Here is a 57222-nt window from a genome sequence, read left to right on the forward strand (position 1 = left end):
ACGACTATTTCCTGTTCGTCGCCAATGACAATGACTTCCTCACGCAGGACGGCTTCCAGGTAGGCGCGGCCTACAAGGCCGAGGATGGCGCCGATGTCGACACCATGTTCCTGGTCTATCAGGTCACGCTTCCAGGCCTCGCCAAGAAGTAGCGGCACCCATACAGGCGGACGCGCGGAACGCGTCCGCCTGAGCTGGCGCGATTGAGCGGTCGTGCCCTTCAGTTGCGGCTCGCCCGCGCAAGGACGGTGTCCTAGTGCGTTGCAAACCTGCGACTGACGATCCAGTCGACGGCACTTACCTCAACATCTCCGCGTCCTTTGGCACGCCGGCATCGATCGGCTCGGCCGTCCTGTTCGACACGGCGGCGATCTTCCCGGCGGCCGACAGGTTCGGGCGCACGAAGACCGGCGCGACGCCGTCGACGCGGCTGTAGAGGTCGATAATGTCCTGATTCATGAAGCGCACACAGCCGGAGGAAGCGTTCTTCCCAATGGAATCCCACTCCGGTGTGCCGTGCAGCCGATACATCGTGTCCTTGCCGTCGCGGAAGAGATACAGCGCGCGGGCGCCAAGCGGGCTCTGCGGGCCGGGCGGCATGCCGTCCTTGTATTTCGCCAGTTCCGGCCGGCGTTGGATCATTTCCGGCGGCGGCGTCCAGACCGGCCACTTCTTCCTCGCCTGAACCACGGCGCTGCCGGTCCATCCGAAACCGGCCTTGCCGAGGCTGACGCCGTAGCGAATTGCCTTGCCGCCGTCGCGCACCAGATAGAGGAAGTGCTCGGAAGTATCGACGACGATCGTGCCGGGTTTTTCTCCGGTCGGGTCGGACACGATTTGGCGCACGAATTTCGGATCGACCTTGGCTACCGGGATTGCCGGCAGTTGATAGCCCTCATCGACGCGCGCGGCATACATGCTTGCGGCATCGCCGAAAGCCGGATCGCTTGGCGCCGGCGTCACTGGCGGCGCTGCCACGTCCGTCGTGGTGCACGCCGAAAGAGCCACGGAGGCCGCGCCCAGAGCGGATGCACCAAGAAAGGCGCGCCGGTTCAGGCGCTCAAAAAACAACGGAATATCGGACATGAGCCCCCCGGCTTACCCATGAGATCCAGGAAAATGCGGCCCCACGCGTGCGGGATCAATATACGATTCCGGAAGGTTTGAGAAATGCTTAGACCAAGGCACGCCAGGCGGAATTTGCGCATCGACCTCTCCCGTTAAATCGGCAATCATTGCGGACTCAAGACAAGCCTTCGCCGAGTTGCCTGCCATGGATGACAACATGCCCGCGCGCCGGCAGACCGGCGACCTCACCAGTGGGCCTATCCCGCGCACCCTTTTGCTGTTTGCCCTGCCGGTGCTCGGCTCCAATGTGCTGCAGTCGCTCAACGGCTCGATCAATGCCGTGTGGGTCGGCCGTTTCCTCGGTGAAGCGGCGCTGACCGCCACGTCCAATGCAAACCTCGTACTGTTTCTCATCCTCGGCACCGTGTTCGGCATCGGCATGGCGGCGACCATCCTGGTCGCGCAATCCGTCGGCGCTCGTGACCTGCCCGAAGCCCGGCGCATCGTCGGCACCAGCGCCATCTTCTTCTTCCTCGTCTCGGTGGCGTTCGCGGTCTGCGGCTGGATCTGGGTCGATGCGATCCTCGATGCACTCGGCACGCCAGCCGATGCGTTGCCGCTGGCGCGCTCCTATCTGCGCATCATCTTCCTCGCCGTGCCGATGATGAACCTGCTCTCCTTCGTCATGACGGTGCTGCGCGGCGCCGGCGACTCGCGCACGCCCTTCCTTTTTATGGCGCTGGCCGTCGTGCTCGACGTCATTTTGAACCCGTTGCTCATCCTCGGCATCGGCCCGTTCCCCGAACTCGGCATCGCCGGCTCGGCCGCCTCGACGCTGATCGGCCAGACGGTAAGCGTGGTTGCCATCCTGATCGTGCTTTATGCGCGCAAGCACCCGCTGCGGCTGGCCGGCGCCAATCTCGCTCTGCTGCGGCCGGACCCGGCGCTGCTGCGCATTGTCGTCTTCAAGGGCGTGCCGATGGGCCTGCAGATGATCGTCGTTTCGGCCGCGGCGCTGACGGTGATGGGCATGGTCAACTTGTACGGCTCCCAGGTCGCGGCTGCCTACGGCATAGCCGCACAGCTCTGGACCTATATCCAGATGCCGGCGCTCGCCATCGGCGCCGCGGTCTCGTCGATGGCGGCGCAAAATGTCGGCGCCGGGCGCTGGGACCGGATCGGCCGCATCGCCGCCTCCGGCGTCGGCTTCAACCTTCTGCTCACCGGCGTTCTTGTCGTGCTGCTGTTCGTGTTCGATCGCGCGGTGCTCAGCCTCTTCCTCGGCAGCGACAGTGCAGCGATCGACATCGCCACTCACATCAACAAGATCGCGTCGTGGTCCTTCATCCTGTTCGGCATCACCATCGTGCTCTTCGCCACCGTGCGTGCCACCGGCGCGGTGATGCCGCCGCTGATCATCCTGGTGATCTCGGTGCTGCTGGTGCGCACCAGCTTCGCCTATTTCTTCCGAAGCGTGATCGGCGAGGAAGCTCTGTGGTGGAGCTTTCCGGCTGGCTCTATAACCTCGCTCGTGCTGGCCGCGGCCTATTATCGCTTCGGCCGCTGGCGCAGCCTGCACATGATCGAGAGCCGGCCGGCTGCCGGCGAACCGCCGGATACCGGCCTCGGCGTACCGCGCCAGCGCGCGCACCTTTCGCCCGAGACACCGAACGGCTGAAAGGTCGGCTCAGCGCGCGTATTTCGCGCCAAACCCGAGAGCGACCAGGGAAAAGACGACAATCATGCCGGCAAAGGCCAGGCTTGCCACGGTCGCACCTGCCACCGTCGACAGAACGCCGATGCCGATGACCGGCAGCGCGTTGCCGCAAAAACAGCAGATGAAGAAGGCCGAGACGACTTCGGCGCGCCGGTCCGCCGGCGCGATCTCGTTCACCACTTGCAAGCCGCCGCGATAGCCGAGCGCTGCCGCCACGCCGCACAAGGCGGTCCCGGCAATCATTATGGCCATCGAGGCGAAGACCTGCGCCGCAACAATCAGCGCGACGGTTGGGATCATCAGCGCAAGCGCCGCGAACATCGCAGCTCGGCTCGAAAGACGTGCCGTCACCACAATGGTGGCGGCCGTCACGATCGCCAATTCAAAGAACAGAGCGCCGGCTTCGGCATGGTTGGTTACCTGCAGTTGCTGCGCCAAAATGCTCGGTGCGAGTGCTGCATAAAAGCCGACCAGCGCCATTGCGCCAAAGCCGGTCACCGCCGGCGCAACGAAATTTGCGCGGATGGCATCGGGCACGGAAAGCCGCGGCCGCATCGAAACGTCAGCCAGTTTCCCCGGCCGCGAAACGGTTTCCCGCGTGCGCCAGACCAGCAGGGTTACAGTCGCGAGCATCGCCAGGTAGACGACGAATGTCAGCCTGAGCGGCCAAGGCGCGTATTCGGCGAGCAACCCGGCTCCCAGCGCACCGAGGCCGAGGCCGAGAAAATTGGTGCTGGTGGCAATCGTCGCCGCCTGTGACTTGTCGTCGGTCGGGAGCAATTCGGCGAGCCAGGCGGTGCCGGTGCCCGCGCCGACGCCGATTCCCAGTCCGCTCAGAATTCGGGCGATGTCGAGCCATGCGACATTTTCGGCGAACAGGAAAACCACCGCGCTGACCACGGCCACCGCCATCCCGGCCAATGCCATTGGACGGCGCCCGATGACATCGGACACACGCCCCAACATCAGCAGCGCCGCCAGATTGCCGATGACATAGACGGCGTAGACCAGCGTCAAAGTGATCTGCGAGAAGCCGAAGACCTGCTTGTAGATGATGTAAAGCGGCGTCAGCGCCGTGCTGCCGGCGAAAAGAGCCGCGATCATAGCGGCCACGGTGGCCGCTGCAACGCGGCCGCCGAGTTCGTAATCGCGCGTCATGACTTGAGCGTGAGCGGTCATTTTTTCGACCTTTTGCTGTTCGGGATCTGACATCCTAACGCCTTTTTCGCGTCAGCCGTTCCCCCTCCTCGGCTTGCTCCTGACAAGTTTGGCAGCTTTGCCGATGGCGCTGAGCGAGATCCTCTTTTAACTTCAGCGGATTGTCAGGGGAGATTCATGGGCAAGGGACGAGTCGAGGCGTTCACCGATGGCGTGGTCGCCATCATCATCACCATCATGGTGCTGGAATTGAAGGTGCCGCATGGCGAGGATTTTTCCGCGCTGGCACCACTCTGGCCGATCTTCCTCAGCTATGTGCTGTCCTTCATCAATGTCGGCATCTACTGGAACAATTTGCACAACATGTTCCATACCGTGCAGCGGGTCGACGGCCGCGTGCTGTGGGCGAACCTCAACCTGCTGTTCTGGCTATCGCTGATGCCGGCGACGACAGCCTTCATGGGTGAGAACCATTTCGCGCCGGTGCCGGTTGCCGTCTATGGCGTCGACCTGGCGCTCTGCGCCATCGGCTTCAACATCCTCACCATGGCCCTGCATCGACTGCACGGCAACGAGACCCTTTTCGCCAGGGCGTTGGGCAATGACCTCAAGGGAAAGATCTCGCTGGTCCTTTATCTTTCCGCCATCGCGCTGACCTTCGTCAATCATTGGATCGGTGTCGCGATCTATGTCGTGGTGGCGATGGTCTGGTTAGTGCCGGACAGGCGCTTCGAGCGGCTGATCGAGAAATAGGCCCATCTAGCCCCGCATTTCTTTCAGCTTTTCCGCTACCGAAGCGGCAAGGTCGGCGTAGCGCTCCTCCAGCCGCTCGGCCGCCTTTATCACCGAAAAATCATGGCCGAATTTTTCCAGCGCCATGCGCAGCTTTTCGACGAATTCGGCCTGTTTTTCGAGCGCCGAAAACAGCGTCCTCACCTGCGCTTCGCTGATGTCGGGATTGGCGAGCATCTGCGGCACCTCGCGGCTCATCTGGTCGCCGGTGGCGGTCTGTTCTTTCAGGATCTCGATCCAGTCGGTCAATCGTCAGGTCTCCTTTTTCGATATCAGCATGCGCAGCGCCCGCCGGTGCGGTCAACCCGAAGATGCCGGCACCGGCTTGCGCGAGCCTCTTTCCGCGCTAAGTTCGCCGCGGCCAGAACAGGAGAAAATCATGACCACCGACGCCGAGATCCAGACCGCCCTGCCCGCACTTGCCTCCGGCAACGTCGCCGTCATTACCGGCGCGGCCAGCGGCATCGGCCTTGCCGCCGCCAAACGGCTGGCGGCGATGGGCATGAAGATCGTGCTGGCCGATATCGGCGGCGCACGCCTTGATGAGGCCCGGCGCGCCGTCGCCGCCATCGCCGGCGACAGCGCCGTGATTGCCATTGCCATCGATGTTTCGAAAGCCGACGAGCTCGACCGCCTCGCCGAAAGGACATCCGGCACTTTCGGCGACGTGTCGCTGCTGATGAACAATGCCCGCGTCGGCAACAACCCCGGCAAGCCCTGGGAGAACCGTGACGCCTGGAAGCGACTGCTGGACATCAATTTCTGGGGTGTCGTCCATGGCGTCGAGGCCTTCGCGCCGCGCATGCTGGCGGCGGGAAAGCCCGGCCTGATCGTCAACACCGGCTCCAAGCAAGGCATTACCACGCCGCCTGGCAACCTCGCCTACAACGTCTCCAAGGCTGGCGTGAAGACCTATACCGAGGGCCTTGCACACGCGCTGCGCAACGAGCCGGGCGCCAGTGTCGCGGCGCATCTGCTTATCCCCGGGTTCACTTTTACCGGCCTGACCGAAGGTGCGAGCGAGAAGCCGGCCGGCGCCTGGACCGGCGAGCAGGTCATCGACTTCATGCTGGCCTCGCTGCTGCGTGGCGATTTCTACATGCTGTGTCCCGATAACGAGGCGACCCGGCCCATGGACGAAAAGCGCATGGCCTGGGCAATCGGGGACATCATTGAGAACCGTCCTGCTCTGTCGCGCTGGCATCCGGACTACAAGGATGCTTTCGCGGCATTCATGACACGCAGCGCATGATCCCGAACCGAAGATCACCGTAGCAAAGAATCGGATCCGATCTTCGCAGGTATGCGCCGGACCTTTATATCACGCCGCCGCATGCTTCTTCGTGTTCCGCTTCTTCGCCATGGCTTTCTCGGCTGCCAACTCGGCAAGCTTCTGATCATGCCGCTTCGCTGCCTGTTCGCATTTCTTGCGGATCTCTTCGACTTCGGTCTCAGTCAGGTGTTCGATACCGATGAAGGTGTTCTGGGCTGTGCTGACCCGGATCAATTCGTCGAGCTTCGCCTGGATCGCGGCGCCATCGCGGTTCTGGGTGTTCTGAATGAGAAACACCATCAGGAAGGTGACGACCGTCGTGCCGGTGTTGATGACGAGCTGCCAGGTGTCCGAAAAGCCGAACATCGGCCCGCTTGCCGCCCAGACGACGATGATCAGGAAACAGACGGCAAACGTCGGCGGCAGGCCGGCAAAATGCGCGACGTTGTTGGCGATCCTGGTGAAAAGCTTCTCAATCATTCAAACTCCCTCAGCAGCCGGGCGACGAACCCGGACGGAAGCCGAGTTCATTGTGTCTGCAGAAACAGTTGGCAGCCGCTCCTGGTTCCCTCGTGGCGGAAGGTCGCGGGTACATTGTTGGAGGAGCAGATCGCGCAGGCCGTCGGACCGCTTGCAGATAGCCCGAACTCAGGCGGCGCCGTTTTCCCAGCGGTCGAGGAAAGCCTCGATGGGCAAGGCCTGCATGTCGGGGACTGCCCTGGCCAGTTTCTCGACCGGCCAGTCCCACCAGGCAAGACGTTCGATCCGGGCCGCAGTTCCCGCGCTGAAGCGCTGCCGCAATGGCCTGGCCGGAACGCCGGCGACGATTGCATAGGCCGGCAGGTCTCGCGTCACCACCGCATTGGCACCGACGATCGCGCCGTTGCCGATCACTATGCCAGGCATGATCACGGCGCCATGGCCGATCCAGACATCATGGCCGATGCTGACGGCTCTCGCCCGCCGCCGGTCGCGGAATGCCTGATCGACACCCAGCCAGCGGAAGTACTCGTTGGGCCGGTAGCTGATTTTGTGCTGCGTCAGCCGCTCGACCGGATGCTCCAGCGCATTGATGCGGCTGTTGGCGGCGATCGAGCAGAATTTGCCGATCGTCGTATAGATCGCCTCGGCGTGGCGCTCGAAGTAGGAGAAGTCGCCAACCATGACTTCACGTAAGATGACGCGCTCGCCGATCGACGCATAGCGTCCAAGCTTGCACGCCTTCAGCTCCGCCGTCGGATGGATGCGCGGCTCGGGATCTTTCAGGACAAGGTGTTCGGGACGGTCCATGCGCGCGCTTTACGCCCGCGCGCATAGTCTCGCAAGCCGAGTGCAGCGCCGCGCATCAGTTTGGACGCGCCAAGGACACTGTAGCACCTTAAGTCTCTATTTCGGCTTGCCGCTGGTCCACACCACGTTCTGGCCGTAGAGCGGCACGGTGGTGACCGACATTTTTGCCGAGCCATCCTGCACCTGGCGTGAATGCGACAGGTAGATCAGCGTCTCGTTGGCCTTGTCGTAGATGCGGTTCACCACCTGCTTTTTCCAGATCAGGCTGATGCCTTGCTTGAACACCTCCTCGCCGGCCTCGCTCATGTCGATGTCGCCAATGGTGATCGGCCCGGTCTGGCGGCAGGAGATCGAGGAATCGGACGGGTCCTCGAACCAGTTGCCTTTCTGCAGGCGGTCGATCACGCCACGGTCGAAATAGGAGACGTGGCAGGTCACGCCCTCGACCTTCGGATCCTTGATCGCCTCGACGATGATATCGTTGCCGAGCCAATCGACGCCGACCTTGCCGACTTCCTCGGCGGCGGCCGCGCCGGCGCCAATGACAAGGCATGCGGCTAACGCGCCGCCAATCAGTTTTCGCAAAGAGGCCTCCTGCGGTTCAAATTTTGCCGACCTCAGGTGGGACGAACGGCAGCGCTTTGCAAGCAGATCGCCTCCCACAGGATTGCCGGTTGCGGCAACGCGACATCTTTGCGTCGGCGCGACCGAACCGCTAAGAGTGTTCGCCAAGCCAAGGCCTTCACGTCGCCAACCCGGCGCCCGATGGAATAACGACGGACTTTCACTGATGATGCGTTCAATTCTGGTCGGTATTCTCGTCCTGATGGCCGCCGGAATCGGCTGGCTCACCTTCGACTGGTACCGCGGACATTATGGCGGCGAGCCGTTCGGAGCACCGTTCACGCTGGTCGACCAGAAGGGCGCGCCGGTCACCGAAGCCGCGTTTCGCGGCCACCCCAGCGTCGTCTTCTTCGGCTTCACGCACTGTCCGGAAGTCTGCCCGACCACGCTTTTCGAGTTGGCCGGCTGGCTGAAGACGATGGGCGACGACGGCAAGAACCTGCGTGCCTATTTCGTTACGGTCGACCCGGAGCGCGATACGCCCGAAATCATGAACACCTATGTCAGCAATTTCTCCGATCGCATCCTCGGCATATCAGGCGATCCGGACAAGGTCCACGCCATGGCCAAGTCCTTCGGCATCTACTGGAAGAAAGTCGACACGAACGACGGCGACTACACGATGGACCACACTGCTTCGGTGCTGCTGCTCAACGCCAAGGGCGATTTCGCCGGCACCATTGCCTATGGCGAAAACCCGGATGCCGCCATCGCCAAGCTCAAACGGCTGGCGGCGGAAGGTTGACACATCCGGTAATGACGCAGACGCGTTTGTATTTCACCGCGGGCAAGATCGAGGCTGATCGCATCTTCGCGGCGCTCGGTGCGGCATTCGACGATGAGGGCCTGCCGATTGCGGTGCTCGAGGTCGACGAGGACCGCGACATCCACGAAGTATCGCTCTATGCCGACGACGACGTCGATGCGGTCGAGGCGCGGCTTAGGGACATCCTTGCCGGACTGTCGCTGTCGAAACCGATAGCGCGCGAAGCGCTGCCCGACATCGACTGGGTGGCGCGCTCGCTGGAGGGATTGAAGCCGGTGCGGGCCGGGCGCTTCTTCGTCCATGGCGCGCATGACCGCAGGAAGCGACACAGCGGCGAACTCGCGATCGAGATCGAGGCCGGCCTTGCCTTCGGTACCGGCCATCACGGCACCACCGCCGGCTGCCTCGAAATGCTGGAGCAGGTCATACGGCGCGAGCATCCGCGCAACGCGCTCGACCTTGGCACCGGCAGCGCGGTGCTCGCCATCGCAGTGGCCAAGCTTGCGCATATACCGGTGCTGGCGACCGACATCGACCCGGTCGCCGTCAAGGTGGCCGGCGCCAATGCGCGGCTGAACCAGGTCAAGGGGCTCATTGAAACGGTGGCGGCGCCCGGTTTTCATCATCCGATCTTTGCCGCGCGTTCGCCCTTCGACCTGATCGTCGCCAACATATTGGCGCGGCCGCTGATGCGTCTGGCGCCGCAAATGGCCGGACATATCGCGCTCGGTGGCTCGATCGTTTTGTCGGGCATCCTCGAGCGCCAGCGCGATGCGGTAATCGCGGCCTATGTCGGCCAGAAATTCCGGCACGTCCGCACCTTGCACCGCGAGGGCTGGGTGACGATTCACCTCAAGCGCTGAGGCGCAGCGCCTTCAACGCAAGCCGGAATCAGCTCGGACCTAGCTAGCGCGAGTTCGCCGCTTTCTTCAGCTGTTCGCGATCGTAGCCGTGAGCTTTCAGCGTTTCGTCGTCAAAGCCAAGCAGAACGCCGCTCACATACCGGCTCGCTTCGCGCTGGCGAGCTTCGATCAGCGCTTTCACAGCGTTTCTGAAAAATCCGCGTCTAGGTGAAATCGTGGACATGACGGTCTCCTTTGCAGGGCAATAGGACTCTTTCCTCCACGTGAAGAAGGTAAGCCTTGCTGACGCTTTTTGAAATCGCCGATTCTGCATGGCCTCCATGCGCAAAGAGACACGCAGCAACCGGGAATGATCGTTCCGAAAATCGATTCCGATTTTCGAGGTCATGCGCTACGGTCGCGCCAGCATTCGAGGAGAGCCTACATGTTCCAGACCTTCGATTCCGCCGGCGATCCGGCCGTTGGCAAGCCGCGCGTGGCAATGCTGCGCCAATGGTTGGCGGCGAACGGGCTGGATGGCTTCATTGTGCCCCGTGCCGACGAGCACCAGGGCGAATATGTCGCCGATCGCTCGGCACGGCTGAAATGGCTGACCGGCTTCAGCGGCTCGGCCGGAGTCGCCATTGTGCTTGGCGAGCGCGCCGTCATGTTTGTCGACGGGCGCTACACGCTGCAGGTGCGCCAGGAGGTCGATCTCGACATCTTTTCGATCGAGAGCCTTGTCGACAACCCGCCGGCCAACTGGATCAAGGACAATCTCGGCAAGGGCGTGCGGTTGGGCTTCGATCCGTGGCTCCATACGATCAGTGACGTAAAGGCGCTGAAAGCCTCGGCCGAGAAGTCCGGCGCGACCTTGGTGCCGCTCGAACAAAATCCTATCGACGCCGTCTGGCAAGATCAGCCCGGGCCGCCATTGGCGCCGGTCGAGATCCACCCGATCGGCTTTGCCGGCGAACTGGCCAAGGACAAGCTGGTGCGGCTCGCGGCAGCCATCGAGAAGGACGGCGCCACCCATGCCGTGCTGACCGACCCCTCCTCCATTGCCTGGGCGTTCGACATCCGTGGCGGCGACGTACCGCACACACCGCTGGCGCTCGGCTTTGCCGTGCTGGCCGCCGACGGCTCGCATCTGCTTTTCATGGACCAGCGCAAGTTTTCGCGCACTGTCGCGGCCTACCTGACGCAGCTCGCCGAATTGCACGACCCAGGTGAATTCGAAACGGCAATCGTCACCCAGGCCAAGAGCGGTGCAAAAATCGCGCTGGACCCGGTTCTAGCGGCGGACAAGCTCAGGATGCTGGTCGAGGATAATGGCGGCACCGTCATTGCCGTGCCCGATCCGGCCCGCATTCCACGCGCAACAAAGAACAAAGCTGAGATCGCCGGCGCACGCGCCGCACATCGCCGCGACGGCGCCGCGGTCGCCAAGCTGCTGTGCTGGCTCGACCGCCAGAAGCCCGGCACGCTCGACGAAATCGCCGTTGTCACCAGGCTTGAGGAGACGCGCCGCCAGACCGGCGAAGAAACGCAGATGCCGCTGCGCGACGTATCGTTCGATACCATCTCCGGCGCTGGTCCTAACGGCGCCATCATGCACTACCGCGTCTCCCGCGCCACCAATCGCAAGCTGGGGGATGGCGAGCTGTTCCTGCTCGATTCCGGCGGGCAGTACCAGGACGGCACCACCGACATTACCCGCACCGTGCCGATCGGCACGCCAACGGAAGAGATGCGCGAACGCTTCACGCTGGTGCTGAAAGGCATGATCGGCATCTCCATGCTGCGCTTCCCCCAGGGCACGCGCGGCTCCGAAATCGATGCAGTGGCGCGCCTGGCGCTATGGAGACACGGCTGCGATTTCGCCCATGGCACCGGGCACGGTGTCGGCTCCTATCTTGCCGTGCATGAGGGCCCGCAGCGTATCGCCAAGACCGGTACCGAAAAGCTGCTGGCCGGCATGATCGTCTCCGACGAGCCCGGCTATTACAAGGAAGGTTCCTACGGCATCCGCATCGAGAACTTGATTCTGGTGACACCGGCCGAGGCAATCGAGGGCGGCGACATCGCCATGCACGGCTTCGAGACACTGACGCTGGCGCCGATCGACAAGCGGCTGGTCCGATCGGACCTTTTAACCCGCGACGAGTTGCATTGGCTTGACGAATACCATGCGCGCGTACTGGCCGAGATCGGACCGATGCTCGCCGGCGAAACGCTGGCCTGGCTGGAAAAGGCAACCGCGCCGCTGCCGCACGACTTCAAGCAATAGCCGCGGCGGCAACGCCGGTTGACAGGCTTTGCTCCGCAAGCAGTCCCTGCAAAGCGGTGACGTTGGGAGAACCGGCTCCCTTGCGCCAGAACAACACCGTGACGGCGTTGTCTTCGTCAGAGGGCAGTTCGTGCAGCTTTAGCCAGCGGCTTTCCGGGAAACCCGAAAGCACGCTTTTCGGCATCAGCGCTATGCCCATGCCAGCCACCACGCAACCAAGGATGGCATGGTATGAACCAAGCTCGATGGTTTTCTCGGCCATGAACCCTCTGCGCGCATACCATTGTTCCAGCCGCTTGCGGTGCGGACAGCCGTGCTCGAAGGCTATCATGGTTTTGGGCATGTCCAGGTGGTCTTCGACCGAAACGCGCGATGCCGCCGAGACAATGACCAGCTGCTCGTGGAATGCGGGCAGCTTTTCGAACGGAACGTCAGCGATCGGCTCGGCGGCGAACGCTGCATCGAGCTCACCGGCAAGCATGGCGGTCGCGAGAACCTGCGGATTGCCGGTGCGCAACTGGATTTCCACTTCGGGATGCCGTGCATGGTATTCGGCGAGCAGACTTGGAAGCCGTGCCGCGGCGGTGCTCTCCATAGCACCTAGGCGAAGAGTGCCGCGCGGGTGTGGATCGAGCATCGCCGTTCGCGCCTCCTCCGCAAGCGCCAGCAGCCGATCCGCATAGCCGACCAATCTGTGACCGGCCGGTGATACGTGCAGGCGCTTGCCCTCCCGGATAAACAGCTGCACGCCGAGATCCTCCTCGAGCTGCCGGATGCGTGTGGTCACGTTCGACTGCACGCGAAACAGTTTTTCCGCCGCCCTGGTGATTCCGCCCTCGCGCACCACCGTGCGGAAGATGCGCAGATCGGCCAAATCCATACATCTCTCCTGGAGAACATAACGATCTTAATTATTCATTTTAACTGATTATGCCTTTCCCGTAAATCGCCGGTGTAGCTGCCGATCAACACGGCAAACCAGGGGAGATGGAAATGTCGCGTGAGCCCTTCGGCATCCAGCCGATCGATCTAAGCGCATTGACGCCGAAGCAGCGCGAAGCGCTCTATAGCGACGCCGTGCGTGGCGCCCACCAGGAGAGAGCGGAGGCGATCCGGCTGAGCCTGTCGCGGGTCGGCGCGGTAATAGTCGCTGCGGTAAGGCGCATGTGTGCTCTCGCCGTCAAGGCAAAAGTCGATCAGCCGACGAGCTGCCGCGAGAGGATCAGCACGGCAGCACCCGCCAGGAACATCGCCATCAGGCCGCCGCGCAGTGAGACAAGGCCGGCAACGATCAGGGCTGCCCATTCCGCCGGCCCGGCGCTGAGCGCCGCCGGCGCCACCAGCGTGGTCAGCACCGCCGCCGGCACGGCGCTGAGCCCGGCTTCGACGCGCGGATGGATATGATCGAAGCGGGAGATCACCAGATGACCGCCGATGCGGGTCAGATAGGTCGCGATCGAAGCGGCGATGATGATCCACAAGGTCGTGCTCATGGCCGTGCCTCCACGCCGCTGTGGCGGGGCGGCAGGATGACGGCGAGCAGCACGCCCGCCAGCGCACCTATGGAGACATGCCAGGGCGAGCCGACCGTTTTGTATGCAATGATGGAGGCGGCAGCGCTGGCGACGACCACCGGCAGCCACAGAGGCCGCTTGCGGAAGCTCATGACCAGGCCGAGAAAATAGATCGGCAGCAGGAAATCGATGCCCAACGCATCGGTGTCGGGAATAAGCTTGCCGAACATCGCGCCGAGCGCGCTTTCGATGATCCAGAACAAATAGACCGGCAGCCCAAGCCCCATATACCAGGTGAACCCGACGGTCTCGCCGGCCTCAGCCTTGCGCTCGGCCACCGCGAACTGCGGATCGGTCAGCACAAAATAGCCTATCGCCTGCTGCACCAGTGGCCAATGCGCAATGCGCCGGCCGATGCCAGCCGAATAGAGCACATGGCGAAAATTCACCGCGAAGATCGACAGCACGATCAGCCACGGCGCGACATGCTGGCCGAACAGCTCGATGCCGACCATCTGGCTGGCGCCGCCGAACACCGTTGCGCTCATCAGGAACGCTTCGAGCACGGAAAACCCGTTGTCGACCGCGAGCGCCCCGAACAGCAACGCAAACGGCGCCGACGCCACCACGACGGGCATGCTGAGCCGCACGCCGTCCCAGAAATCGCTTTTCGCACTGTTTTCGGAGATTGCTTCCGCCGACATCGACCGCTCCTCGGGAAGCGCCTATGTAGGGAGGGCGGCGCGGCTTGTCACACCAATTCGCTTGAGGCAAACGATCAGCGGAAATGACAGCTGAAGGTCGCGCAAACGCGCTTCCGTGCCTAGCGCGGCGAAGCCTTGCCTTCGATCGCCCTGCCCCAGTCAAGCAGCGGTTTTGCCCGCATGACGAAGTCGACGAGTTCGTCGACCAATCCAGCTCCGTAGATATCCGCCGGCTCGATTGCGTGCCGGACGGCAAAATGCCGGTTGCGGATCGCGGCAGCGAGATCGGGCTCGGCGATATGCTCGAAGCCGCGCGGCGTGCGCTTCATGCAGCCGTCCGGGTCGAATTCGAGGCCGTTCTTCTTCAGCGCCGCAACGAGGGTACGGAATTCAGCGGGCCGCTTCGCGATCGCGTTGCGCAGCGCCAGCAATAGCTCCGGTCCAGGCTGCCACCAGGCAACGGCGGCAAAGCAGCGCTCCAGCCCGATATGGACGTAAAACACGCCCTGTTCCATCTTGGTGCCGTCAGGCGAAAGGATCGCCGACAAATGCCGGTTATAAGGCCGTTTGTCCTTGGCGAAACGCACGTCGCGATTAATCCGGAACAGCGACTTCTTGCGGTCGCCGCGCAGGCCGAGCCCCGCGGCCGTGAAGCGCTCGGAGAGCGTCTCGACCAGATCGCCGAAGGGATCGCGCAGGTCGCGTTCGAAAAGGTCGCGGTTCTCTAAAAACCACTCCCGGCTCTGATGAAAATCCAGCGCCTTGAGGAAGGGAATGGCCTTTTGCCCAAAACCGTTGAACGCAGCCGCCATCACCCGCCCTTGCCAATCCGCTGCAGCCAGGTGTCCTCGTCGATCACCTCGATGCCGAATTTGGTCGCATCCTTCAGCTTGGAACCGGCGCCTGGCCCTGCCACCAGAAGATCGGTCTTCGCGGAAACCGAGCCGGCGACCTTCGCGCCGAGACGTTCGGCCATCGCCTTGGCCTCCGGGCGCGTCATCTTTTCCAGCGTGCCTGTAAACACGATTGTCTTGCCGGCGACCGCACTATCGGCTGAGACGTTCACAATGTACGGCTTCGGGTGGACCTGTGTGAGCAGCGCTTCAAGTACGGCGTCGTTGCGTTCATTGCCGAAGAAATCGCGAAGGGCGCCTATCACCGTATCGCCGATGCCGTTGATCGAAGGAAAAACGGTGTGTGGATCGGCTGCCGCTGCTGTCTCCTTGCCAATGCGGATCAACTCCTCGATCGTCGAGAAGGTTCGGGCGAGCACAACGGCCGTCGTTTCGCCGATATGGCGGATGCCCAGCGCAAAGATGAAGCGATCAAGTTCGGGTTCGCGGCGGGCGTCGATGGCAGCGAAGAGCTTGTCGAGGCCGTCATAGTTGCGTTCCTCGACGCTGCGTACATTCTTGCGCGTTTTGCCCGATGCGGCGTCGCGCTGCCTGGCCTGCTCCTCCCGTCGCTCCGCCAGCGCCTTGGTGACGGCGGGACGGCGGTCCCGGAGGGTGAAGATATCGGCGGCAGTCTTGACCAACCCGGCATTGAAGAACAGGTCTATGTTTTCAGCCCCCAGGCCTTCGATATCCATGGCGCCGCGCGACACAAAGTGGCGTAATCCTTCCACGGCCTGCGCGGGGCAGATCAGCTCGCCGGTGCACCGTCGGCGGGAATCCTCCTTGCCGGTCTTCTCGTTGATCTCGCGCGTTGCGGGCGAGCCGCAGATCGGACATCTGTGCGGGAATTCGTAGAGCACGGCATCAGTCGGCCGCTTGTCGGCGACGACACTCACGATTTGCGGAATGACGTCCCCTGCCCGCTGGATGACCACCGTGTCGCCGATACGCACGTCATAGCCGTCGCGGATCGGCTGGCCGTTGCTGTCCAGACCCTTGATGTAATCTTCGTTGTGAAGCGTGACATTTTCGACCACGACGCCGCCGACCGTGACGGGTGCAAGCCGGGCAACGGGCGCCAGCGTACCGGTACGGCCCACCTGAATGTCGATCCTGAGCACGGTTGTCATCGCCTGTTCGGCTGGAAATTTGTGGGCAATGGCCCAGCGTGGTTCGCCAGTGACGAAACCCCATCTGCGCTGCAATTCCAGCTGGTCGACCTTGTAGACGACGCCGTCGATGTCGTAGCCCAGCGATGAGCGCTGGGTCTCGATTAGGTGATAGTGCGCGACCAGTTCCTCGACCGATCTTGCCCGGACCATCAGCGGGCTGACCTTGAATCCCCACTCCGCGAATTTTTGCACGGAATCGTATTGGGTCGGAGCTGGATCCTTTGAAGTATAGCCCCAGGCGTAAGCAAAGAATTTAAGGTTGCGGCTGGCGGTAACTAACGGGTCCTTTTGGCGGAGCGACCCGGCCGCCGTGTTACGCGGATTGACGTAATCCTGGCCGCCTATCGCCGCCGAACGTTGCTTCAGCGCCTCGAATTCCGCGTAGGTCATATAGACCTCACCGCGTATTTCGATGACCTCGGGCCAGTCCGATCCCTTCAAGGTCTTGGGAATATCGGCGATGGTCTTGATATTGGCGGTGATGTCCTCGCCGACGACGCCGTCGCCGCGCGTTGCTCCCTGCACGAACACACCGCCTTCATACCGCAGGGAAGCCGATAGCCCGTCGATCTTCGGCTCCGCCGTGAAGGCGATGTTCAGATCCTTGTCGCGGTCAAAGAATCGCCGGCCCCGTTCTATGAAGTCCGCGACGTCCTGGTCGGTATAGGCCTTGGCAAGGCTGAGCATCGGCACCGCGTGGCGCACCTTGGCAAAACCTTCGGCCGGCGGGGCGCCGACCCTGCGTGAGGGCGAATCCTCACGCACAAGATGCGGGAACTGCTGCTCGATGGCGAGGTTGCGCCGGGTCAGCGCGTCATATTCCGCATCCGTGATTATCGGCGCGTCCTCGCCATGGTAGCGCCGGTCGTGCTCGGCGATCTCCTGCGCCAACCGCTTCAACTCGCTTGCCGCCTCGCTTTCGCTGAGCGACTCGACTGGTTTTTCGTCCATGCACTGCTCCCTCCACGGTGGCGCGACACAATAGAACAGGATTCTCTCACGAGGGAGAGACCAGGCACGGAAAATCATTCCTGAACAGCAGGATGGCGCCAGACCCTGACTCAGGTCGCGAGCGCCGGAAACGAACTCGCCTGGAGCAATTCCAGGAAAAAGTGTGAAACGGTTTCCGTCCGGAATTGCGCAAACAAAGAGGTAGAGCGGTTCGGCGTTTCCGTGAAACGATGAAACGCTCTAGGCTGCCGCGGTGTTCTCCCGTAGCAGCCGCTCGGCCGCCGCGCGCGCCTCGTCGGTGATGGTGGCACCGGCGAGCATGCGTGCGATCTCTTCCTGCCGCGCCGCCCGGTCCATCTCGGCGATGCCGGTCGAGACCCGGTCGGCCCCGCCTGATTTGGAGATCAGGAAATGCGTCGCCGCGCGCGCCGCCACTTGTGGTGCATGCGTGACCGAAAGCACCTGCACGCGTTTTGCCAGCCGCGCCAGCCGCTGGCCGATGGCGTCGGCAACCGCACCGCCGACGCCGGTGTCGATTTCGTCGAAGACCAAGGTCGGCGCCGAGCCCCGGTCAGCGAGTGCTACCTTCAACGCCAGCAGGAAGCGCGAAAGCTCGCCGCCGGAAGCGACTTTCATCATTGGGCCGGGCCTGGTGCCGGGATTGGTGCGCACCCAGAACTCGACCTGGTCGATGCCTTCTTCCATGCGGCTCTCGGCGTCGCTTGCGATCTCGACGATGAATTCGGCCCGTTCGAGCTTCAGCGCCGGCAGTTCGGCCATTACCGCCTTGGTCAGCCCGACGGCCGCCGCATGGCGAAGCGACGACAGCTGGGCCGCCGTAGTGTCATAGGCCTGGCGCGCCGCCGCAGCCTGTTTCTCCAGCGCCTGCAGGCGCTCCTCGCCGGCGTCGAGATCGGCAAGATCGGCCGCCATGGTGTCACGCAATTGCGCCAGGTCGTCGACGGCGACGCTGTGCTTGCGCGAGGCGGCACGCAGCGAAAACAGCCGCTCCTCGGCTTTCTCCAGCCGCTGCGGATCATGTTCGGTGGCGCGCAGTGCGGCTTCGACGCCCGACTGCGCCGCGTCGAGCGACAGCATCGCTTCGTCGAGCGATTTGACGACGTCCTCGAGCAAGCCGGGCGCTTCCGTCACCTTGCGCTGCAGTCGCCTGAGCAGGCTGGCCAACTGCGGCAAGGGCGAGGACGGGCCCGAGAGCACATCCTGGGCGTCGTGGATTTCCGAGGCGATCTTTTCCGCTCGCATCATCGCGGCGCGCAGTTCGGCCAGCTCGGTCTCTTCGCCCGGTTGCGGATCGAGCCTGGTCAATTCGGCGACCGCTGCACGCAGATAATCGGCCTCACGGGCAGCTGCCTCGACTTTGGCCCGGTGCCGTGAAAATTCCTGCTCGCAGGTACGCCAATGCCGCCACGCCTCGCCGGTTGCCCGAGCAGCGCCGAGATGGCCGCCGAAACTGTCGAGCAACTCGCGATGGGCGCCGGGATCGACCAAAGCGCGCTCGTCGTGCTGGCCGTGGATCTCGACCAGCGCACGGCCGATGTCGCGCATCAGCGTCACGCTGGACGGCTGGTCGTTGACGAACACGCGCGTGCGGCCGTCAGCCGTCTGGACGCGGCGCAGGATGATGTCGCCGTCGTCCTCGATGGCATTCTCGGCAAGCAGCATGCGAGCCGCGTGGTTGCGCGGCACGTCGAACACGGCGATGATCTGGCCTTGTGCCGCGCCATGCCGCACCAGCGAAGCGTCGCCGCGGGCGCCAAGCGCCAGTGACAAAGCGTCGAGCAGGATGGACTTTCCGGCGCCGGTTTCGCCGGTAAGGACCGAAAGGCCGGACGAGAAGTCGATGTCCAGCTTCTCGATCAGAACGATATCGCGGATCGACAGTCTGGAGAGCATGGGGACGCGCCGCTCAGGCGCCGGTGATCAGCTTCCCGGCCTTGGAGATCCACGATCCGGCATTCTCGCGCGGCTCGAGCCCACCACTCTGCAGGAGCTTGTAGGAGTCCTTGTACCACTGGCTATCGGGATAGTTGGTGCCGAGCACGGCCGCAGCGGTCTGCGCTTCCGACGTCAGCCCCATCGCATAGTAGCTCTCGGTAAGACGCGCCAGCGCTTCCTCGACATGACGTGTGTTGGAATAGTTCTCCACGACGTTACGGAACCGTTTGACGGCCGCGATGTATTCGCGGCGCTCGAGATAATAGCGGCCGATCTGCATCTCTTTGCCGGCGAGCTGATCGTTGGCGAAGCGGATCTTCTCCTTTGCGTCGTCGGCATATTCGGACGTGGGCCAGCGCGTCACGAGGTCCTGCATCGTCTGCACGGTAAGACGCGCTTCCTTCTGGTCCTGGGTGACGTCCTTGATCTGACGGTAGTAGCTCAGCCCGATAATGTACTGGGCATAGGCTGCATCGTCGGTCGACGGATAAAGGGTCAGGTAGCGCTTGGCCGAACCGATCGCCTCGTCGTAATTGCCCTGACGGTAGTCGGCAAAGGCACCCATCACCATCGATTTGCGGGCGAATTCGGAATAGGGATGCTGGCGGTCGACGGCATCGAACTTGCGGCTTGCCTCCTGCAGTCGCCCGGCATTCAGATTGGCGAGACCCTGATTGTAGAGCACGTCGGCCGGCTCGGTCTGATCGACATAGGTCGACAGATCGACGTCCTTCTCGGACGACATGCAGGCCGACAGAAACAGCGATGGAACGACCACCGAAAGCGCCAGGAAAACAGCCCGCCGCAGCGCCTTCGATTGACCAACTCGCTTGAAAAACATGTTTGGATTCCGCCCTTTCGGCGTCATTTCAGTCGACGGCAGCAGCCATAAACCATAATTGCCTTGCCCGGCAACGCTATCCCCGGCCAATCGCACATTTTTGTGGCGGTTTGGCGCCACCTGGAAAGCTGTGTAATTTGGCCGGCCGGTGATGCATCCATGCAACACAGCTTGACCGCAACGGGAGCCGCAAGACCTTAAGAATCAGATCATCCAGGGTGCGTAGAGGGGTGCGTTGACGGCGCTCATCTCGGCGGTACGCCCGCGCTCGCGGCGCGTCGTCTCAACGATCTCGAAAGCCGAACGGTCGGACAAGAGACGGCGCAGCGCAGCTGCGTTCAGCCTGTGGCCGCCACGATAGGAGCGGAAGCAGCCGATGAACCGGGCACCGGCGAGCGCCAGGTCGCCCATCGCATCCATCGTCTTGTGGCGCGCGAACTCGTTGGGATAGCGCAGGCCTCCCATGTTGATCACGCGGTTGTCGTCGCCGATCACCAGGGAGTTTTCCAAAGACGAGCCGAGCGCATAGCCGGCCGCCCACAGCCGCTCGACGTCCTTCATGAAACCGAAAGTGCGGGCCCGCGCGACGTCGCGGCGGAAAATGTCGGCGTTCATGTCGGATGCAAAAAGCTGGCGCCCGATCGCCGGGCTTTCGAAATCGATCTCGATCTCGAAGCGCGTGCCGTCATAGGGCCTGAACTCCGCCCAGCAGGCGCCGTTCTCGATGCGAACCGGCTTGACCACCCTGATGTAGCGGCGCTTGACCGGCAGCGTTTCGATGCCTGCCTGGTCAATGGCCTCGACGAACATCACTGCGCTGCCGTCGAGGATAGGCACCTCATGGCCGTCGATTTCGATGACGAGATTGTCGATTCCAAGCCCGAAAAGCGTCGCCATCAGATGCTCGACCGTGGCAATGTGCTCGCCTTGCGGATCGCCAAGCATGGTGCAGAGATCGGTGGCGCCGACCTCGGAGACGAGCGCGCGAAATTCGTGGCTTCCGCTTGCATTCGAAAGCTGGAAGACGACACCCGTATCGGCATCCGCCGGCAGGAAATGGACGGTGACCGGATTGCCACTGTGAACGCCGATGCCAGTCAGCGTCGCGCGCGATTTAAGTGTCGTCTGATAGTCGTGCAAAACAATCCCCATAGCCCGTACTGCCTAGGTCCGCTTCGTCTGCCCTGAGGGCGCGGCTCTTGATTGATCGGCAGGCAGGGCCACTTCCCCGAGACTCCCAGCAAACCGACTTTGGTCGGTGGCGAAGATAATGGTCCCGCGGGGAGTCTCCAAATCACGGTTTCTTACTCTTTGTAACTGCGGTCCCGAGAGGGAACGCCTCATAAGTCCTTGTTCTGAAATCGTTTTTAACGTTAACAGGCGAACAGTCTCCTGCTCGCCTGTTAACAACTGTTACGAACCGTTAACAGATCAATTGGCCTGTCGGCGCAGAAAGGCGGGAATCTCCAACTGATCGTCTTCCTGGACAGCCCGGCTCTGCGGCGTCAGGCGGCCCTGCTCGTCCAGCTGGCCGCGGCGCGGCGCGTAAAGCTGCGGATCCTGGCTGGCTAGGCGGCGCACTTCGGCCGGCGCCTGGCGCAGTTTCGGTTCGCGCGGCTGCGCCGGCTGCAGCCGTGCAGGCTCCTCTTCGCGGCGGGTCAGACCGTTGGTCAGGCGCTTGAGCAACCCCATCGGGCCGCTGTTCTCGTGGTCGGCGGGGCGGGCCTTGGCTTCCACTTCGGCCTTCACCTGCGGCGGGAAATCCTCGACCCGCGGCATGCGCTGGGGCGCTGCGGCAACCGGGTGCGGCATTTCACGATGCGGAGCCGGCTGCATCGCTTGCTGAACCGCTGGCTGCATCATCGGCTGCGGCTGAGCGGGAGGCGCCTGGAAGATCTTGCTCTGCGGGCGGAAGTCTTCCGCATGGGCGACCGGTGCCGGGCGGGCCTGCGCCATCGCTGCCGCATTCGCCTCGGCGAGCTGAATGGCCTCGGCGACCGGATCGGCAGCACGTGGTTCATAGATCGGCTGCTGGACAGGCGCCGGGCGCATTTCCGTGACCTGAGCCGCCGGGCGGCTGACCGGCTTCGGCGGAGCCGTGCGGATAGCGATCGGCGCGGCAGCGATTTCGGCGGCCGATTTGTCGATGCCGGTGGCGACCACCGACACGCGGATAACGCCTTCGAGTTCCTCGTCGAAAGTGGCGCCGAGAATGATGTTGGCATCCTGGTCGACCTCTTCGCGAATGCGGGTTGCCGCCTCATCGACTTCGAACAGGGTCAGGTCGCGGCCGCCGGTGATCGAGATCAGCAGGCCCTTGGCGCCCTTCATCGAGGTCTCGTCGAGCAGCGGGTTGGCGATGGCGGCTTCCGCCGCGGCCATTGCACGGCCCTCGCCCGAAGCCTCGCCAGTCCCCATCATCGCCTTGCCCATTTCGCGCATGACCGAGCGGACGTCGGCGAAGTCGAGATTGATCAGGCCTTCCTTGACCATCAGGTCGGTGATGCAGGCAACGCCCGAATAGAGCACCTGGTCGGCCATGGCGAAGGCATCGGCGAAGGTGGTCTTGTCATTGGCCAGCCGGAACAGGTTCTGGTTGGGAATGACGATCAGGGTATCGACGCATTTCTGCAGTTCCTCGATACCCATGTCGGCCGTCTTCATGCGGCGCTGGCCTTCGAAGTGGAACGGCTTGGTGACGACGCCGACGGTGAGGATACCCTTTTCGCGGGCAGCGCGGGCAACGACGGGAGCCGCCCCGGTGCCGGTGCCGCCGCCCATGCCGGCAGTGACGAAGCACATATGCGTGTTGGAGAGATGATCGATGATCTCGTCGATGCATTCCTCCGCCGCCGCGCGCCCGACTTCAGGCTGCGATCCGGCGCCGAGACCCTCGGTGACATGCGCGCCGAGCTGGATCAGCCGCTCGGCCTTCGACATCGTCAGTGCCTGCGCGTCGGTGTTGGCCACCACGAACTCAACGCCGCGCAAGCCGGCGGTGATCATGTTGTTGACGGCATTGCCGCCGCCGCCGCCGACACCGAACACGGTGATGCGCGGCTTGAGCTCGGTGATGTCCGGCTTCTGCAGATTGATGGTCATTGTCTTCGTCCTTTGCCTTTCCCGCCGCTTCGCCGCCGCGGCCGCCTATGGGGCTGTCCCCGTCAAATTAAAAACTGTCTCTCAACCACTGACTCATTCGATGCAGTTTTCCGCCTGTTCCGGTCATCCGAAGACCGGAAATTCCCTTCGCCGGGCGGCTCTCGAAGCTCGCCATCTGCGGGTAGATCAGAAGCCCGACGGGCGTCGAAAAAGCCGGCCCCTTGGCCGCCTCGGGCAGGCCTGCCACGCCAAGCGGGCGTCCGATGCGCACATTGCGGCCGAGAATGCGGCGTGCTGCTTCTGGCAGGCCGGCAAGCTGGCTGGCGCCGCCGGTCAGCACCACACGCTTGCCGACGGCATTGCCGTAGCCGGACTTGTTCAGCCGGTCGCGCAACAATTCCAGCGTCTCGTCGATGCGAGCGCGGATGATGCGCGTCATCACCGAGCGCGGGATCTGCAACGGCACCTCGCCGTCCTCGCCGATCGGATGGATGGAAACCAGGTCGCGGTCGTCGGCACTGCCAGGCAGCGCCGAGCCATGCATCACTTTCAGCCTTTCGGCGGCATCGAGCGAGGTCGACAGGCCCTTGGCCATATCCAGCGTGACGTGGTTGCCGCCGATCGCGATGGCATCGCCATGGACGAACTTGCCTTCCGAAAACACCGAGATCGTCGTCGTGCCGCCGCCCATGTCGATGCAGGCCGCGCCCATTTCGAGCTCGTCGTCGACCAGCGCAGCAAGCCCACTGGCATAGGGCGTCGCCACCATGCGTTCGACCGACAGATGCGAGCGGTTGATGCAGAGCTCCAGATTGCGCAAGGGCGCTGCGTCGCCTGTCAGCACGTGCATGTCGACGCCAAGCTGGTCGCCAACCATGCCGCGCGGATCGCGCACACCGCGCTCGGCATCCAGCGAAAAGGCTACGGGAAGCGAATGGATCACCTCGCGCTCGGCCCGCAACGCCTGCTTGGCGCCGGCGGCAAGCACCCGCTTGATGTCGGCCTCGTCGGCCTCATGGCCGCCGAGATTGATGGTGGCCGAAAAAGCCTCGCTCTTCAGCCGGCCGGCAGTCATGTTGACGATCAGCGAATCGACCGTCAGTCCCGCCATGCGTTCGGCGGCGTCGACGGCAAGACGGATGGCGTGCTCGGCACGGTCGAGATCGATGACGACGCCCGATTTCACGCCTTGCGATTTCTGGTGGCCGATGCCGATCACCTGGACGCGATGCGAGCGGCCGCGCAGCAGCTTGCCATCGTCGCGCGGCTTGAGTTTGGCCACCACGCAGCAGACCTTGCTGGAGCCGACATCCAGCACCGTCAGGATGCCGGACCGGCGCGACGAGGCATCGCTATTGCCGCCAAGCCAGCTCATATCTTCGTCTCCGGCTTGCGCTTCAGCATCTTGGGCTTTTCGTCGAGCGCGGCTTGGCGCTGTGTCGCCGCTTCCGGCGTCAACTGGACGACCAGACGATCGGAAAGGCGCATGTCGACGGCGGCGATGTCGCGCGTCAAAAGCCCGTTCTCGTGATCCATCCTGACCAGGTCGGCAATCGCCTGATCCTCACCGTCTTCGGGGAGCTTGATCGTGATGCCGTTTTCAAGCTTGAGATCCCAGCGCCGTTCGCCGATGCGGATATAGCCCTTGATCCGCGCGGCGAGCTCCGGATAATTCTTGATCTTGGCCAGGAAATCCGGCGCTTTGGCCGGTGCGCCGGTGCCGATGATCAGCGGCAGCAATATCTGCTTGCCGCCGGAGAACGGCGCAATGACGGTGCCGGATTTCTCGATGACCGAAAGCGCGCTGCCTTGCTGCCACAGCGCGAACGGCTCGCGCTCCTCGACGCGCACTTCCAGCGTATGCGGGTAGACCTTGCGCACTGCCGCGGCTTCGACCCAGGGTAGCGTGGTGATGCGTTCGCGCGCGGCTTCGGCATCGAAGCCGATCAGCGAGGTCCAGCCGTCGAGTTCCAGCCTGTCGAGAATATCTATCTCGGACGTTTCGCGGTTGCCGACGACCTTGACCTGGTCGACGGCAAAGCCGGTGCGGGCGGTGACACTCTGGACGATGGCGTCGGAATATCCGCCGAGATAGGCGCCATAGGCACTGCTCGAAACAAGCAGTGCCGCCGACAGCATGGCAGCGCAATAGGGCGGCGCTTCGAAGTCGCCTTCGCCGAGGCGCGCCAGCACGCGCACCGGCCGGCGGAGCAGGCGCGGCAGCACGAAATGGTCGAACGACAACGGCATGCCGAACAGCGCCGGCCCGGCCGTGCCCTTCCCCTTGCCCTGTCCCCACTTCAACGCAGACACGAAGCGTCCTCCACCATCCAACTCAACAAATCGCCGAACGAGTGTCCCGCTTGCGCGGCGATTTCCGGCACCAAAGACGTCGGCGTCATACCCGGCTGGGTGTTGACCTCGAGCCAGACAATTTCGCCGTTTTCGGAGTGACGATCGTCATAACGGAAGTCCGACCGGGAAACGCCCCGACAGCCGATGGCTTGATGAGCCTTGAGCGCCAGTGTCTGTATTTTTTGGTAAATATTCGGTGAAAGTTTTGCCGGGCATTCGTGTTTTGATCCGCCCGCGACGTATTTTGAATCATAGTCGTAGAAGGAATGGCCGGTCGGGATGATCTCGCAGACACCGAGCGCCACATCGCCCATCACCGCGCAGGTCAATTCCCGCCCGTGCACATAACGCTCGACCATGACCGTATCGCCATATTTCCACTCGGACGAGCCGATGATCTGCGGCGGATGCGACTGGCCTTCATGCACGATGACGACACCGAAGCTCGATCCTTCGTTGACCGGCTTGACGACATAGGGCGGCTTCATCGGGTGCTTGTTCTGGATGGCGAAGCGATTGGCCACCTTCGACTCCGCCACCGGAACGCCGGCCGCCTTCGCGACCTTCTTGGCCTGTTCCTTGTTCATCGCAAGCGCCGAGGCAAGCACGCCGGAATGGGTGTACGGAATGGCGAGGTACTCGAGGATGCCCTGGATGGTGCCGTCCTCGCCGAAGGGGCCGTGCAGCGCATTGAAGACGACGTCAGGCTTGAGCTCGGCGAGCACCGAGCCGATGTCGCGCGAGACGTCGACGCGGGTGACCTGGTAGCCCTCTCCCTCGAGCGCATCGGCGCAGGCTTTACCCGACGACAGGGACACGGGCCGCTCGGACGAGAATCCCCCCAGAAGGACGGCCACATGCTTGCTTGTCATTCCCCGTCATTTCCTCTCACAGCAGGCCTGCACCATCGCGCATGCCCCGAAAAGCATCGCGCGCACTCAAATGCGCCCGAGCAACTTCGCTCCCGTGTTTCCGCAACATTGAGTCCGAGTCTCCCGGCAGGTTGCCCCCCAGACGGAAACGCGAGTAACGCGTCGAAACGACTCAAATCAGGAAACGCTTCAGGGCAGAGAATCAGAGAGTTGATTCGCTGGCAAGTGCTTACGATTCCGATGGATTCACTTTCCGCAAAAACGGCAGCAAAATGTGAATTCATGAGTCCGAAAGGCAACGGCGGTCAGCTTGCCTAAAGCAACTGCCCGAGAAATTCCTGGACGGCATGGCCCGGCCGAAAATTACCGATGCGCTTGATCTCCCACTGCAGCCGGATGCCTGATCTTTCGAGCACGCGCGCACGCACCGTCTCACCGAGATATTCAAGCTCGTAGCCCGTGGCGGTTCCGGTGTTGATCATGAAGTTGCAATGCATCGGCGACATCTGCGCCCCACCAACCATCAGGCCGCGGCAGCCGGCCTTGTCGATCTCCTTCCAGGCCGAGGTGCCCTCAGGATTCTTGAAGGTAGAGCCACCGGTCTTTTCGCGGATCGGCTGCACGGTCTCGCGATGGTTCTGGACAGCATCCATCGCGGCCTTGATCGCCGCCTTGTCCTCAGGAATGCCTTCGAGCAGCGCCGACGTGAAGATCAGCCCGGACGGCGCCGCTGAATGGCGATAGGCATAGCCCATATCGGCATTGCTCAGCGTATGAACATTGCCCTTGCGGTCGAGTGCCCGCACCTCGACCACGCGCTCGCGCGTCTCGACGCCATTGGCGCCGGCGTTCATCCTCAGCGCTCCGCCAATGGCGCCGGGAATGCCGTGGTAGAAATGAAAGCCACCGATGCCGGCCTCGTAGGCAACGGCCGCAAGGCGCTTGTCGGGTGTCGCGGCGCCCGCCTTGATCGTGGTCGGCGCAATCACTTCGGTCTCGCCAAAGCCTTTGGCCGAAAGCCGGATGACAAAGCCCGCAATGCCGCCGTCACGGACAAGCAGGTTCGAGCCGACGCCGACGATGGTCAGCGGAATTTCCTCCGGCACCGCCTTCAGGAACGTGGCAAGATCGTCCTCGTCGGCCGGCTGGAACAATGCGTCCGCGAGCCCGCCGGCTCGAAACCAGGTGATCTTGTCCATCTCGGCATTGGGCGTGATGCGGCCGCGCAGTCCGGCAAGCCGGTCGCCAAGCTTCTCGATCAACGCCTGGCCGCGCATCATGAGATGGTCCCGCCGAGTTCCTTGGGCAGCGCATAGGCCCATTGGGTGATGTTGCCGGCGCCGAGGAAGACGACGAAATCGCCCGGCTTCGCCACCTCGCGCACGATCGGCGCAATCGCCGCCGGACCTTCGATGTAGCGTGCGTCGCGATGGCCGCCGGAGCGGATGCGCGACACCAGTGCGTCGGACGTGACGCCGTCGATCGGTTCCTCGCCGGCTGCATAGACGGGCGCCACCATTACCGTATCGGCGTCGTTGAAGCAGACGGAAAACTCGTCGAACAGATCGCGCAGCCGGGTGAAGCGATGCGGTTGGGTAACGGCGATGATGCGACCCTTGGTAGCGCTGCGCGCAGCCTTCAGTACCGCCGTGATCTCGACCGGATGATGACCGTAATCGTCGAACACATCGACACCGTTCCACGAACCGGTATGGGTGAAGCGCCGCTTGACGCCCGCGAAAGACGACAGGCCCTTCTTGATTGCCTCAGCCGAAAGGCCGAGCTCATGCGCGACGGCAATCGCCGCCGTCGCATTGGAGACATTGTGGCGCCCGGGCATGGGCAGCCGCAGGCCTGATATCGTTATCTGGCCGTGCGTCTTGCGGTCGCGGATCACCACGTCGAATTCCGAGGTCGGGCCGTCCATGCGGTGATTGGTGAAGCGCACGTCGGCCTGCGCATTTTCGCCATAGGTGATGACGCGCCGGTCCTCGATGCGGGCGACCAGCGCCTGCACCTCGGGGTGGTCGGTGCACATCACACCAAAGCCGTAGAACGGCACATTCTCGACGAACTGACGAAACGCTTCGCGCACTTTGTCGAAGGAGCCGTAATGGTCGAGGTGCTCGGGGTCGATATTGGTGACGACGGCAATCTCGGCCGGCAGCTTGAGGAAGGTGCCGTCGCTCTCGTCGGCCTCGACCACCATCCATTCGCCGTCTCCCATGCGGGCATTGGTGCCATAGGCATTGATGATGCCGCCATTGATTACCGTCGGGTCGAGCCCGCCGGCTTCGAGTAGCGTCGCCACCATCGAAGTCGTCGTCGTCTTGCCATGCGTGCCGCCGATCGCGACCGCCTGCCGGAAGCGCATCAGCTCGGCCAGCATTTCGGCGCGCCGCACGATCGGCAGCAACTTCTCTCTCGCCGCCTTCAGCTCCGGGTTGGATTTCTTGATTGCGGTGGAGACGACGACCACTTCGGCCTCGCCGAGGTTTTCGGCCTGATGGCCGACGAAGCATTCGATGCCCTTGTCGCGCAGCCGCTGCACATTGGCGCTGTCGGCCTGATCGGATCCCTGCACCTTGTAGCCGAGATTGTGCAGCACCTCGGCGATGCCGCTCATGCCGATGCCGCCAATGCCGATGAAATGCACGAGGCCGATCGTCTGTGGCATCTTCATGCGTGCGTCTCCTTCCTGAATTCCGAAACGGATTTCCTGGACGCAATAGCCTCTGTCAGATCGGCGAGCAACCGCGCGGCATCCGGTTTTCCGGACGATTTCGCCGCCGCGGCCATTGTCGCCGCCTTGCCTGGATCATCCATCAGCCCGCCGACAAGCACGGCGATCCGCTCCGCCGAAAGCGTGGATTGCGGATGCACCTCGGCGCCGCCCGCTGCCGCAAGGGCCGCCGCATTCGCCGCCTGGTCGTGGTCGAGCGCGTGCGGATAAGGCACCAGCAGCGCCGGCCGGCCGATCACCGCGATTTCCGATACGGTCGATGCGCCGGAGCGCGACATCACCAGATGCGCCGCCGCCAGCCGCGCCGCCATGTCGGTGAAGAAGGGCGACACCTCGGCCTCGATGTCAAGCGTGGCATAGGCCGCTTTCACCCGCGGCACATCGTCGGCGCGCGCCTGCTGGGTGATCGCCAGCCGCCTGCGCTGTGCATCGGAAAGCCGGGCGATCGCCGCCGGCACCGCATCGGAAAAGAACTGCGCGCCTTGGCTGCCGCCAAACACCAGAAATCGGAACGGCTCTTCACCGGCCGATGCGGCATAAGGCGTCTTCGCCGCTTCCAGCACTTGCGGCCTGACCGGATTGCCGGTGGTCACCGTCTTGACGCCTGTAGCACTTGTGTCTTCCGGTAGGAAACCACCGGCAATAGCGTCGACGCGGCCGGCGAGCGCCCGGTTGGCACGGCCCATCACCGCGTTCTGCTCGTGGATCAGCGTCGGCACCTTGCGCCGGGTCGCGGCATAGAGCGGCGGCAGCGTCGGATAGCCGCCGAAGCCGACTACGATGGCGGGCTTGACGCTGGCGATGACGGCCGATGCCTGCCGCACCCCGCGCCAGATTTTCCAAAATGCGGCGAGCACGGCAAAAGGATTTTTCGACCCCATCGTCGCCGACTGGATCGGATGGATGGCGGCCGCCGGGAACTGCCCGGCAAAGCGCTCGGCGCGTTCGTCCGTCGCCAGGTGCACCGCCCAGCCGCGCCCGGTCAGTTCGTGCGCCAGTGCCTCGGCCGGGAACAGATGTCCGCCCGTTCCGCCCGCCGCCAGAAGGATGACCCCCTTGGCCATCTCACTCCGCCGGCATCGCACGCGGCGACGGCATGAAGCCCAGCTGCTTGCGCTTTTCCGGGCGCTTGCGCGTCAGCGCCAGCACCATGCCCATCGAGATGGCGATCGCGATCTGCGAGGAACCGCCGTAGGAAATGAACGGCAGCGTCATGCCCTTGGCGGGCATCAGCTGCAGATTGACGGCCATGTTGATGACCGACTGCAGGCCGAAGACCGTGACCAAGCCGCCAACCGCATAGCGTGTGAAATCGTCCTGCTCCTTGAGTGCCGTGTTGAGGCCGCGCAGCACGATGAACCCGAAGATGGACATGATGAAGAAGCACATGATCAGCCCGAATTCCTCGCCGGCGACCGAGAAGACGAAGTCGGCATGGCTGTCGGGGATGACCCGTTTGACGGTGCCCTCGCCCGGCCCGACGCCGAACCAGCCGCCATTGATCAGCGCCTCGCGGCCCATGTCGACCTGGAACGTGTCGCCCTCGCCGGTCATGAAGCGGTCGATACGGCCGGCAACGTGCGGGAACACTGCATAGGCGGCGAACACGCCGCCGACGCCTGCAGCACCCAGCGCGACGATCCACAGCCACGGCAATCCGGCCATGAAGAACATCACCCCCCAGGTGCCGAGCACCAGCATGGTCTGCCCAAGGTCAGGCTGCGCCACCAGCAGCGAGATGACCAGTGCAAGCAGCAACATGGCGAACAAATTGCCCGGAATGTCGGGCTGGCGCTTGTGCTCGGCGAACAGCCAGGCGCAGATGATGACGAAGGCCGGTTTCAGGAACTCGGACGGCTGGATCGACAGGCCGGCTAGCGACACCCAGCGCCGCGCGCCCTTCACCTCGACGCCGATATAGAGCACCGCCACCATCAGAAACAGCATGATGCACAACATGACCAGCGCCATGCGCCGGATCTGCCTGGATTCAAGGAACGAGACGGCCAGCATTACCCCAAGCGCCGGAATGGTGAAGATAATCTGGCGTGTCGCGAAGTGGAAACTGTCGAGCCCGATGCGCTCGGCCACCGCCGGGCTTGCGGCGAAGGACAAAACGATGCCGAGCCCCATCAGCGACAGGAACGCCGCCAGGAACCAGCGATCGATCGTCCACCACCAGGTCGCCACAGGGCTTTTGTCGAGACGGCTTTGCATTATCGTGTCCCTCCGATGGGCTTCACGCCATCAATGGCGGTTGCGGCTTGCCTGAACGCCTCGCCGCGGACTTCGAAATTCTTGAACTGGTCGAAACTGGCGCAGGCCGGCGACAGCAGCACCACTGCCTCGCCGCTACTATCCCTGGCCGCATCGCGGGCGGCGTGTTCGACTGCCGCCGCCAACGTGCCTGATATCTCGTAGCGCACCGCTTCGCCCAGCGTCGCCGAAAAGGCCGGTGCGGCTTCGCCGATCAGATAGGCCTTGGCGATGCGCGGGAAGAAGCCGCGTAACGGCTCGATGCCGCCCTCTTTCGGCAGGCCGCCGGCAATCCAGTAGATACGCGCAAAGCTCGACAGCGCCGGTGCAGCGGCATCGGCATTGGTCGCCTTGGAATCGTTGACGAACAGCACATGCCCTTTGCGGCCGACTTGCTCCATGCGGTGCGCCAGCCCAGGGAAACTCTCCAGTCCGGATTGGATCTCGCCGAGCTCGAGCCCGACCTTGAGGCAGGCGGCGGCGGCGGCCAGCGCGTTCTGCGCATTGTGCTGGCCGCGCAACGAGCCGATGTCTTCGAGGAAGGCGACACGGCTGTAGCGGCCGTGCACGGCTTCCATTAAGTTGGTGCCGTCAGCGAAATAACCGTCGGTCAGCGGCAGGCGCTTGGAGACGCGGATGACCTGCCGGCCGGCCCGCTCCAGCCGATCGGCGATCTGGGCGCACCAGGAATCGTCGACACCGATGATTGCCGTCTCGCTGCCGGCCACCAGCCGCTCCTTGATCGAGGCGTAGTGTTGCATCGTGCCATGGCGGTCGAGATGGTCCGGCGTCAGGTTGAGCAGCACACCGGCCGTCGGATTGATCGAAGGGGCAAGATCGATCTGGTAGGAAGAGCACTCAACCACATAGTGCCGTTCAGGCTGCGGCGGATCGAGCGTCATCACCGCGCGGCCGATATTGCCGCCCATCTGCGTGTCGCGCCCAGCCGATTTTAGGATGTGCGCCGTCAGTGCCGTGGTCGTCGACTTGCCGTTGGTGCCGGTAATGGCAATGAAAGGTGCTGCCGGTGCCAGCAGCATCCGCTCGCGGCAGAAAAGCTCGATGTCGCCGATGATCTCCACGCCTGAGCCCCGCGCCAGCTCGACGGTCCAGTGCGGCTTGGGATGCGTCAGCGGCACGCCGGGCGACAGCACGAAGGCGGAAAACCTCGCCCAGTCCGCACCGCGCAGGTCCGCTGTCGTGATGCCGACCGCGCCGGCCTTGGCGACGCTATCGGGATTGTCGTCCCAGGCCAGCACATCCGCGCCGCCCTCGATCAGCGCGCGCGCCGTGGCAATCCCCGAGCCACCGAGCCCGAAGAGCGAAACGCGCTTGCCTGAAAAGGATGCGGCGGGGATCAAGCGGCCTCCTATCTGAGCTTCAGGGTCGACAGGCCGACCAGCGCCAGGATGACGGCGATGATCCAGAAGCGGATCACCACCTGGCTTTCGGTCCAGCCGAGCTTTTCGAAATGATGGTGGATCGGCGCCATCAGGAAGACGCGCTTGCCGGTCATCTTGAAGTAGCCGACCTGGATGATGACCGAGAATATCTCGACGACGAACAGGCCGCCGACGATGACCAGCACGATCTCGTGCTTGGTCGCCACCGCGACCGTGCCGATCAGCCCACCCAGCGCCAGCGAGCCGGTGTCGCCCATGAAGATCGCCGCCGGCGGCGCATTGAACCAGAGGAAACCGAGACCGGCGCCGATCACCGCTCCAAGGACCACCGCAAGTTCACCGGTGCCGGGCACGAAATGGATCTGCAGATATTCGGCGAACACCGCGTTGCCGGAGAGATAGGCGATGACGCCGAAGGATGCGGCTGCGATCATGATCGGCACGATCGCCAGCCCGTCGAGACCGTCGGTCAGATTCACCGCATTGCCGGCGCCGACGATGACGAAGCACGAGAACGGGATGAAGAACCAGCCGAGATTGACGAGAAACTCCTTGGCGAAAGGGAATGTCAACGATGACGAGAACGGCGCCTGGCCGTTATGCATGATCACCCAGGCGGCGATGCCGGCGATGACGAATTCGAGCCCCAGCCGCGCCTTGCCGGAAAAGCCGAGATGCGATTGCTTGGTTACTTTGAGATAATCGTCGTAAAAGCCGATCGAGCCGAATCCCAGCGTCACCAGCAGGACCACCCAGACGTAGATGCTCGACAGGTTCGCCCACAGCAGCGACGAACCGACGATGCCGGACAGGATCATCAGTCCGCCCATTGTCGGCGTTCCCGCCTTCTTGAAATGCGTCTGCGGCCCGTCGGCACGGATCGGCTGGCCCTTGCCTTGCCGCAGCCGCAGCGAATTGATGATGGTCGGTCCGAAGATGAACACGATCAGCGCCGCTGTGATCAGCGCTCCGCCGGTGCGGAATGTTATGTAGCGGAAGACGTTGAAGACCGAGATCTTGTCCGCAAATTCGACGAGCAGTGTTAGCATGCGCTTGCGTCCCCCGGACCGATCCTAGGTCTGTCTGCTGGTTGTGGCTTCCGCCGGAAACTTGCCGAGCAACGCCTCGACCAGCTTTGAAAAGCCTATGCCCTTCGACGATTTGATCATGACCACGTCGCCGGGCTTTAATTCCGATAGAAGAACCGGTTTCAGATCTTCCGCACCGGCGCGGTACTCCGTCCTGATCTCGCCGGGCAAAACGTCGGCCAGCGCCCGCATCTCCGGGCCGCCGAGAAAGACCGTGCGCGTGTCGGTGCCGACGATCAGACCGGCAAGCGCGGCATGCAATTTCGCCGAATGGCTGCCGAGCTCGAGCATATCGCCGAGCACGGCAATGCGCCTGCCCTCGCCCGACACCGGCGTCGTGTTGAGCAGTGCCATTGCAGCCCTCATCGACGCGGGATTGGCGTTGTAGCTCTCGTCGATCAGCGTGATCGGCCCGTTGGGGTGACGCAACACATAGCGCTTGCCGCGTCCGCGTTCGGGCGAAAGATCGGCCAGCGCCTGCGCAACCCTGTTAACGTCGGCGCCGACCAGATGCGCGGCACCAAGAACCGCGAGCACGTTCTGCACCATATGGCGGCCCGGCGCGCCGATCCTGGCGACAATCTCGTGCCCGCCAATCTTGGCGGTGATGACCGAGTGATCGGCATTGAGCTCGCATTTGATCAGTTTGAAGGTCGCCCGGGCATTCTCGCCGAACCCGTAGACATGCTCGACGCCGGCCTCTTTGGCCATCTTCTCCAGCAGCTTCCAGCGCGCATCGTCGCGGTTGAGAAGGGCGGCGCCACCGGGCTCCAGTCCCTCGAAAACCTCCGCCTTGGCCTTGGCGATCTCGTCCAGGTTGCGGAAGAAGCCGAGGTGAGCGGCCGCGATCAACGTGACGATGGCGACATGCGGCCGGACCATCTTGACCAGCGGCCGGATCTCGTCGGGATGGTTCATGCCGATCTCGAAGACGGCATAGTCGCAATCCTGCGGCATGCGCGCCAGCGTCAGCGGCACGCCCCAGTGATTGTTGAACGACTGGGCCGATGCATGCACCGTACCGACCGCGGAGAGAGCGTGGCGTAGCGCTTCCTTGGTGGTGGTCTTGCCCGCCGATCCGGTCACGGCAATGACCCTGGCCTTTGAGCGTGCGCGCGCCGCAACGCCGAGCTTTTCCAGAGCGACAAGCACGTCCTCCACGACGATCATCGGTGCAGTCAGCCGCCCCAGCGACGGCAGCTTGCCCTCGGCGACGACCAGCACGCCGGCGCCCGCCTTGATGGCAGCCGTGACGAAATCATGGCCGTCCATGGCCTCGCCCTTGATGGCGAAGAAAGCGTCTCCCGGCTGCAGGCTGCGGCTGTCGATGGAAATGCCGGCGATGCCTTCAGGCATCGGACCGAGCGGCCGGCCATCCATGGCGGCAACCAGCGCCTCGGAGGTCCACAGATAGCTCACGCCGCTTGCTCCCGCAGCGCCGAGCGAACTTCCTCATGATCGGAAAAATGCAGCGTCTCGGTGCCGATGGTCTGGCCTTCCTCATGGCCCTTGCCGGCCACGATCAGCGTGTCGCCAGCGTGAAGCATCCCGACCGCCTCGTGGATGGCCTTGCGCCGGTCGCCGATCTCGATGGCGCCGGGTGCGGCCTCCAGGATCGCGGCGCGGATCGTCTCGGGTACTTCCGAGCGGGGATTGTCGTCGGTGACGATGACCACGTCGGCCAGTCTTGTGGCGATCTCGCCCATGATCGGCCGCTTGCCTCGGTCCCGGTCGCCGCCGCAACCGAATACGACGATGACGCGGCCGGTGGTAAAGGGGCGCACCGAAGCCAGCACGTTTTCCAGCGCATCCGGCTTGTGCGCGTAGTCGACATAGACCGGCGCGCCGTTGGCGGCCGTCCCGACAAGGTCGAGCCGTCCCGGCGCGCCCTTCAATTTCTCCAGCGCCATCAACGCCTTGGCAACAGATGTTCCAGTCGAAATGGCGAGGCCGGCCGACACCAGCGCATTTGCAATCTGGAAGTCGCCGGCCAGCGGCAAGTCGACTTCATGGAGAACGCCGTCCGCTTCGACCTCGGCGCGCTGGCGGTGGCGCTCGTGCTCGACCCGCTTCAGCCGCAGGAAATCGCCGTGGCGGCCGACCGTCAGCACATTCAGTCCCCCTGCCCGCGCCGCCTTGATCGTCGGCTCCGACCACGGGTCGTCGGCAAAGATGACCGCCGGCGCGCCCTTCGGCAGCAGCGCGTCGAACAGACGCAATTTGGCGCGATGATAGTCCTCGACCGTCGGATGATAGTCCATATGGTCGCGGCCGAGATTGGTGAAGCCGCCGGCCGCAAGCTTGACGCCGTCGAGCCGGCGCTGGTCGAGGCCATGGCTGGACGCTTCCATCGAGGCGTGGGTGACGCCGGCCTCCGCCAGCTCCTTGAGCAGCCTGTGCAGTGCCACCGGATCCGGCGTGGTCAGCGAGCCATATTCGTTGCGGCCCGGCGCCACCACGCCGGTCGTGCCGATCGAGGCGGCGGCGAAACCCGCCTGCTCCCATATCTGCCGGGTGAATGCGGCGACCGAGGTCTTGCCGCTGGTTCCGGTCACCGCGACCATGGTTTGCGGTTGCATGCCGAAAAAACGTGCAGCACTCAGCGCCAGTGCAAGGCGCGGATCGTCTACGACAAGAACCGGGATTGGCAGCCCGGCGACGGCACTGCCCTTGCCGACCACGATCGCTGCAGCGCCTCGGCTCGCGGCATCGGCTGCGTAGGCTGCGCCATCCGCCTTGGAGCCGCTGAGCGCGAAAAAGACGACGCCCCGTGTTACCTGGCGGGAATCCGACGAAATCCCTGTAACCTCCATATCGAAGGAAGCTGTCCCTTCGACAGGCAGGATACCGGCTAGATTTTTCAGCTTCATCGAACCCCGTTCATCGCAACAAAATAGCGCGCAGTTGCCGGCGCGCCCCAAGAATCACTGATAGGAAACCAGCGTTGCACCATTTTCATGGCTGAAATCTGGCTTCACGCCAAGCATGGAAGCCGCACGTCGGATGATGTTTGCAGCCATGATGCCCGCGTTCGAGGCGGCCGTAGCACCCATGCCGGGCTTTTCCGGCCTCGGTTCGTCGGCGATCGTAAGCACTATGTATTGCGGATCGTCCATCGGGAAAGCCGCAACGAAGGCGTTGAAATTCTTTTCCTTCGAGTAACGGCCGTTGACAACCTTCTCCGCCGTTCCCGTCTTGCCGCCCACCCGGTATCCTGGCACCCGTGCATTGCGGCCGGATCCCTTTTCGGCATTGAGTGCATAGAGATAGCGCATGCCCTCGACCGTCTTGTCGCTGACCACTTTCTTGGCCACCGCCATCGCCTGCTCCTGCGTGCGCGGCAGGAAGGTCGGGTCCATCAGATAGCCGCCATTCATCAGCGCGGCGCAGCCGACCGCTGTCTGCAGCGGCGTCGTCGACACACCGTGGCCGAAGGCGATGGTGATCGAATTGACCTGCTTCCAGACCTTGGGCTCGGTCGGCCGAGCGACTTCCGGCAGTTCGGTCTGCATCTTCTCGAGGATTCCCAGGCGATGCAGGAATTCGCGGTGTCCGTCGATGCCAACCGCTTCGGCTTCCTTGGCAGAGCCGATATTGGAGGAGTAGATGAACACTTCCGGCACCGACAGTACCCGGCCCTTGCCATGGAAATCATGGATGGTTTGATGGCCGATCCTGATCGGGCGCGACGCGTCGAAACGGCTTTGCAGCGTTATCTTGCCGGAATCGAGCGCCATGGCAGTGGTGAAGCTCTTGAAGGTCGACCCCATTTCATAGAGGCCGGCCGACATACGGTTGAGCCGGTCCTTGTCCTGCGCGTTATAGGGGTTGTTCGGATCGAAATCCGGAACCGACGCCATCGCCAGCACCTCGCCGGTCTTGACGTTGAGCACGACGGCGCCCGCCGCGATGGCGTGGTACTTTTCCATGCCGGTGGCGACCTCGTCGCGCACGATATGCTGGACGCGCAGGTCGATCGAGAGCTGCACCGGCTTCAAATCCTTGGCCACCGCGAGGCCCGACGCCTGAAGATCGCTCAAGCCCTGTTCGTCGATGTATTTCTCCATGCCGGAGATGCCCTGATTGTCGATGTTGGTGAGGCCGACAATGTAGGACGAGGTTTCGCCGGCCGGATAGAACCGGCGCTTTTCGGTGCGAAAGCCGAATCCGGGGATGCCGAGTTGCATGATGTCGGCCTGCTGCTTCGGCGTCAGTTGCCGCTGCAGCCAGACGAACCCGGCGCCGCTCTTCAGCTTGTTATATGTCTGCTCGTAGTCGATCTCGGGAAGCACCGTCGACAGCTTTTCGATCGCCTCGTCGGCATCGACGATGCGGCGCGGTTCGGCAAACAGCGACGCGGTCTTGATGTCGGTCGCCAGCACTTCGCCGTTACGGTCGACGATGTCGGGTCGCGATGCCGTCACCCGGCTCTGCGGGCCGCCCGACAGGTCGGGATTCTGGAAACCCAGATAGACCAGCCGCCCGGCAATGGTCGAATAGATGCCGAAGAACACCGCCATGGTCATGACGATGCGGGTCCTGCCCTTGCCACCGGTCGCCTTGCGGGCACCTTCGACCACGATCGATCCGCCTGCACCGGCCTGTGAACCGCTCTTCAGCAGCCTGCCAATCTTTGGAAATCTGGCAGCCATTGGAAATCCGGTGATCATTGGACGATGCCTCCGGTCACCACGGGATCTTTGCCGCCGATATCGGCCATGCCGCCCAGCCGCTGCGATGAAAGGTCCTCGATGTTGACGGGTTTCGCCGGCAGATCGTCCAGCCCGACGATCTGCCGCGCATTGACCGGCTCGAGTCCGAGTTGCGATTTGTAGATTTCGGTGAGCTTCTGCAGGCGCGACGGCTGGGTAAGCAGGCTCCAGTCCGCCTTGAGCAGGTCGATCGTGTCCTCCTCATAACGGATCTGCGCCTGGATCTTGTGCACTGCCGCCAGTTGCTCCTCGGCCTCGCGCTTGGTCTTGTAGGTCAGGGCAGCCGCCGAAACCATGACGGCGATCAGGACTATGTCGCTGGTACGAAACACGTGCTCACCTCTCTCCCGGTCGATCGGCGCCGGGAAGCTTTGGGCCAGGCAGTTTTGGCAGGCCGAAAATCGAAAAATCGCCGGCACGCGCCGGCGCCTCTGTACGGATTGCAGTGCGCAGCCTTGCCGAGCGCGCCCGCGGATTTGCCGATATCTCGGCATCGCCAGGCGTCACGCCGCCGCCCTTCTTGGTGAAGGTGGCGGTGCGCGCCTGCGCCTCGGGCAGGTGCCGCGATCCGGTCGCTGAATCGGCTCTGTCGGCGATGAAGCGCTTGACGATGCGGTCCTCGAGGGAATGGAAGGTCACCACGACAAGCCGCCCGCCCGGTTTCAGCGCGCGCTCGGCGGCAAACAGTGCCTTGGCCAGTTCGCCGAGTTCGTCATTGACGAAGATGCGCAGCGCCTGGAAAACGCGGGTGGCCGGATGGATCTTGTCTTTCGGCGCGCGACCGATATGCGTCTCGATGGCATCGGCAAGGTCGAGCGTGCGCTCGAAGGGGCGTTTTTCGCGACGGCTCTCGATCATGCGGGCGATGCGCCCGGCATGGCGTTCCTCGCCGAGAAAACCGAAGATGCGGGCAAGATCGCCCACCTTGAAGGTGTTGACGACATCGGCGGCGCTCAGGCCCGCCTGCGCCATGCGCATGTCGAGCGGTCCATCGGCCCGGAATGAAAAGCCGCGCTCCGGCTGGTCGATCTGCATGGAGGAGATGCCGATGTCGAGCACGACGCCATCGGCACTTTCAACCTGCTCGTCGAGCGTCGAGAACGGTGCCTGGACAAGCCTGAGCTTGCCGCCGGACTGCTGTTCAAGGGCCCGCCCCGCCGCGATCGCATCCGGATCGCGGTCGATGGCGACGACCGAGGCTCCGCTTGCCAGAATGGCCTTAGTGTAGCCGCCGGCACCGAACGTGCCGTCGACGATCACCTCGCCTTTTGTCGGGGCCAGCGCCTCCAGAACTTCGGCAAGGAGGACCGGAATGTGACGGGCTGGTCCGCCAGCGGCATGAACTTCATCGCCGTCGCCCGCCATCATTCCGGCCGCTCCCCGGGCTTCGTCCCCTGCCGAAGCTGCAAAAGCCGGGCGCGTGCTTCCGTCCCGTAGGCGCTGAGCCGTCCCGGCTCCCAGATCTGAAAGAAATTGCCCCGGCCAACGAAGGCCACTTCCGCTGAAATGCCGGTATGCTCGCGAATGAAATCGCTCATCGTGATACGGCCGTCCTGGTCGAGCTTCAGAAACGTTCCATCGCCATGGCAGAAGAACGACATGTCGTCCGCCGTCTGCAGGAACGGGTCTTCCTGGGCGATACGCTGCTCGTAGCGATCGAGCAGGTCGAGCCCACCGACATCCATCGCCGGGCGATCCAGGCAGCGTAGCGCATAAAGTTCCGAATAGCCGCGTTTCTGCACAACGGCACGGAAATGCGCCGGCACGGACACTCGTCCCTTCGCATCGATCCTGTTCACCGCGTTCGACAGAAACCGGTCCATTACGCGTTACGGCCGCTTGCGCCGCCGCACCCCTCTGCATCTTCCTGTCCACGCCGCCCCAGCCCGGTCGACGTCCAAAACCCGCTTCGTTGTGACGGGCGAACGCAGGCAAACGCGCAGCCGCCGCGGCTGCCCGATTGGCGTACGCTTCACCCTGACACGGAACGAAGGCTTGAGTATCGGAATGGGATATCATGGGGTGTTATGGGCGTCAACGGGAACAGTCTTCAAAACGCGCCTGCCACGACTGGGGAGAGCAGCTTTGACGGCACTCCGGTCTTTATCCTCCATTAAGCCTAACGAAGCGTTTAGGGCCGTCTGGTCCAACCGGAGGCGGCTTGCTGCGGATCGCTGCCGCGCATAGCCTCGGCATCTCCTTTTCCGGTCAGTAACGAGGTTTGAAATCATGTCCGAAACAGCCAAGTCACGCGCCGCGGCACTTCCCCATCTGCGCCGCGGCGGGCTGGCCAAGGGCGACCCGATCCCCTTGCCCCTGACGATGGCCGCCATCCTTCATGCGCCCGGCGACGCCACCGGCTTCGATCAATATGGCCGCTTCAGCAATCCGACCTGGGATGCGGTCGAGCACATGCTGGCGCATCTGGAAGACGCCTCATGCGTCGCCTTTCCCTCGGGGATGGCTGCCATCTCGGCGGTATTTTTCGGCCTGCTCAAAGCCGGCGACCGTATCCTGCTGCCGTCCGACGGCTATCACACGACGAGAGCGCTGGCAGAGCGCTTCCTGAAGTCCTTTGGCGTCGCTTATGATGTCCGGCCAACATCAAGCTTCCTCGACGGCGGCTTCGATAGGTATCGGCTTGCGTTCGTCGAAACGCCCGCCAACCCAGGACTGGATATATGCGACATCGCAGCCGTCGCCGAAGCCGTGCATAGAGCGGGTGCGGTGCTTGTGGTCGACAACACGACAATGACGCCTTTCGGCCAGCGCCCGCTCGATCTCGGCGCAGATATCGTCATTGCCGCCGACACCAAGGCACCAAACGGCCATTCCGATGTGCTGTTCGGCCATGTCGCCAGCCGCGACGCGGACATTATCTCGAGGGTGACCGACTGGCGCGAGACGTCGGGCGCTATCCCCGGGCCGTTCGAGGCATGGCTGGTGCATCGCGGCCTCGAAACGCTGGACGTGCGCTTCGACCGCATGTGCGCTTCCGCCGAAATGATAGCGCGACGGCTGAAAAACCATCGCGCGATCAGCGGCTTGCGCTTTCCGGGACTGGAGAGCGATCCATCGCACAATCTTGCCCGCGCCCAGATGGAGCGCTTCGGCTTTCTCATCTCGTTCGTGCTCGCCTCGGAGGACAAGGCCGAGGATTTCATCAACAATTGCGCCTTGATGCAGGCAGCGACGTCGTTCGGCGGCGTGCACACTTCGGCCGAACGGCGATCAAAAAGGGGAGATGCCGTTCCGCCCGGCTTCGTTCGCCTGTCGATCGGCTGCGAGCCGGTGGAAGAGCTTTGGCAGGCGATCGAGGCGTCGCTAGACGCAATCGGTGGCTGAATCGGCAATCACGAATTCAGATCGTCGGCATCAATCTTGCGCCGGCCGTGCAGCACGCGAACGATTTCGATCGCCTCTTCGCGGACACGATACAAGGTGAGGTATTCGCCGACGATCAGGTGACGGATTCCGGTTGCGATGTCTTCGCGCGGCGCACCTGAGAAGGGGTGCAGGGTCAGCAAATCCCACCGGCCTTTGCAAGAGATCCACGAGCCGAACCGCCGCATTTGGATTCTGTTCGGCAATGTAGTCGCCGATGGCTTCGAGGTCGATCAATGCCTGAGGAAGCAGGCGGTATTTCACTCCTCAAGGCCTTTGGTTCCGGCCATTTTCAGATATTTGGCGCGCAGCCGTTCCATGATTGGCGGCCCGTCCAGCCCCGGACCGCTGTCGATCCCCTCCTGCACCAGCTTGCGCAATTCCTCGACCGTGTAGCCGAGCAGGTCGCGCCGGTCCTTCCATTGCCTCAGCGCGTCGCGGATCACCTCGCTTGCCGAGGCATATTCGCCGGCGGCGACCACGTCGTCGACCGCCGCCGCCAGTTCCGGCGACAGCGTGATGCTGCGTTTGTCAACGTGGCCCATGGCGCACTCCTGATCAATCTCTCAATGGTACGATTAAATCGTACCAATTTCAAGGATTGTCGCGCTCGGCTGCAGGGGTCGAAACTGAATCAACGGCTGCGCCCGAAAACGCAACCTGCTGATATCAGGAGATTTCCTTTTATCGGGGAAACTGCCAGCTGGCCTGTAAGCCGGGTTCTGTATGGCCCTCGCCCCGTACGGGGCGAGAACGTGGCGGCCATTCATCTTGGGCGCATGTTGCCATACGCCTCACGCAACCTACCCGGACGGTGAGCCGGAAACAGCCCTCGAGGGTTTCCCCTCGCACCGCCCCTATTCGGTCTTGCTCCCGGTGGGGTTTACCGTGCCGCTCCTGTCGCCAGTCGCGCGGTGGGCTCTTACCCCACCCTTTCACCCTTGCCTCGATTGGATCGTGGCGGTTTGCTTTCTGTGGCACTTTCCCTGGGGTCGCCCCCGCCGGCCATTAACCGGCACCGTGTCTCCATGGAGCCCGGACTTTCCTCACCCACAGCCTTTCGGCTTCGCGGGTGCGGCCGCCCGGCCAGCTGGCAAGGCGTATAAAGGGGTTCAGGCCCGAAAACGCAAACGAAAAAGCACGTTGTCGCTTGTCAGGCGGGCGCTCCAAGTGCTGCCAGCTGCACCTTGACCTTGCCGCAATAGGCTGCGGACACCGGGTTCATCCGTGTGGCGGCGTGGCCGGCATTGTATTTCAGGATCGTGCCGCAGGTCGTGCCGCCGCCGAGATCCCGCGCCATGGCAAGGTACTTCATGCCGTATTTGATGTTGGTATCGGGATCGTAGAGACCCTGAACCGAACCGCTATAGCCCATCATCCGCGCCGTCGCCGGCTTGATCTGCATCAGGCCGATCTCGCCGGCGCTGCCGACCTGGTTCGGTTGGTAGTTGCTTTCGATCTTGATGACGGCATTGGCGAGCGACACCGGGACGCCATAGCTGGCGGCATAACGCGCAATGATCGCCGAATACTGTCCGCTGCCGCCGACTGCCGCCGCCTGAGGCGCTGGCCTGCTCTTCGGAGCGACTGACGCCGTTGCCATGCGGTCGATGCGTTTGCGGTTACGCTTCACATGCAGTTTGGCGATTGTCTTTCTCGCAGCGGTTGGCCCTTTCGCGGAGACTGGCTTTTTCGTCCTTACCGCGGCCGCTTTTTCCACTTTTGCGGTGGCGGTCTTCTCTACTTTTGCACCACCCTTCGGCACGGCGGTTTTGCCGGCTGCGGCACTGAAGCCCTGATCGGCCCGCTGGCTCAGCGGTGCGCTGTTCGCCGCACTGAAGGCAAAAGTCATTACGCCGGCAGCAATGGCTGCCGTTAAAACGGTCAATTTCTGCATGTGATCCTGTTCTGTTTGATCTGCACAAAGACTTCGCGCAGATACCCTCAATCAACATCGGAACATCTGGGGGGATAGACGTCCGACAATCTGTACGGATCGCCTTTGACGACGGAATTGGCGCCAAAGAAGGCGACGCAAGTCACTTTGAGTAACAGATTGTAACTTTTAAGCTGGCAAAAGATTATTTGAGAGAGGCTATCCTTACGGAAGCGAGCAGCCTTTCCAGCGTGCGGATCGTCGATCCATCAGCCATGCCATCGACCAGGCGCTGCCGGAAATGCCGCTGAAATGCCTCGACCACGATTTCGGTCTGCCGGTCGAAAGCGCCGGTGATCTCGACGCCATAACCATAGAGCGCCAGCATCGACTGCAGCGCCTCTACCTCGGCGCCGGTATCGCCTGGCTTCAGCACGGCGCCGCGCCGGATCGGTGCTGCCGGCACAACATGGCCGATACCGGCAGCAAACAATGCCTTCCATGGAAATTTCTCGCCTGGATCGACCTTTCGCCCCGGTGCCACGTCGGAATGGGCAAGCACCCGCTGCGCCGGAATGGAATGGCGCTCGATGATCCCAGCGCACAGGCCGATCACCGCGTCGATCTGCGGTTTTGGAAAGTTGCGATAGCCGAGCGTATGCCCCGGATTGACGATCTCGATGCCGATCGAACAGGAGTTGATGTCGCTCTGTCCGAACCACGAGCTCTTGCCGGCATGCCAGGCGCGGTCGCCTTCCCTTACCATCTGAACAATGCCGCCGTCCTCATGGACCAGGTAGTGCGACGAGACCTCGCTTGCCGGATCGCACAACCATGCCTCGGCACCGGCGCCGGTAGCCATGCCGGTGTAGTGCAGCACGATCATATCGGGTCCGAGCGTCCCGCGCCGTGGTCCGAAATTCGGCGATACCCTGACCTCGGCGCTCGGCTCATCGGGCGGAAAGCCGCTCATGCGTGCCGCAGGCCTCGCTCGATCATTTCATAGGCCGCGTTGATCGCCGCCAGCCTGGTCGTCGCGATCTTGATGAATTCCTGCGGCAGGCCGCGTGCGATCAGCCGGTCCGGATGATTGTCGGAGACCAGCTTGCGGTAGCGCCTGCGGACCTCCTCGAACGGCTTCCCACGCTCGATGCCGAGCACAACATAGGGATCGGCCGCACCCAGATCGACATGCCGGGCCAGGATGCTCTGGTAATGCGCCTCATCGATGCGGAATATCTCGGCGATGCGATGCAGGAATTGGCCCTCTCGCTCATGCACCAGCCCGTCGGCCTTGGCGATGTGGAACAGCCCGTCGAGTATGTCCTCGAGCATCAGGCAGTTCGAATGGCCCGAACCGCAAAGCTGCGCCATCCGCTCGGCATAGGTCTCGAAACCGGCAATGTCGCGTTTGGCCATATCGTAGAGCCGCGCCACATTGCGCCTCTGTTCCTTCGGCACCTCGAATATTTCCTGGAAGGCGCGCACCTCGTCTTGCGTGACGATGCCGTCTGCCTTGGCCATCTTGGCCGACAGGGCGATCATCGCCACCGAGAAGGCGACGCGCCGGCGCAGATCGGCATCGCCGGAGAAAACCGTGCGCACGGCCTCGACCACTTCGGCGACGCCTGACGACGCTGAAGATGAAACGCGTGCGACGAAGTCGCCAAGGCGGTCCCAAATCGACATGGGGGCTTCATAGGGCCAACCACCCATCGCTATCAAGCCAAGACAGTGCCGCAGGGGCTGGCCCAATCGATTTGTCTGAGGCGGCTGGCGCCAGCGCTCACGTCGTCGCACTCGGCCGCCAGGCGCTGGTATCGTAAGCAGCAGAAAGGCCGGCCTGTGAGGCCAGCCTTTCCTTGGTTGTCACATTGACTACTGAGCCGGAGCAGCCGGCGCAGGCGCCGGAGCCGGCTCGGCAGGCTTGTTTGCGTCAGGAGCAGCCGGCTTCATCGTCTGGTCGGATGCCGGCGGGTTGGTGCTCTGCGTCGTGGTGTTGTCGGTGCCGCTGTTGCTGCAGGCGGCAAGGCCAAGCAACGCAAGCGCCGACACCGACGCAAGAATGAGTTTCTTCATGATATCTCTCCTCTAATCCGCCTCCGTTACCGGCGGCGGTCGAGGACACAATGCGTAAGCTGCGCATGAGTTTCGTAACGTTGCATTTCTGCCTGTAACATATTCCAATCATTTGACGATTGCCGGTCAGGGCCTCGCAAGCTAACAGATCGAACAGGGAAAAATCCCGGGAGCCGCCGCAGTGACTGCAAAATGGGATTTCTGGATCGACCGTGGCGGCACCTTCACCGACGTCATCGGCCGTGACCCGGAAGGCGCGCTGCACCCGCGCAAGCTGCTGTCCGAGAATCCCGAAGCCTATGCCGATGCTGCCATCCATGGCATTCGCGAGCTGCTCGGCGTCCAACCCGGCGCTCCAATCCCCTCCGCTCTGATCGGCGATGTCAAGATGGGCACCACGGTTGCCACCAATGCCCTTCTCGAGCGCAAGGGCGACCGTGTGCTGCTGCTCATCACCAAAGGCTTCCGCGATGCGCTGAGGATTGCCTATCAGGCCAGGCCCGATATCTTTGCCAAGCAGATCATCCTTCCCGAACAGCTCTATGAGCGTGTCGTCGAGATCGACGAAAGGGTTCGCGCCGACGGCAGTGTCGAGCGCCTGCTCGACATTGCTTCGGTACGCCCGGCTATTGAGCAAGCCAAGGCGGATGGCATCGATGCGGTCGCGATCGTCTTCATGCATGCCTGGAAACATCCCGAGCACGAAAAGGCGGTCGCCAAAGTCTGTCGAAAGCTCGGATTCTCGCAGGTCTCGGTCAGTCACGAGGTCTCGCCTCTGATCAAGCTGGTCGGCCGCGGCGACACCACGGTGGTCGACGCCTATCTGTCGCCGATCCTGGCTAGGTATGTGCAAAGGGTTGCGGCGGAACTGGGTGCCGCGCCAATCTCCCCCCTTGTTGTGGGGGAGATGGCTGCGCAGCAGCCAGAGGGGGTCATCTCAGAAGGCACCGCCAGAGTGTCGAACCCAGTCGAGCCGACCCCACCCGGCGACTTCGCCGCCACCCTCCCCTCAAGGGGGAGGGAAAGCCCTCGCCTCATGTTCATGATGTCGTCGGGCGGCCTCACCGCCGCCGACATGTTCCAGGGCAAGGATGCGCTGTTGTCCGGCCCGGCCGGCGGCGTCGTCGGCATGGTCGAGACGGCAAAACTCGCCGGTTTCGGCAAGGTCATAGGCTTCGACATGGGCGGCACCTCCACCGATGTCGCCCATTACGATGGCGACTACGAGCGCGCCTTCGACACCGAGGTCGCCGGCGTGCGCATCCGCGCGCCGATGATGCGCATCCACACCGTCGCTGCAGGCGGCGGCTCGATCCTGCATTACGAGGCCGGCCGCTTTCGCGCCGGGCCGGATTCGGCCGGCGCCAATCCCGGCCCGGCCGCCTATAGGCGCGGCGGCCCGTTGGCCGTCACTGACGCCAATGTCATGCTGGGCAAGCTGCAGCCCGAGTTCTTCCCGGCTATTTTTGGACCGGGCCAGGACGAACCGCTCGACGTCCAGACGGTTCGCGAAAAATTCGCGGCCCTTGCCGCCGAGATCGGCGACGGCCGCTCCCCGGAAACCGTCGCCGAAGGGTTCATCACCATCGCCGTCGAAAACATGGCCAACGCCATCAAGAAGATTTCGGTGCAGCGCGGCTACGATGTCACCGAATACCTCCTGAACTGCTTCGGCGGCGCCGGCGGCCAGCACGCTTGCCTGGTCGCCGATGCGCTCGGCATGGAGGCGGTGCTGATCCATCCCTTCTCAGGCCTGCTCTCGGCATACGGCATCGGCCTATCCTCTGTATTTGCGTCACGCCAGCAGGCGCTGCTGAAGCCGCTGGCGGACAATTCCGGGCCAGCGATCGATGAACTCATCGCAACGCTGCGCAAAGCCGTCATCGACGAACTCGCCGCGCAAGGCATCAGCGAAGACGCGGTCGTCTCGAGACCGGTGCTGCAGATCCGCTACGACGGCACCGATACCGCGCTGCCTGTGAACTTCGGGCACGGCTCGATTGCGCAGGCCAAGGCGGACTTCGAATCGGCGCACAAGGCACAGTTCGGTTTCGTCTATGACGACAAGCCGATGATCGTTGAGTCGATCGGCGTCGAAGGTACCGATACCGGCGGCACCGGCCGCGACGAAAGCGATTCAGTTGTTGAATACATGGCCGCAAATCCTTCCGGGAACCGGAAAATCTTTGTCGACGGCGTCTGGCGCGACGCCGGCATTTTCCCTCGCGAAACGCTGAAGCCTGGTAACAAGATCGCCGGCCCCGCTTTGATCATCGAGCCTAACCAGACCATCGTCGTCGAGCCGGGCTGGCAGGCCGAGATCACCGCCAAGAACCACGTATTGATGCGGCGCGTCGAGAAGAAGCGCCGACACGCCGCACTCGGCACCGAAGCCGATCCGGTGATGCTGGAGGTTTTCAACAACCTGTTCATGTCGATCGCCGAGCAGATGGGCGTGACGCTGCAGAACACCGCCTATTCGGTCAATATCAAGGAGCGCCTCGACTTCTCCTGTGCCGTTTTCGACCGGAATGGCGCGCTGGTCGCCAACGCGCCGCATATGCCGGTGCATCTCGGCTCGATGGACCGCTCGGTGGAAACCATCATCCGGCTCAACTCCGGCGACATCCGTCCCGGCGACGTCTTTGCGCTGAACGCGCCTTACAATGGCGGCACCCATCTGCCTGATATCACAGTGGTGACGCCGGTGTTTTCCCTCCCCCTTGAGGGGAGGGTGGCCGCGAAGCGGCCGGGTGGGGTCCTCGCAGAAGGCACCACAAGTGCGTCGAGCACTGCCGCAACGACCCCCTCCGGCGGCTTCGCCGCCACCTCCCCCACAAGGGGGGAGATCGGCCAATCGCCGAAGATCCTCTTCTACGTCGCCTCGCGTGGCCATCATGCCGACATCGGCGGCACCGCGCCCGGCTCGATGACGCCGCTTGCCACAACCGTCGACGAGGAAGGCGTGCTGTTTGATAATTTCCGCATCGTCGATCGCGGCCGGTTCCGCGAGAAGGACCTGGAGACGCTGCTCACCGACCACCCCTACCCGGCGCGCAATCCGCACCAGAACATCGCCGACCTCAAGGCGCAGATCGCCGCGAACGAAAAGGGCGTCGCCGAGCTGCGCAAGATGGTCGCGCATTTCGGCCTCGATGTGGTCGAAGCCTATATGGGCCATGTCCAGGACAATGCCGCCGAAAGCGTGCGCCGCGTTCTGGAGCGGCTGCCCGACAGTTCGGAATACGAATATCCGACCGACACCGGCCAAATGATCAAGGTGAAGATATCGGTCGACCGGCGGAAGCGCGAAGCCACCGTCGACTTCACCGGAACGTCGCCGGTGATGAAGAACAATTTCAATGCGCCAGAGCCAGTCGCCCGTGCCGCGGTGCTTTATGCCTTTCGCGTCATGGTCGAAGACAACATCCCGATGAATGCCGGATGTCTGCGGCCGATCAACATCATCATTCCCGACGGCTCGATGCTGAAACCCGCCTATCCCGCGGCGGTCGTCGCCGGTAATGTCGAGACCTCGCAACACGTCACCAACGCGCTGTTCGGCGCCATGGGCGCGATGGCCAATGCGCAAGGCACGATGAACAATCTCACCTTCGGCAACAAGCAGTATCAGTATTACGAGACGATCTGCTCGGGCTCGCCGGCCGGCCGGATGAACGACGGCCGCGGTTTTGCCGGCACCTCCGGCGTCCACACCCATATGACCAATTCGCGCCTGACCGATCCGGAAGTGCTGGAACTGCGTTTCCCGGTATTGCTCGAGGATTTTCATATCCGCGAAGGCTCCGGCGGCGAAGGCAAATGGAATGCCGGCGACGGCACCAGGCGCACCATCCGCTTCCTCGAAAAAATGGAATGCGCCATCCTGTCCTCGCATCGCAACCGCCCGCCGCGGGGACTGGACGGAGGCGGCGATGGCGAGGCCGGTTCGACCAAGGTCCGCCGCAAGACCGGCGCGATCGAGACGCTGAAAGCCTGCGATCAGACCATCCTCGACGCTGGCGAGGCGGTCATCGTGACGACGCCGACCCCAGGTGGATTTGGCAAGTCGTAACGCGCAAGTGTAACGCGCAAGATAAGATGATATCGGCCGCCTAGGCAGGGCAAGGTGGGAAAACGGCGGGCACGATTGCGCAAGCTATGGAAAGCAGGGGGCCTATGGAAAGCAGGGGGCTGAGAGCGATCCGGCGGGACCAAACCGACCGTGGGCCAAAAAGGGTTGCGGGCGCAATTTCGATGTCGGCGGGCGGATCAAACCCTCAAGGGCGAAGAGCAGCTTCGCCATTCTATACCAAAGACTTCCAGGACCGATGAGGACTTAGCACCCATATGGATGAGTATACGCGCCTCCCGAACTATGATCCAGATTTCTGTCGAAGGGTTGCTAAGTGGGGAGCTATAGTCTGTTTTTTGGGAGTTGTTGTGGAGGCCTTCATCTTTTCGCTGGTCGACCCAGCGCGAAGTAGTTGCCCTGGGTGGATCATTCACGGCGGGCAACCCATACCGCTAAAGATGATATTCGCACTGACGCTTTTTCCTGCATTTTGGGCTTGCTTCGTTTTTCTAAGATGGAAACATTTTTCTAAGACGATGCATGCTGCCGCTACAGGTAATTATGTGCCGCCCTTATCAAAACTCTTAGGTCATCCCAAGATCGATCCGTTCACATTCCCTCATGATCAAGTGTTTCGAACGGTGATCGTGCTGTGGTGCATATTCTGCACAAGCCCTCTTTGGTTGATGCTCACTTTCTGTACAAATACATTTGGCTATCTTGGTTTCAACCGCTGACAAACTCATGAAAACTGCGACACCGGAACCGACATTTGGGGATGCTCGCCTGCCTCTACGGATTGATCGTAGATTCATGAACTACGATTCGACTGGCCCTCGATTTTCCAGCCAAATTCGCTGCCAAGTAAGGTTGTGCCAAGGCACCACCTAATTTTGCGCGCCACAGCAATGCTTGAGCCGGCGTCAACAGGCTGTCACCGGCCTGTCATCACCCTGCGCTACCCGCTTGCGGCAACGCAAACGGGGAATCGCCTTGCCATGACGGACATTTCTGGGGACCTGGTTTTTCGCCGCGGCAAGGAAGTCGGCAAGGCCGTCTACCAGAACCGCCCGCTGTCGAAAGCCGGCATCTCCGAGCGCCTGTTCGCCTTCCTGTTCTCCGGCCTCGTCTATCCGCAGATCTGGGAAGACCCCGAAATCGACATGGACGCGATGCAGCTCGGGACGGGCCACCGCATCGTCACCATTGCCTCCGGCGGCTGTAACATCCTTGCCTATCTCACCCGCTCGCCGGAAAGGATCGATGCCGTCGACCTCAACGCTGCCCATATCGCGCTGAACCGCATGAAGCTCGAAGCCGTCCGTCACCTGCCGTCGCAGGGCGACCTGTTCCGTTTCTTCGGCGCGGCTGGGACCGGGCACAATTCACAGGCCTACGATCGCTTCATCGCACCGCATCTCGACCCGGTCAGCCGCCATTATTGGGAGCGCCGCAACTGGCGCGGCCGTCGCCGCATCGCTGTCTTCGACCGCAATTTCTACCAGACCGGCCTGCTTGGCCTGTTCATTGCGATCGGCCATCGCACCGCAAAATTCTTCGGCGTCGACCCGGCCGGCATCATGGACGCCAAGAGCATCGCCGATCAGCGCCGCTTCTTCGACGAAGAGCTGGCGCCGGTCTTCAAAAAACCGCTGCTGAAATGGGCGACCTCACGAAAAGCCTCGCTGTTCGGCCTCGGCATTCCGCCGGCCCAGTACGATTCGCTGATCACCTCGGGTGACGGCACCATGGCCAGCGTGCTGAAGGCACGACTGGAAAAGCTCGCCTGCGATTTTCCGCTGAAGACCAATTATTTCGCCTGGCAGGCTTTCGCCCGCCGCTACCCTGATCCGGGCGAGGCCGCCCTGCCCGCCTATCTCGAAAAGTGCAATTACAAGACGATCCGCAACAATGTCGATCGCGTTGCCATCCACCACGCCAATCTGATCGAGTTCCTTGCCGGCAAGGATGCCGGCTCGGTGGATCGCTTCGTGCTGCTCGATGCACAGGACTGGATGACCGACCACCAGCTCAACGGGTTGTGGGCCGAGATCACCCGAACCGCCTCAACCGGCGCCCGCGTCATCTTCCGCACCGCAGCGGAACCCAGCCTGCTGCCCGGCCGCGTCTCGAATTCGCTGCTCGATCAGTGGCGCTACGAGAACGACGCCTCGCGCGAGTTTTCGGCGCGCGACCGCTCGGCCATCTATGGCGGCTTCCATCTCTATGTGAAGCGGTCCTGATGAGCACGACCGACTTGCCGGCCAGCCATGCCGAGCTGATGGACGGCGTCTACCGCTGGCAGCGTCATATCTACGACCTGACCCGCAAATACTATCTGCTCGGCCGCGACCGGCTTATCGCCGGACTGGATGTGCCGGCCGGCGGCACCGTGCTCGAGCTCGGCTGCGGCACCGGCCGCAACATCATCCTCGCCGCCCGCCGCTATCCCGGCGCGCGCTTCTTCGGCCTCGATATTTCGGCCGGGATGCTGGAGACGGCCACCGCTGCCCTTGCCCGCGAAGGCCTCTCCGGGCGCGTCACCCTGGCGTGCGGCGACGCCACCGATTTCGACGCGAAAGCACTGTTCGGCGTCAAAAGTTTCGACCGCATTTTTGTCTCGTATTCGCTGTCGATGATTCCCGGCTGGGAGAAGACAGTGTTCGCGGCTCTTGCTGCCCTGTCACCGGGCGGCTCGCTGCACGTCGTCGATTTCGGCCAGCAGGAGGCCCTGCCCGGCTGGTTCCGCACGCTGCTGCGCGGCTGGTTGAGAAAATTCCATGTCCAGCCGCGTGAAGTCCTGCGCGACGTCCTGGAATCGGAATCTGCGAGAGTTGGAGCAAGCCTTCGATTCAGAACACTTTATCGCGGCTACAGCTGGCTCGCCGTGATCAAGATCGCCATCTAATATCAATTTTGGCGTGGAAGGTTTTGGGGCTCCAATCCTAAATGGGGGCCGTGGCTGAAATCAGTTTAATTGGCTAAATCACACATTGCCATGTGACCCAAGGAGTGGTACATTATCTCCTCGCCGGAAGCATGGGATGATCATCGGATTTAGAGATGGATGGCTGCGGGCTTTCTTCGTGGACGACACCCATTCCCGCAATATTCCGTCCGATCTCGAAAGCCGCTTGTTCCGCAAGCTCCAGATGATTGACGACGCGGCGATCGATCAGGATTTGCGTGTGCCGCCCAGCAACCATTTCGAGAAGTTGCGCGGCAATCTCGAAGGTTTCCATTCGATCCGTGTCAACAAACAATGGCGGCTGGTCTTCCGCTGGGACGGGGGCCGGGGCGAGGCGTCGGACATCTATCTCGACGACCACAGCTATATATAAGTGAGGTGAGACATGTTGATGACCGCACGCAAGCCAGCAACGGTTGGCGAAATTCTTACGGAAGAATTCATGCAACCACTCGGCCTGACACAGGCGGCTTTGGCCGAAGCTATGAGCGTCCAGCGCAAGCATGTGAACGAATTGTGCAACGGCCGCCGCAACGTGACGGCGGCTACCGCGCTCATTCTGGCGCGGGTGTTTGGCAACAGCCCGGATTTCTGGTTGAACGTCCAGCGCCGTAACGATCTTTGGACGGTTATGAATTCACCCGACGAGCGGGCGCGTGTTGATCGCGCCAAGCCTTTGGCGACAGCCGCATAGACAAGACTGCGACCGCCGCATTCCTCAGTGCAGCGCCTTGATCAGCGCCGCCACCATCGCCTGCGGCCGGTAGCCGAGCCTGGCCGGCGTCAGCCCGAGCCGCACCACAACCAGCTGCTCTGAGGGGATGATGGCAACCGTTTGCCCATCATGCCCCTCCATCCAATAGGTGTCCTTGGGCACGCCGGCGGCAGTGCCGGCGCCGGGGTTTTCTTCGTCGCCCGGTCCTTCTATCCATAATTGCCCCTTGCCGTAGACTTTCGAGGCAGTTGCCGGTTCCCGCATCCAGTCGACGAAGCCGGCGGGCAGCATCTCCTGGCCGTTCCAGACGCCGCCCTGCAGCAGGAACTGGCCGAAGCGCGCCCAGTCGCGTGCCGTGGCATAGAGATAGGACGAGCCGACGAAGGTGCCGTGCTCGTCGGCCTCAAGCACAGCGCTCTGCATGCCGAGCGGATCGAACAGCGCGGTCCTCGGCCACGCCAGTGCCTTGTCCTTGTCGCCGATTGCGTCCTGCCACAGCCTGGACAGCATCACCGCCGTGCCGCTCGAATAGGAAAACACCTTGCCGATCTCGCCGGTCAGCGGCTTGGATCCGGCAAAGCCCGCCATGTCCGGTTCGAGATAGAGCATGCGCGTTACGTCGGCGACGTCGCCATAATCCTCGTTGAATTCCAGCCCGCTCGACATCGCCATCATGTCGGCGAGGCTGATCACGGCGCGGCCATCTCCCTTCCAGGGACCGAACAGACCCTGGTTGGTCATCGCCAGCTTGCCCTCCTTCACCAGCGTGCCGACGATCGCCGCATTTACGGTCTTGGTCATTGACCAGCCCAATAGCGGCGTCTTTTCGGAAAAGCCGTCGCCATAACGCTCAGCGACGATGCGGCCGTTCTTGACCACCACGACCGCCCGCATGCCGGCGCCGGTCATGGCTGGATCGTCGAGGACTTTCGCGACCTCGGGATCCTGCGAGGCATCGGCCTTGTCGCCCTCCGGCCAGATCAGATCGGGCAGCGGCGCCGGCGTCGGTGCAGCTCCGGCGACAGCCTTGGCGGCGGCAATATCGCCGTCGGGAACCGAGGCGCAGCCGAGCCCCTCGCGGGCGACCGCGACACTTTTGCCGAGCGCGCCGAACAGGCCGGCCGAAACCGTTCCCTTCTCCTTGTCGACCGACACTCTCATCAGCTTCAGCAGCGGATGACCCGGCGCCTGCACATCGACGGCGAGCACGTCGTTGGCGTCTCGCCCGGCGATGAAGACGTTCGAACAGACGATCTTGGCGGCATAGCCGGAACCGACGCGGATCAGTTCCGGCGGCGCGAAATACAGCCAGCCGGCGAGTATCGCGGCGGCCAGCACAGCCAGGCCGAGCAGCCATTTGACGAACTTCAGGAGGATCTGCATTTTTTCGAATTCCCCTGAGCGCGATCTATGTCATCGATTTGCCGCCATTGTTTCGGCAAAATCGCGGCTCTTGTCGAGCGCCGTCAACCGAATATCAACCATGATCGGCGATCACAGGTGCATGTCGCCCAGAAGTGCGCAGCGGTTTTGGGACAACGACATGCATAGACAAAAGAGCTAAGCGCGTCGAAGCGACGCGCTTAGGACAGACCGGGCGATCCTGTGGGGTGACCGTCCGGCGGGGGCTTGAATGCATGCGTCCCAAAACTGCGTAACGGTTTGGGAATGCATGAAACGAAGATCCAGGCGCGTCGCGTAAGTCAGTTTCAAACGCGCCGCGCCCGGTCGAGGGGCCACCCGCGGAAAGACCCATCAGCGGCCGGCTGAAACCGGCTCAGGAAGTAGCGATGCGCCGTTTCGCGGTCCTCATCACGCTGATGCTGCTTGGTGCCTGCTCGACGGTCGAGGATCTGACGCCATCGCTGTCGTCGTCCAGCGCCCCGACGGTTGCGGTACGCGCGCCCCGTTTTGCCGATTCCGACCCGCATGAATGGGATAGCGGCGCACCGTGGAGCTACGCCGTCCACGGCACCGACGTCTCCAAATACCAGACCTCGATCGACTGGCCGGCGGCCAGGGCCAGCGGCATCTCCTTCGCCTTTATCAAGGCAACCGAAGGCGGAGACCGTTTCGATGAAGCTTTCAACGAGCATTGGAGCCGCACGAAGGCCTCGGGCGTCCCCCGTGCCGCCTATCATTTCTTCTACTTTTGCACGCCGGCCGCTACCCAGGCGCGCTGGTTCATCCAGAACGTGCCCAAAGACGGTTCGGCGATGCCGCCGGTTCTCGACATGGAATGGAACCCGAAATCGCCGACCTGCAAGCTGCGGCCCGATCCCGCCACGGTACGCAGCGAGATGAGCACGTTTCTCGAAATCGTCGAAAAATACTACGGCAAGAAGCCGATCATCTACACGTCTGTCGATTTCTTCGAAGATAACGGTTTATCGGGCTTCCGCAATTACCCCTACTGGCTGCGCTCCGTCGCCGGGCACCCGCGCCAGAAATACGGCAGCCATCCCTTCACCTTCTGGCAGTATACCGGAACGGGTGTCGTGCCGGGCATGGCCGGAAACGCCGACATCAGCGTCTTCAACGGCTCCGAAGCCGCGTGGAAGAAGTGGTTGCGGCAGAACACCCGTTGACACCAGGCCTGCCGCCTGCTTTTCGACACAGCCAACGACGAATGCCTGCAACCGCCGGTAATCTTCTTGGAAGGATAGCGATGCGATTGCGCTTTGGACTTCTCGCGGCGCTGCTCCTGACCGCCGTGCCGGCCGCGGCACAGCAATGCGGCGGGGATTTCGAGTCATGGAAGCACGGCGTGGCGGCGGAGGCCAGGGCGGCCGGCGTCGGCGCTGCCGGCCTTGATGCGCTGGAAAACGCCACCCTCGATGAGAAGGCGTTGGCACGCGACCGCGCCCAGGGCGTCTTCACCCAGACCTTCATCGAATTCTCGAACCGCATGATCTCGTCGCATCGGCTGAAGCAAGGTGCGGCCAATCTGCAAAAATATGCCGAGGTCTTTGTCCGCGCCGATCGCGAATACGGCGTGCAGGCGCCGGTCATCGCCGCCTTCTGGGCCCTGGAGACCGATTTTGGCGCCGTGCAGGGCGATTTTCATACGCTGAACGCGCTGGTGAGCCTTTCGCATGACTGCCGCCGCCCGCAGTTGTTCCGGCCGCAGATCGTCCCGCTGCTGATGTTGATCGATCGCGGCGTCGTGCCGGCCGACGTCACCGGTGCCTGGGCCGGCGAGATCGGCCAGACGCAGATGTTGCCTTCCGACTATCTCGGCCACGGCGTCGACGGCGACGGCGACGGCCTGGTCGACCTGCGCGGCAGCGCGCCCGATGTGATCATGAGCACGGCCAGCAAGATCCAGTCGCGCGGCTGGAAGCGCGATCAGCCCTGGATCGAGGAAGTCCGTGTGGCCGACGATTTGCCGTGGGAGCAGACGGGGCGCACCAACAAGCTGCCGTTGACGCAGTGGGCGCAGTGGGGCGTTACCAGGCCCGACGGTACGCCGCTTCTCGACAACGGCCTGAAGGCCGGCCTGGCGCTGCCCATGGGTCGCAAGGGGCCTGCCTTCCTGACCTACGACAATTTCGACGTCTATCTCGAGTGGAACCAGTCATTCACCTATGCCCTGACCGCGGCAAATCTTGCCGCCCGGCTGGGGGGCGCGCCGCGATTCGATCCGCGCAGCCCCGAACCCGGCCTCAACGGCGACCAGATGAAGGCGCTGCAGACCAAGCTCGAGGCGAAAGGCTATGACGTCGGCACCGTCGACGGCA

General features: G+C 62.9%; 53 protein-coding genes and 1 other RNA gene (2 of these 54 cut by a window edge). 15 read left to right on the forward strand and 39 right to left on the reverse strand.

Features of this window, described 5'->3' with window-relative positions; all coding sequences use genetic code 11:
• Positions 1-152: the 3' end of an esterase-like activity of phytase family protein gene (locus NKJ20_RS02875; protein WP_352742439.1), read on the forward strand. Its footprint begins 1327 nt before the window's first position; 152 of the gene's 1479 nt are visible here — the last part of the coding sequence; the start codon falls outside the window, past its left edge; the stop codon is at positions 150-152.
• A 145-nt stretch (positions 153-297) separates the two neighbouring features.
• Here NKJ20_RS02875 and NKJ20_RS02880 read toward each other — a convergent pair whose 3' ends face one another.
• The gene (locus NKJ20_RS02880) at positions 298-1086 is read right to left on the reverse strand and encodes a L,D-transpeptidase (RefSeq protein ID WP_352742441.1); all 789 of its coding nucleotides are present in this window, start codon (positions 1084-1086) and stop codon (positions 298-300) included.
• Positions 1087-1273: 187 nt separating this feature from the next.
• Between NKJ20_RS02880 and NKJ20_RS02885 the strand changes: the two genes are divergently transcribed.
• Complete coding sequence (locus NKJ20_RS02885) at positions 1274-2746, forward strand: MATE family efflux transporter (protein WP_502894835.1); 1473 nt, start codon at positions 1274-1276, stop codon at positions 2744-2746.
• A gap of 9 nt (positions 2747-2755) precedes the next feature.
• On the opposite strand, the gene NKJ20_RS02890 is transcribed toward NKJ20_RS02885, so the two are convergent.
• Positions 2756-3964 carry an MFS transporter gene (locus NKJ20_RS02890; protein WP_352742445.1) on the reverse strand — a complete coding sequence of 403 codons (1209 nt, stop codon included), beginning with the start codon at positions 3962-3964 and terminating at the stop codon, positions 2756-2758.
• A gap of 156 nt (positions 3965-4120) precedes the next feature.
• Here NKJ20_RS02890 and NKJ20_RS02895 point away from each other — a divergent pair, with 156 nt between their 5' ends.
• Positions 4121-4696 (forward strand): TMEM175 family protein, encoded by a 576-nt coding sequence (locus NKJ20_RS02895; protein ID WP_352742447.1) that lies wholly within the window; start codon positions 4121-4123, stop codon positions 4694-4696.
• Positions 4697-4702: 6 nt separating this feature from the next.
• Here the strand turns inward: NKJ20_RS02895 and NKJ20_RS02900 are convergent, their stop codons facing one another.
• Positions 4703-4984: a hypothetical protein gene (locus NKJ20_RS02900; protein ID WP_352742449.1), complete on the reverse strand. Its 282-nt coding sequence runs from the start codon at positions 4982-4984 to the stop codon at positions 4703-4705.
• A gap of 130 nt (positions 4985-5114) precedes the next feature.
• Here NKJ20_RS02900 and NKJ20_RS02905 point away from each other — a divergent pair, with 130 nt between their 5' ends.
• Positions 5115-5987, forward strand: a complete 873-nt coding sequence (locus NKJ20_RS02905; RefSeq protein WP_352742451.1) for an SDR family NAD(P)-dependent oxidoreductase — start codon at positions 5115-5117, stop codon at positions 5985-5987.
• Positions 5988-6056: 69 nt separating this feature from the next.
• On the opposite strand, the gene NKJ20_RS02910 is transcribed toward NKJ20_RS02905, so the two are convergent.
• The 3 genes from NKJ20_RS02910 to NKJ20_RS02920 form a co-directional block, all read right to left on the reverse strand.
• Complete coding sequence (locus NKJ20_RS02910; protein WP_031211766.1) at positions 6057-6488, reverse strand: low affinity iron permease family protein; 432 nt, start codon at positions 6486-6488, stop codon at positions 6057-6059.
• A gap of 168 nt (positions 6489-6656) precedes the next feature.
• Positions 6657-7298: a DapH/DapD/GlmU-related protein gene (locus NKJ20_RS02915; RefSeq protein WP_352742453.1), complete on the reverse strand. Its 642-nt coding sequence runs from the start codon at positions 7296-7298 to the stop codon at positions 6657-6659.
• Between the two features lie 96 nt (positions 7299-7394).
• Positions 7395-7883, reverse strand: coding sequence for a CreA family protein (locus NKJ20_RS02920; protein WP_023676745.1), 489 nt, complete (start codon positions 7881-7883; stop codon positions 7395-7397).
• A gap of 205 nt (positions 7884-8088) precedes the next feature.
• On the opposite strand from NKJ20_RS02920, the gene NKJ20_RS02925 reads away from it, so the two are divergent.
• Positions 8089-8667, forward strand: a complete 579-nt coding sequence (locus NKJ20_RS02925; protein WP_352742455.1) for an SCO family protein — start codon at positions 8089-8091, stop codon at positions 8665-8667.
• An 11-nt stretch (positions 8668-8678) separates the two neighbouring features.
• The gene (locus NKJ20_RS02930; RefSeq protein WP_352742457.1) at positions 8679-9551 is read left to right on the forward strand and encodes a 50S ribosomal protein L11 methyltransferase; all 873 of its coding nucleotides are present in this window, start codon (positions 8679-8681) and stop codon (positions 9549-9551) included.
• 43 nt (positions 9552-9594) lie between these two features.
• On the opposite strand, the gene NKJ20_RS02935 is transcribed toward NKJ20_RS02930, so the two are convergent.
• Complete coding sequence (locus NKJ20_RS02935; RefSeq protein WP_352589485.1) at positions 9595-9939, reverse strand: hypothetical protein; 345 nt, start codon at positions 9937-9939, stop codon at positions 9595-9597.
• A 36-nt stretch (positions 9940-9975) separates the two neighbouring features.
• Here NKJ20_RS02935 and NKJ20_RS02940 point away from each other — a divergent pair, with 36 nt between their 5' ends.
• On the forward strand, positions 9976-11820 hold the full coding sequence (locus tag NKJ20_RS02940; RefSeq protein WP_352742459.1) for an aminopeptidase P family protein: 1845 nt from the start codon (positions 9976-9978) through the stop codon (positions 11818-11820).
• Here NKJ20_RS02940 and NKJ20_RS02945 read toward each other — a convergent pair.
• The 24 genes from NKJ20_RS02945 to mraZ form a co-directional block, all read right to left on the reverse strand.
• A complete protein-coding gene (locus NKJ20_RS02945) occupies positions 11810-12700 on the reverse strand; it encodes a LysR family transcriptional regulator (protein ID WP_352742461.1) in 891 nt (296 codons plus the stop codon). The genes NKJ20_RS02940 and NKJ20_RS02945 overlap by 11 nt on opposite strands.
• 316 nt (positions 12701-13016) lie before the next feature.
• Complete coding sequence (locus tag NKJ20_RS02950) at positions 13017-13313, reverse strand: AzlD family protein (RefSeq protein ID WP_352742462.1); 297 nt, start codon at positions 13311-13313, stop codon at positions 13017-13019.
• Positions 13310-14038, reverse strand: a complete 729-nt coding sequence (locus NKJ20_RS02955; protein WP_352450120.1) for an AzlC family ABC transporter permease — start codon at positions 14036-14038, stop codon at positions 13310-13312. Before NKJ20_RS02955 ends, NKJ20_RS02950 begins: the two co-directional genes overlap by 4 nt.
• A gap of 119 nt (positions 14039-14157) precedes the next feature.
• Positions 14158-14850, reverse strand: a complete 693-nt coding sequence (locus NKJ20_RS02960; RefSeq protein WP_352450121.1) for a DUF2461 domain-containing protein — start codon at positions 14848-14850, stop codon at positions 14158-14160.
• Positions 14850-17057, reverse strand: a complete 2208-nt coding sequence (ligA, locus tag NKJ20_RS02965) for an NAD-dependent DNA ligase LigA (protein WP_352742464.1) — start codon at positions 17055-17057, stop codon at positions 14850-14852. The genes NKJ20_RS02960 and ligA overlap by 1 nt, the downstream gene beginning before the upstream one ends.
• 240 nt (positions 17058-17297) lie before the next feature.
• The gene (gene recN, locus NKJ20_RS02970; protein WP_352742466.1) at positions 17298-18971 is read right to left on the reverse strand and encodes a DNA repair protein RecN; all 1674 of its coding nucleotides are present in this window, start codon (positions 18969-18971) and stop codon (positions 17298-17300) included.
• 13 nt (positions 18972-18984) lie between these two features.
• A complete protein-coding gene (locus tag NKJ20_RS02975; RefSeq protein ID WP_023676756.1) occupies positions 18985-19854 on the reverse strand; it encodes an outer membrane protein assembly factor BamD in 870 nt (289 codons plus the stop codon).
• Between the two features lie 204 nt (positions 19855-20058).
• Positions 20059-21006: a UDP-3-O-acyl-N-acetylglucosamine deacetylase gene (gene lpxC, locus NKJ20_RS02980; protein ID WP_254818982.1), complete on the reverse strand. Its 948-nt coding sequence runs from the start codon at positions 21004-21006 to the stop codon at positions 20059-20061.
• A 279-nt stretch (positions 21007-21285) separates the two neighbouring features.
• Positions 21286-22956 (reverse strand): cell division protein FtsZ, encoded by a 1671-nt coding sequence (gene ftsZ / locus NKJ20_RS02985; protein ID WP_352742467.1) that lies wholly within the window; start codon positions 22954-22956, stop codon positions 21286-21288.
• 67 nt (positions 22957-23023) lie between these two features.
• The gene (ftsA, locus tag NKJ20_RS02990) at positions 23024-24331 is read right to left on the reverse strand and encodes a cell division protein FtsA (RefSeq protein ID WP_023676759.1); all 1308 of its coding nucleotides are present in this window, start codon (positions 24329-24331) and stop codon (positions 23024-23026) included.
• Positions 24328-25269, reverse strand: a complete 942-nt coding sequence (locus NKJ20_RS02995) for a cell division protein FtsQ/DivIB (RefSeq protein WP_352742469.1) — start codon at positions 25267-25269, stop codon at positions 24328-24330. Before NKJ20_RS02995 ends, ftsA begins: the two co-directional genes overlap by 4 nt.
• A complete protein-coding gene (locus tag NKJ20_RS03000; RefSeq protein WP_352742471.1) occupies positions 25257-26183 on the reverse strand; it encodes a D-alanine--D-alanine ligase in 927 nt (308 codons plus the stop codon). Before NKJ20_RS03000 ends, NKJ20_RS02995 begins: the two co-directional genes overlap by 13 nt.
• Positions 26184-26497: 314 nt before the next feature.
• A complete protein-coding gene (murB, locus tag NKJ20_RS03005; protein ID WP_031211769.1) occupies positions 26498-27463 on the reverse strand; it encodes a UDP-N-acetylmuramate dehydrogenase in 966 nt (321 codons plus the stop codon).
• Positions 27460-28866, reverse strand: a complete 1407-nt coding sequence (gene murC, locus NKJ20_RS03010) for a UDP-N-acetylmuramate--L-alanine ligase (RefSeq protein WP_352456166.1) — start codon at positions 28864-28866, stop codon at positions 27460-27462. The genes murB and murC overlap by 4 nt, the downstream gene beginning before the upstream one ends.
• Positions 28863-29990 (reverse strand): undecaprenyldiphospho-muramoylpentapeptide beta-N-acetylglucosaminyltransferase, encoded by a 1128-nt coding sequence (gene murG, locus NKJ20_RS03015; protein WP_352742473.1) that lies wholly within the window; start codon positions 29988-29990, stop codon positions 28863-28865. The genes murC and murG overlap by 4 nt, the downstream gene beginning before the upstream one ends.
• 1 nt (position 29991) lies before the next feature.
• On the reverse strand, positions 29992-31143 hold the full coding sequence (ftsW, locus tag NKJ20_RS03020) for a putative lipid II flippase FtsW (RefSeq protein ID WP_023676765.1): 1152 nt from the start codon (positions 31141-31143) through the stop codon (positions 29992-29994).
• Positions 31143-32543: a UDP-N-acetylmuramoyl-L-alanine--D-glutamate ligase gene (gene murD, locus NKJ20_RS03025; protein ID WP_352589460.1), complete on the reverse strand. Its 1401-nt coding sequence runs from the start codon at positions 32541-32543 to the stop codon at positions 31143-31145. The genes ftsW and murD overlap by 1 nt, the downstream gene beginning before the upstream one ends.
• Before the next feature lie 8 nt (positions 32544-32551).
• Entirely contained in the window at positions 32552-33634 is a 1083-nt protein-coding gene (gene mraY / locus NKJ20_RS03030; RefSeq protein WP_023676767.1) for a phospho-N-acetylmuramoyl-pentapeptide-transferase, read from the reverse strand.
• Positions 33635-33658: 24 nt separating this feature from the next.
• Positions 33659-35092 (reverse strand): UDP-N-acetylmuramoylalanyl-D-glutamyl-2,6-diaminopimelate--D-alanyl-D-alanine ligase, encoded by a 1434-nt coding sequence (locus NKJ20_RS03035; protein WP_352589457.1) that lies wholly within the window; start codon positions 35090-35092, stop codon positions 33659-33661.
• Complete coding sequence (locus NKJ20_RS03040) at positions 35089-36543, reverse strand: UDP-N-acetylmuramoyl-L-alanyl-D-glutamate--2,6-diaminopimelate ligase (RefSeq protein ID WP_352453153.1); 1455 nt, start codon at positions 36541-36543, stop codon at positions 35089-35091. The genes NKJ20_RS03035 and NKJ20_RS03040 overlap by 4 nt, the downstream gene beginning before the upstream one ends.
• 54 nt (positions 36544-36597) lie before the next feature.
• Positions 36598-38325 carry a peptidoglycan D,D-transpeptidase FtsI family protein gene (locus tag NKJ20_RS03045; RefSeq protein ID WP_352453152.1) on the reverse strand — a complete coding sequence of 576 codons (1728 nt, stop codon included), beginning with the start codon at positions 38323-38325 and terminating at the stop codon, positions 36598-36600.
• Between the two features lie 14 nt (positions 38326-38339).
• Positions 38340-38717, reverse strand: coding sequence for a cell division protein FtsL (gene ftsL / locus NKJ20_RS03050; protein ID WP_023676771.1), 378 nt, complete (start codon positions 38715-38717; stop codon positions 38340-38342).
• A gap of 4 nt (positions 38718-38721) precedes the next feature.
• Positions 38722-39753 carry a 16S rRNA (cytosine(1402)-N(4))-methyltransferase RsmH gene (gene rsmH / locus NKJ20_RS03055; RefSeq protein ID WP_352589451.1) on the reverse strand — a complete coding sequence of 344 codons (1032 nt, stop codon included), beginning with the start codon at positions 39751-39753 and terminating at the stop codon, positions 38722-38724.
• The gene (gene mraZ / locus NKJ20_RS03060; RefSeq protein ID WP_254818997.1) at positions 39750-40208 is read right to left on the reverse strand and encodes a division/cell wall cluster transcriptional repressor MraZ; all 459 of its coding nucleotides are present in this window, start codon (positions 40206-40208) and stop codon (positions 39750-39752) included. The genes rsmH and mraZ overlap by 4 nt, the downstream gene beginning before the upstream one ends.
• A 406-nt stretch (positions 40209-40614) precedes the next feature.
• On the opposite strand from mraZ, the gene NKJ20_RS03065 reads away from it, so the two are divergent.
• Complete coding sequence (locus NKJ20_RS03065; protein WP_352742477.1) at positions 40615-41730, forward strand: cystathionine gamma-lyase; 1116 nt, start codon at positions 40615-40617, stop codon at positions 41728-41730.
• 8 nt (positions 41731-41738) lie between these two features.
• Here NKJ20_RS03065 and NKJ20_RS03070 read toward each other — a convergent pair whose 3' ends face one another.
• The 7 genes from NKJ20_RS03070 to NKJ20_RS03100 form a co-directional block, all read right to left on the reverse strand.
• Complete coding sequence (locus tag NKJ20_RS03070) at positions 41739-41912, reverse strand: type II toxin-antitoxin system RelE/ParE family toxin (RefSeq protein ID WP_352680271.1); 174 nt, start codon at positions 41910-41912, stop codon at positions 41739-41741.
• A gap of 117 nt (positions 41913-42029) precedes the next feature.
• Entirely contained in the window at positions 42030-42314 is a 285-nt protein-coding gene (locus NKJ20_RS03075; protein ID WP_352680272.1) for a type II toxin-antitoxin system ParD family antitoxin, read from the reverse strand.
• Positions 42315-42464: 150 nt separating this feature from the next.
• Positions 42465-42863: RNase P RNA component class A (rnpB, locus tag NKJ20_RS03080), an RNA gene on the reverse strand.
• 59 nt (positions 42864-42922) lie between these two features.
• Positions 42923-43666: a lytic transglycosylase domain-containing protein gene (locus tag NKJ20_RS03085; protein WP_352742479.1), complete on the reverse strand. Its 744-nt coding sequence runs from the start codon at positions 43664-43666 to the stop codon at positions 42923-42925.
• Positions 43667-43850: 184 nt separating this feature from the next.
• A complete protein-coding gene (locus NKJ20_RS03090; protein WP_352742481.1) occupies positions 43851-44618 on the reverse strand; it encodes an N-acetylmuramoyl-L-alanine amidase in 768 nt (255 codons plus the stop codon).
• Positions 44615-45334, reverse strand: coding sequence for a TerB family tellurite resistance protein (locus NKJ20_RS03095; protein ID WP_352742483.1), 720 nt, complete (start codon positions 45332-45334; stop codon positions 44615-44617). The genes NKJ20_RS03090 and NKJ20_RS03095 overlap by 4 nt, the downstream gene beginning before the upstream one ends.
• 189 nt (positions 45335-45523) lie before the next feature.
• Complete coding sequence (locus NKJ20_RS03100) at positions 45524-45724, reverse strand: hypothetical protein (protein ID WP_352492713.1); 201 nt, start codon at positions 45722-45724, stop codon at positions 45524-45526.
• A 181-nt stretch (positions 45725-45905) separates the two neighbouring features.
• Between NKJ20_RS03100 and NKJ20_RS03105 the strand changes: the two genes are divergently transcribed.
• The 5 genes from NKJ20_RS03105 to NKJ20_RS03125 all read left to right on the forward strand — a co-directional run bounded on the left by NKJ20_RS03105 (position 45906) and on the right by NKJ20_RS03125 (position 53461).
• Complete coding sequence (locus NKJ20_RS03105; protein ID WP_352742485.1) at positions 45906-49799, forward strand: hydantoinase B/oxoprolinase family protein; 3894 nt, start codon at positions 45906-45908, stop codon at positions 49797-49799.
• Positions 49800-50797: 998 nt separating this feature from the next.
• Positions 50798-52042, forward strand: coding sequence for a BtaA family protein (locus NKJ20_RS03110; RefSeq protein WP_352742487.1), 1245 nt, complete (start codon positions 50798-50800; stop codon positions 52040-52042).
• The gene (locus NKJ20_RS03115) at positions 52042-52707 is read left to right on the forward strand and encodes a class I SAM-dependent methyltransferase (RefSeq protein ID WP_352742489.1); all 666 of its coding nucleotides are present in this window, start codon (positions 52042-52044) and stop codon (positions 52705-52707) included. Before NKJ20_RS03110 ends, NKJ20_RS03115 begins: the two co-directional genes overlap by 1 nt.
• A gap of 136 nt (positions 52708-52843) precedes the next feature.
• The gene (locus NKJ20_RS03120) at positions 52844-53140 is read left to right on the forward strand and encodes a type II toxin-antitoxin system RelE/ParE family toxin (RefSeq protein WP_352456184.1); all 297 of its coding nucleotides are present in this window, start codon (positions 52844-52846) and stop codon (positions 53138-53140) included.
• Positions 53141-53152: 12 nt separating this feature from the next.
• Entirely contained in the window at positions 53153-53461 is a 309-nt protein-coding gene (locus NKJ20_RS03125) for a HigA family addiction module antitoxin (RefSeq protein ID WP_352453138.1), read from the forward strand.
• Between the two features lie 24 nt (positions 53462-53485).
• On the opposite strand, the gene NKJ20_RS03130 is transcribed toward NKJ20_RS03125, so the two are convergent.
• Positions 53486-54865, reverse strand: a complete 1380-nt coding sequence (locus tag NKJ20_RS03130) for a serine hydrolase domain-containing protein (RefSeq protein ID WP_352742491.1) — start codon at positions 54863-54865, stop codon at positions 53486-53488.
• Between the two features lie 407 nt (positions 54866-55272).
• On the opposite strand from NKJ20_RS03130, the gene NKJ20_RS03135 reads away from it, so the two are divergent.
• Together NKJ20_RS03135 and NKJ20_RS03140 are read left to right on the forward strand one after the other, a co-directional pair.
• Positions 55273-56070 (forward strand): glycoside hydrolase family 25 protein, encoded by a 798-nt coding sequence (locus tag NKJ20_RS03135; protein WP_352742493.1) that lies wholly within the window; start codon positions 55273-55275, stop codon positions 56068-56070.
• 80 nt (positions 56071-56150) lie between these two features.
• Positions 56151-57222 carry the 5' portion of a lytic murein transglycosylase gene (locus NKJ20_RS03140; protein ID WP_352742495.1) on the forward strand. The gene runs 101 nt beyond the window's last position, so only the first 1072 of its 1173 coding nucleotides appear in the window; it begins with the start codon at positions 56151-56153; its stop codon lies beyond the right edge, outside the window.

Origin of the sequence: Mesorhizobium sp. M0185 (assembly GCF_040322175.1) — a bacterium.
Lineage (GTDB): Bacteria > Pseudomonadota > Alphaproteobacteria > Rhizobiales > Rhizobiaceae > Mesorhizobium.

Bases quoted from the DNA above. Each gene is read 5' to 3' on its own strand.
- NKJ20_RS02945 (WP_352742461.1), bottom strand. From the start codon at position 12,700: ATGGATTTGGCCGATCTGCGCATCTTCCGCACGGTGGTGCGCGAGGGC.
- mraY (WP_023676767.1), bottom strand. From the start codon at position 33,634: ATGCTAACACTGCTCGTCGAATTTGCGGACAAGATCTCGGTCTTCAAC.
- NKJ20_RS02895 (WP_352742447.1), top strand. From the start codon at position 4,121: ATGGGCAAGGGACGAGTCGAGGCGTTCACCGATGGCGTGGTCGCCATC.
- NKJ20_RS03085 (WP_352742479.1), bottom strand. From the start codon at position 43,666: ATGCAGAAATTGACCGTTTTAACGGCAGCCATTGCTGCCGGCGTAATG.
- NKJ20_RS02940 (WP_352742459.1), top strand. From the start codon at position 9,976: ATGTTCCAGACCTTCGATTCCGCCGGCGATCCGGCCGTTGGCAAGCCG.
- lpxC (WP_254818982.1), bottom strand. From the start codon at position 21,006: ATGGGGATTGTTTTGCACGACTATCAGACGACACTTAAATCGCGCGCG.
- NKJ20_RS03110 (WP_352742487.1), top strand. From the start codon at position 50,798: ATGACGGACATTTCTGGGGACCTGGTTTTTCGCCGCGGCAAGGAAGTC.
- NKJ20_RS02930 (WP_352742457.1), top strand. From the start codon at position 8,679: ATGACGCAGACGCGTTTGTATTTCACCGCGGGCAAGATCGAGGCTGAT.
- NKJ20_RS03125 (WP_352453138.1), top strand. From the start codon at position 53,153: ATGTTGATGACCGCACGCAAGCCAGCAACGGTTGGCGAAATTCTTACG.
- NKJ20_RS02935 (WP_352589485.1), bottom strand. From the start codon at position 9,939: ATGACCTCGAAAATCGGAATCGATTTTCGGAACGATCATTCCCGGTTG.
- NKJ20_RS02910 (WP_031211766.1), bottom strand. From the start codon at position 6,488: ATGATTGAGAAGCTTTTCACCAGGATCGCCAACAACGTCGCGCATTTT.
- NKJ20_RS03120 (WP_352456184.1), top strand. From the start codon at position 52,844: ATGATCATCGGATTTAGAGATGGATGGCTGCGGGCTTTCTTCGTGGAC.
- NKJ20_RS03090 (WP_352742481.1), bottom strand. From the start codon at position 44,618: ATGAGCGGCTTTCCGCCCGATGAGCCGAGCGCCGAGGTCAGGGTATCG.
- NKJ20_RS03065 (WP_352742477.1), top strand. From the start codon at position 40,615: ATGTCCGAAACAGCCAAGTCACGCGCCGCGGCACTTCCCCATCTGCGC.
- NKJ20_RS02915 (WP_352742453.1), bottom strand. From the start codon at position 7,298: ATGGACCGTCCCGAACACCTTGTCCTGAAAGATCCCGAGCCGCGCATC.
- NKJ20_RS03040 (WP_352453153.1), bottom strand. From the start codon at position 36,543: ATGAAGCTGAAAAATCTAGCCGGTATCCTGCCTGTCGAAGGGACAGCT.
- NKJ20_RS02890 (WP_352742445.1), bottom strand. From the start codon at position 3,964: ATGACCGCTCACGCTCAAGTCATGACGCGCGATTACGAACTCGGCGGC.
- NKJ20_RS02950 (WP_352742462.1), bottom strand. From the start codon at position 13,313: ATGAGCACGACCTTGTGGATCATCATCGCCGCTTCGATCGCGACCTAT.
- NKJ20_RS03095 (WP_352742483.1), bottom strand. From the start codon at position 45,334: ATGTCGATTTGGGACCGCCTTGGCGACTTCGTCGCACGCGTTTCATCT.
- NKJ20_RS03130 (WP_352742491.1), bottom strand. From the start codon at position 54,865: ATGCAGATCCTCCTGAAGTTCGTCAAATGGCTGCTCGGCCTGGCTGTG.
- NKJ20_RS02925 (WP_352742455.1), top strand. From the start codon at position 8,089: ATGATGCGTTCAATTCTGGTCGGTATTCTCGTCCTGATGGCCGCCGGA.
- murG (WP_352742473.1), bottom strand. From the start codon at position 29,990: ATGGCCAAGGGGGTCATCCTTCTGGCGGCGGGCGGAACGGGCGGACAT.
- NKJ20_RS02905 (WP_352742451.1), top strand. From the start codon at position 5,115: ATGACCACCGACGCCGAGATCCAGACCGCCCTGCCCGCACTTGCCTCC.
- NKJ20_RS03135 (WP_352742493.1), top strand. From the start codon at position 55,273: ATGCGCCGTTTCGCGGTCCTCATCACGCTGATGCTGCTTGGTGCCTGC.
- NKJ20_RS03000 (WP_352742471.1), bottom strand. From the start codon at position 26,183: ATGACAAGCAAGCATGTGGCCGTCCTTCTGGGGGGATTCTCGTCCGAG.
- NKJ20_RS02960 (WP_352450121.1), bottom strand. From the start codon at position 14,850: ATGGCGGCTGCGTTCAACGGTTTTGGGCAAAAGGCCATTCCCTTCCTC.
- NKJ20_RS02885 (WP_502894835.1), top strand. From the start codon at position 1,274: ATGGATGACAACATGCCCGCGCGCCGGCAGACCGGCGACCTCACCAGT.
- NKJ20_RS02975 (WP_023676756.1), bottom strand. From the start codon at position 19,854: ATGTTTTTCAAGCGAGTTGGTCAATCGAAGGCGCTGCGGCGGGCTGTT.
- NKJ20_RS03045 (WP_352453152.1), bottom strand. From the start codon at position 38,325: ATGGCTGCCAGATTTCCAAAGATTGGCAGGCTGCTGAAGAGCGGTTCA.
- murB (WP_031211769.1), bottom strand. From the start codon at position 27,463: ATGATGCGCGGCCAGGCGTTGATCGAGAAGCTTGGCGACCGGCTTGCC.
- NKJ20_RS03075 (WP_352680272.1), bottom strand. From the start codon at position 42,314: ATGGGCCACGTTGACAAACGCAGCATCACGCTGTCGCCGGAACTGGCG.
- recN (WP_352742466.1), bottom strand. From the start codon at position 18,971: ATGCTCTCCAGACTGTCGATCCGCGATATCGTTCTGATCGAGAAGCTG.
- ftsW (WP_023676765.1), bottom strand. From the start codon at position 31,143: ATGCAAAGCCGTCTCGACAAAAGCCCTGTGGCGACCTGGTGGTGGACG.
- ftsZ (WP_352742467.1), bottom strand. From the start codon at position 22,956: ATGACCATCAATCTGCAGAAGCCGGACATCACCGAGCTCAAGCCGCGC.
- ligA (WP_352742464.1), bottom strand. From the start codon at position 17,057: ATGGACGAAAAACCAGTCGAGTCGCTCAGCGAAAGCGAGGCGGCAAGC.
- NKJ20_RS03100 (WP_352492713.1), bottom strand. From the start codon at position 45,724: ATGAAGAAACTCATTCTTGCGTCGGTGTCGGCGCTTGCGTTGCTTGGC.
- NKJ20_RS02955 (WP_352450120.1), bottom strand. From the start codon at position 14,038: ATGTCGGCGGAAGCAATCTCCGAAAACAGTGCGAAAAGCGATTTCTGG.
- NKJ20_RS03115 (WP_352742489.1), top strand. From the start codon at position 52,042: ATGAGCACGACCGACTTGCCGGCCAGCCATGCCGAGCTGATGGACGGC.
- mraZ (WP_254818997.1), bottom strand. From the start codon at position 40,208: ATGGACCGGTTTCTGTCGAACGCGGTGAACAGGATCGATGCGAAGGGA.
- rsmH (WP_352589451.1), bottom strand. From the start codon at position 39,753: ATGATGGCGGGCGACGGCGATGAAGTTCATGCCGCTGGCGGACCAGCC.
- ftsA (WP_023676759.1), bottom strand. From the start codon at position 24,331: ATGAGCTGGCTTGGCGGCAATAGCGATGCCTCGTCGCGCCGGTCCGGC.
- NKJ20_RS02880 (WP_352742441.1), bottom strand. From the start codon at position 1,086: ATGTCCGATATTCCGTTGTTTTTTGAGCGCCTGAACCGGCGCGCCTTT.
- murC (WP_352456166.1), bottom strand. From the start codon at position 28,866: ATGAAGATGCCACAGACGATCGGCCTCGTGCATTTCATCGGCATTGGC.